This window comes from Vibrio sp. ECSMB14106 (assembly GCF_000972265.1).
Taxonomy (GTDB): domain Bacteria; phylum Pseudomonadota; class Gammaproteobacteria; order Enterobacterales; family Vibrionaceae; genus Vibrio; species Vibrio kanaloae.
The window spans coordinates 1-57,671 of the sequence record NZ_LAUM01000012.1; the positions used below are offsets into that span (position 1 = coordinate 1).

Consider the following 57,671-nt stretch of genomic DNA (forward strand, 5'->3'; position numbering starts at 1 on the left):
GTAACAGTTCGTTGTTATCACGATAATTCTAAGGTTCGCGAGGTTTTAGAAACCGACGGCAGCGGTAAAGTGCTGGTTGTTGACGGAAATGGCTCGTGCCAGAAAGCGCTGCTTGGTGACCAACTTGCTATTCTCGCGATAGAAAATGGCTGGGAAGGCGTGATTGTTAATGGTGCTGTGCGTGATGTTGGTATGATGTCGCAAATGGATTTGGGCGTTCAAGCTCTAGGTGCATCACCATTCAAAACTGAGAAGCGTGGTGTTGGCCAAGTGAACGTGACGCTGACAGTACATAACCAGTTGGTGCAGCCTGGTGATTACATTTATGCAGATTGGAATGGCGTGTTAATTTCGTCGGAGCTGTTGCTTGAATCATAACGGCGATTTGATTCGCAATTGTTAATGGGTAACAAGCTTATTGAATTAGAAGCGAAACCCTAATCCGACTTCAACACCTTGCTGCCACTCTTCATAATCAAGGGTGGCATGCAGATCTAAATTATCAGTCAGTTGTACTCGGCTTGAAATTTCTGCTGCTACCGAATTTTCGCTGTCCTCTTCTTCATCTTTATAGGTATGCAACGAACTGTTGAAAGAGACCTTTTCTGAGAATTGATAACTGACACCACTCAAGAATCCGCTTTCATATTTCAGTGAAGCACTGTTAATACGTGTACCGACATAAAGATCGACATCAGCAAACAAGCTATAAGAGTAGCCACTGTCGATCTTCCAAGTGTCAAAGCTTTCACTCGAGGCATTTTGAGTTGAAATAAAGAATTTATGAGAAGAGCGATCAACTTGAGCGGGTAGTAGAGGCAGATTGCTCAACAGAGGCAAGCTATTTGCTGAACAAACAACAGGCGCAGCAAAGATTAAAAGAATAAGCAATCTCTTCACTTCCCCACTCCTGATATCATTATTGTTGTTTTAAAAACGCTATCGGTTAATTAAAGCACAAAACCTGTATGTTCGCCGCCCAAGTGATATGTAAATTTGTCATGACTTTATATGAGCCTAGTTACCTTTCTTGTTCTGAAGGGGAAACCCAGTATCTGAATTGAAGGTGTAAACGGGATGTTTTATCCCTTAAATGGCGGTTTGCTCTGAAAAGCGGTGTGAATGTAAAAAAAACGCAACTTTTCATTGACGTCTAGTGGTAAAAATTGATACACGTAGAGTAAAGCACAAGCAGAGAATTTGATATGCAGCACGTACGCCACCTAGTAATGACCACAACCATTATTATTACCGACATTAACATTGTTGGGGCAGGCTGCTAAGTAACGGATTTTAAAAAAAAGGCCTGTATCCAACAAGATACAGGCCTTTTTTTGTACCATTTTTATGACTTATGGAGAAAGGGATGCGCGTTTTAAAGTTTGGAGGTTCATCATTAGCTGATGCCGATCGTTTTTTACGAGCGGCTGATATCATCGCTAATAATGCCCAGCAAGAAGAGCTAGCTGTTGTACTGTCGGCTCCAGGAAAAACAACCAATAAGTTGGTCGCTGTTATTGAAGCTGCACTGAAACATGGTGAAGCCGATACGCAAATTGCAGAGATCGAATCATCATTTGTTTCACTGTTTACAGAGATCAAAGCCGTCGTACCTTCGATTGATGGTACTGCGTTCCAAGAGCAGGTCGATACCTCTTTTGCTCAGCTAAAGCAGTTCGTGAACGGCATCAACCTACTTGGTATGTGCCCGAACCACGTCAATGCTCGCATCATCAGTAAAGGTGAGCGAATCTCTATCCAGTTGATGAAAGCGGTACTTGAAGCGAAAGGCCAACCAGCAAGCTTGATTGACCCAGTTCAATACCTATACGCTAAAGGTGATCACCTTGAAGCTATGGTGGATGTAGATGTGTCAACTCAGAACTTCCGTCAATCGCCACTTCCTAAAGGTCACGTGAACATTATGCCGGGCTTCACGGCTGGTAATGATAAAGGCGAGTTAGTCACGCTTGGCCGTAATGGCTCTGACTATTCTGCTGCGGTATTGGCGGCATGTCTTCGTGCCGATTACTGTGAGATCTGGACAGACGTAGACGGTGTTTACAATTGCGACCCGCGTTTAGTACACGATGCTCGTCTTCTTAAGTCGTTGAGCTACCAAGAAGCGATGGAGCTTTCTTACTTTGGCGCTTCGGTTCTTCACCCGAAGACTATCGCGCCTATCGCACAATTCCACATTCCTTGTCTGATCAAAAACAGCTTTAACCCACAGGGTGCAGGCACTTTGATTGGCCAAGACACTGGCGAAGATAACCTAGCAATTAAAGGTATTACGACGCTAAGCGACCTAACCATGGTTAACGTATCAGGCCCAGGTATGAAGGGCATGGTAGGCATGGCGAGTCGTGTATTCGGCGCGATGTCTTCTGCTGGCGTTTCTATTGTCCTTATTACTCAATCTTCTTCTGAATACAGCATCAGCTTCTGTATTGAATCAGCAGACAAAGTAAAAGCGAAGCAAGTACTGTCTGACGCATTTGAACTTGAACTTAAAGATGGCCTATTAGAGCCAGTTGAGTTCATGGACGACGTAGCGATTGTAACGCTGGTGGGTGACGGTATGCGCACTTCACGCGGTGTTGCTTCTCAGTTTTTCTCTTCTTTAGCCGAAGTGAACGTTAACATTGTTGCGATTGCTCAAGGTTCTTCAGAGCGCGCTATCTCTGCGGTTATCCCTGAAGATAAAATCTCAGAAGCGATCAAAGCGTGTCACGAAAACCTATTTAACTCTAAGCACTTTCTTGACGTATTCGTTGTGGGTGTTGGCGGTGTTGGTGGCGAGCTGGTTGACCAAATCCAACGTCAACAAGGCAAACTGGCTGAAAAAGGCATCGTGATCCGCGTATGTGGCTTGGCAAATAGCAAAGGTTTGTTGCTAGACAGCGATGGCCTACCGCTAGAACAGTGGCGTGACCGCATGTCGAGCGCGACAGAAGAATTCAGCCTAGCGCGCTTAGCGGCTCTGGTTCAACGTAACCACATCATCAACCCGGTATTGGTTGATTGTACGTCTAGCGAAGGTATTGCTGCGCAATATGCAGACTTCCTAGCGGCAGGTTTCCACGTGGTAACACCAAACAAGAAAGCGAATACAGCAAGTATGGCTTACTACCATCAACTTCGTGAAGTGGCACGTAACTCACGTCGTAAGCTGATGTACGAGACAACGGTAGGAGCAGGTCTGCCGGTAATCGAAAACCTACAAAACTTAATCTCTGCAGGTGATGAACTTGAGAAGTTCAACGGTATCCTTTCTGGTTCACTGTCTTACATTTTCGGTAAGCTTGATGAAGGCATGACGTTAAGCCAAGCAACCAACATTGCTAAAGATAACGGCTTTACTGAGCCGGATCCTCGTGATGATCTGTCTGGTATGGATGTCGCGCGTAAGCTGCTGATTCTTGCTCGTGAAGCTGGCATGGCACTTGAACTTGAAGACGTTGAAGTTGACCAAGCATTGCCACCAGGTTTCGATGATTCAGGTACGGTTGACGAGTTTATGGCTCGCTTGCCTGAAGCGGATGCTTATTTCAAAGAGCAGTCAGCTATCGCCGCAGAAGAAGGCAAAGTACTTCGTTATGTGGGTGAGATCGCTGAAGGTAAATGTAAGGTTCGTATCGCTGCTGTTGATGGCGACGACCCGATGTTCAAGATTAAAGATGGCGAGAACGCTCTGGCATTCTACAGCCGTTACTACCAGCCAATTCCACTCGTTCTACGTGGCTACGGTGCAGGTACTGAAGTTACAGCAGCAGGCGTATTCTCTGATGTGATGCGTACTCTTGGTTGGAAATTAGGAGTTTAGGAATGAGTTCAAGTGATATGGATGTTGTCGTTTATGCTCCGGCATCAATCGGTAATGTCAGTGTAGGGTTTGATGTGCTGGGGGCCGCTGTGTCTCCAGTGGATGGCACATTGCTTGGTGACCGAGTAATGGTTAAAGCTGGCGATCAACCATTCTCACTAAAAACAGCAGGCAGCTTTGTTTCTAAGCTGCCAACTGAAGCAAAAGAAAACATCGTCTACGACTGCTGGGTGGTGTTCTCTAGAGAGCTAGATAAAAAAGGTGTTACGCTTAAGCCTTTGGAAATGACACTCGAAAAGAACATGCCTATTGGTTCTGGTTTAGGTTCAAGTGCATGTTCAATCGTAGCGGCGCTTGATGCGCTAAACCGTTTTCACGGTCAGCCTCTGAATGAAACTGAACTGCTTGCTCTGATGGGTGAAATGGAAGGTAAGATTTCAGGCGGTATTCACTACGATAACGTTGCGCCATGTTACCTTGGTGGTGTGCAATTAATGCTTGAGGAGCTAGGCATCATTAGCCAAGAAGTCCCGTGTTTTGATGACTGGTATTGGGTGATGGCTTATCCGGGCATTAAAGTATCTACGGCGGAAGCGAGAGAGATCCTACCATCTCAATATCGTCGTCAGGATATCATTGCTCATGGTCGCCACTTAGCGGGCTTTATCCACGCGTGTCACTCAGGTCAACCTGAACTGGCGGCGAAGATGATCAAAGACGTGATCGCTGAACCATATCGTGAGAAACTGCTTCCAGGGTTTGCTGACGCTCGTAAATACGCGTTATCGGCAGGTGCATTAGCTACTGGTATTTCTGGTAGTGGCCCAACTCTATTTAGCATTTGCAAAGAACAAGATGTCGCCGAGCGTGTTGCGCGTTGGTTAGAACAAAATTACGTACAAAATGAAGAAGGATTCGTCCACGTTTGTCGCTTAGATAAGCAAGGTTCGATCGTTACAGGAAGTGAGTTATGAAACTGTACAACATCAAAGAAAACGATGAGCAAGTCTCTTTTGGCCAAGCCGTTCGTCAAGGTTTAGGTCGTAATCAAGGTCTATTTTTCCCATCAGAGCTGCCGAAGTTTGATGATATCGATGCGCTGCTAGCAGAGGACTTTGTCCCTCGTAGCTCAAAGATCCTATCGGCTTTAATCGGTGATGAATTACCAAAGGAACAGATTGATCAATTAGTGGATGCGGCATTCCAATTCCCAGCACCGATCAATCAAGTAAAAGACGGCGTCTACGCGCTTGAATTGTTCCACGGTCCAACACTGGCATTTAAAGATTTCGGTGGCCGTTTTATGGCTCAATCTTTGGCAGCGGTTTCTGATGGCGGTCAAATCACAATCTTAACGGCTACATCGGGTGATACTGGCGCTGCTGTTGCGCATGCTTTCTACGGCATGGAAAATATCAATGTTGTGATCCTTTACCCGAAAGGCAAGATCAGCCCACTGCAAGAAAAGCTGTTCTGTACACTAGGTAAGAACATCCACACTGTCGCGATTGATGGCGACTTTGATGCGTGTCAGGCACTAGTAAAAGACGCGTTTGACGACGCTGAACTGCGCAAAGAGATTGGCTTGAACTCAGCAAACTCAATCAACATCAGCCGTTTGATGGCTCAGATTTGTTACTACTTTGAAGCGGCTTCTCAGCTGACTAAAGAGCAACGTGAAAATCTCGTTATCTCTGTGCCAAGTGGTAACTTTGGTAACCTAACGGCTGGCCTATTAGCGAAAGCGCTTGGTCTACCTGTGAAGCGTTTCATTGCTGCAACCAACGAAAATGACACGGTTCCTCGTTACTTAGAAACAGGTCAATGGGATCCAAAACCAACGGTTGCGACAACATCGAACGCGATGGATGTGAGCCAACCAAACAACTGGCCTCGTATCGAAGAGTTATGTCAGCTGAAAGGTTGGGGCTTAGATACACTAGGTAAAGGTAAGGTATCTGACGAGCAGAGCGCTGAATCAGTACGTGACCTGAAAGCACAGGGTTACCTATGTGAACCACATGGTGCGATTGCTTACCGTCTATTGGAAGAGCAACTGCAAGAGAACGAAACTGGCTTGTTCCTATGTACAGCGCACCCAGCGAAGTTCAAAGAAGTGGTTGATGATATTTTAGGTACAGATATTGAACTGCCAGGCCCGCTAGCAAAACACGCGGCGATGGAGCTGTTGTCTGAAGATCTTGATAATGATTTTGAAGCGCTAAAAGCAGTACTTCGTCGAGTTCAACCTTAACGTATATCTGTATTGCTGAACAAATAAAAACGGCGCTCAATGAGCGCCGTTTTTATATTCTAATTCAGGCTCTAAAAAATTATAGAGACTCAGTGAACGTACGTGCGATAACGTCACGTTGCTGTTCAGTTGTTAGAGAGTTGAAACGTACAGCGTAACCCGAAACACGGATTGTTAGCTGTGGGTAGTTCTCTGGGTGAGCAACGGCATCTTCTAGTGTTTCACGTTTAAGAACGTTAACGTTTAGATGTTGGCCACCTTCAATGCGTGGCGCTGCTTCGATTGCAACTTCACGGCTTTCGTACTCGCCTAGGTCTGCCGCTGAGACAACTTGGTCAGCTTCGAAACCTGCAGTAGCAGCAACACAACGAGCTTCATTCTTCTCACTATCTAGTAGCCAGATTGAGTTTAATAGATCATCGTTTGCTGCTTTCGTAATTTGAATACCTTGGATCATAACTATCTCCTAGTCCACTGAATGTGGTTTGATTATGGTGTTAACTTTCGATTTTTGTTGAGTTGGCTAATATATACCTAATATTTGTGAGGTGTATATTGATTTAAGTCAAAAAACAACCAAAAACCACTCTTTTATGGTGGGTATTGTATTGAGGTAAATCAATAAAACCTTTGAAAACAAAGTGATTACAAAATATTTTAAAGTATAAAAAATATTTAACAGCTCTACTTGGTGTAAATTTACTACATATATTGTGTTTTTATTGAACTACAACCGATATGAGCCCTGATTTATGATGCATTCTGAAAGTGTAAAGTGATTTAATGACAAACAAAAATTCATCCTCCAAAATTGAAACCAATATTAAGTTTATTGGTGCTCATGTATCGGCTGCGGGCGGTGTTGATCTAGCCCCAATGCGTGCGCAAGAGATCGGTGCCAATGCGTTTGCACTGTTTACTAAAAACCAGAGACAGTGGGCCGCGAAGCCACTAGAAGCCAAAACTATTAGTGCCTTCAAGGCCAATTGCAAAATGTTGGGCTTTGCTGCTGAACATATTCTTCCTCATGACTCCTATCTGATTAACCTAGGGGCGCCTGAAGAAGAGAAACTCGAGAAGTCACGTGCTGCTTTTATTGATGAAATGGAGCGTTGTAATCAACTTGGATTAACGCTACTGAATTTTCACCCGGGTAGTCATTTAAAGAAGATCTCAGAAAGTGAGTGCTTGGCTAAGATCGCCGAATCGATTAACTTAGCTCATCAAGCGGTGCCAGATGTGATCGCAGTGATCGAGAATACGTCTGGACAGGGGAGTAATCTTGGTTGGAAATTTGAGCACCTATCGGAGATCATCGATCAAGTAGAAGATAAGTCGCGTGTTGGTGTGTGTTTAGACACCTGTCATACCTTTACTGCTGGTTATGACCTACGAACAAAAGCTGCGTGTGACCATACTTTTGCAGAGTTCGACCGCATTGTGGGCATGCACTATCTAAGAGCAATGCACATCAATGATTCAAAAGCTGAGTTCGCGAGCCGAGTCGATAGACACCATTCTTTAGGAAAAGGCAAAATTGGCTGGGATTGTTTTGAGTATATTGCTTCTGATTCTCGCTTTAATGGTATACCTCTTATCTTGGAAACCATTGATTCGACGATCTGGAAAGAGGAAATTCAACAACTTAGAATGTTTCATCGCTCAGCAACGCTAGCGATCGAAGAAGCGTAATAATAGAGAGGAAAATTTATTTCCGTCTATTTCTAAAAATTGGCACCTTTTTTTCATAGTCTTAAAGTGAATATGTAGTTCACGAAGTCTTAGAGGAGGTGCCTTTATGTATTCAATCACCCAAACTTCAATTTTTGCTGTCGCAAGTCGTTTACCAACACCAAACCGTCACGTGCATAACCACGGCCACCACCGTACGCAGCAGAAAAGTGGTTAATCGAGTAAACACAACTTGAACTGATTATTATGATTCATCAACAAGTGAACCCTACACATCATGTTTATTGATAGCTGTATGAGGTATAACTAGAGCCTTATTTAGGACAGTTAGCCGATACAGCTATTTTTTTGTCTGGCGAAAGCCCCTAGAAACCTTGATGATTGGGAAAGTAAACGATGAGCGCACCAAAGACTTGGGAATCCATTATTAATGATGAACGTGACAAAGAGTACTTTCAGAGTGTCCTCGCGTTTGTTGAGCAGCAACGTAATAGTGGGAAAACCATCTACCCGCCACAAGAGCAGGTGTTCAATGCTTTCGATATGACGCCTTTCGAGTCCGTGCGAGTGGTTATTTTAGGTCAAGACCCTTACCACGGTGCCAACCAAGCTCATGGCTTAGCATTCTCAGTGCTTCCTGGTGTGAAAATTCCTCCTTCTCTGCGCAATATGTACAAAGAGCTTGCACAAGATATAGAAGGATTTGAGATCCCTAATCATGGTTATCTCGATTCTTGGGCATCGCAAGGGGTGTTGATGCTGAACACAGTCCTTACCGTAGAAGAGGCAAAAGCACACTCACATGCTAAGTGCGGTTGGGAAACCTTTACCGATGCCATCATTACTGAGCTGAACCAGCGTTCTGAGCCAATCATCTTCTTACTGTGGGGCGCGCATGCCCAGAAGAAAGGCCAAGCTATTGATTCGGAAAGGCATCATGTATTGACAGCTCCGCATCCATCCCCATTATCAGCACGCCGCGGCTTCTTTGGCTGTAAGCATTTTTCAATGACTAATAAGATACTTTCCTCGATTGATCAAAATCCTATCGATTGGCGATTACCTACTGAAGTATAGATTGATTATTTTTCGAGCAGAGTCAAACCATAAATTGGCATCTTCGTATACACTGAGAAATAGTAGGTGTAATGGAGTCGATATTATGATGATTGAAAGGATAAGACGGGAGCATGGCTATATGGCTCGCTTGCTCGCGATTCTCAAAAATAAACTTGAGTTACTCAAGCAAGAGCGTGAAATCAACTATAGCCTTATCGCTGAAGTGGTTCATTATTTGATGAATCATTCTGATAAGGTGCATCACCCTAAAGAAGATATCATCTATCGTTATTACCTCAATAAGTATGGTAATGATCAAGCCATTGAAGATCTTGAACTAGAACATCAATTGCTTGCCGAGAAAACCGCTGACTTTTTAGGTGTGGTGGATATGATTCTTCAAGATGCCGTCGTACCTCAAGAAGTCTTTATTGAACAGCTTGAGGAGTTTGTTCATACCCAACGTAAGCATATGGAGTATGAAGAGAAATACGTTTTGCCCATGATCATCACACTATTTACGGTGAAAGACTGGCAAGAGGTGGAATCACAATGGTCTCAACCTGAAAATGACCCTGTATTCGGTGATACGATTGCAGATCAATATCGCCAGTTAGCTGACCGAGTTCGTCAAAATGAGCAAGAGTGCTTATAGCGCAAGCGAGCCCTAATATTTGATTGCTGAGTTTGCTATAAAAAAGCAGCGCTATTAAAAAAGGCGCTGCTCTAAACAATAAAAAGGCACCGTTAAGGTGCCTATTGTGCTATCCACTTGTACTGCTCAAAGCTTTTTGTACTGGCTAAAGCTTTATATCGTCAAGGCTAAAATCGAGTCCTAAATTCATATCCATTAGTTCTTTTTGGAGTCGACGTCTGTCATTTATTTCTTCAATTTCGCGCCATTTACGCTTGAGCGGTTTAGAGCGTGTTTTTTGAGTTGATCGACGCATTTCTAGTTCTGATACATCATCGAAGTGAAAGCTATCCATAAGTCATATCTCCTTCCGTGGGACTCGTTCCTACGAACCATTGAATATCATATTTAGGCTTACAATAACCTTGATTTATTTCTCATTTGTTTCAAGTATATGAAGATTTTGTTTTGATTTTTTATGTATGCTCACACATTGTGGTGACTTTTTTGTATAAAAAACAAGCAAACGAACTTAGGTAAACGATTAAATTAAGGGGGGCGGAATGTTAATTCATTGTGCGAAAGGAATAACACTCTAACCACAATGCATTTAGCTGCGTACTGTATTGTGTAGGATGGGCATCTCGTTGCCCGAGAAAAAAACGTGGATCTTCACTATACCTTGTAAAACCTAGGCTCGCGCATTTTTATAGGATACTGTTCTTGTTTTGATTGAGGTGTGGTTTTTGTTGATATTATGTCCCGATAATGTGACTTTTGTTTGGCGAAATTGTTGAGGTTTGTGTTAACGAAAGGTGTATTATTAGTGAAATGTCATTCTTGTATGGGTTTAATTTCATATTGATTTTTAGCCCGTCTCGCTGCATTATCCGCCCGTCAAAAAATACACTGATACGTAAAATGGATGCATGAAGCGACATTTACAATCTAGATCGCAGCAAATAAATCAAAAACTAATGCCGACACAACTATTGACACTGGCATAGGTGATCTAGAGGAAGGCTCGGAAGCAAGATCAGTGCTTAAACTCAATTACGAGGTTCACGTGACAGACTTAATCAATTTGATGAACGATCTCCTTTGGGGATCTATCTTAGTTTACTTACTGGTTGGTGTGGGGATCTACTTCACGATACGACTAGGCTTCATTCAATTCCGCCATTTCGGCCACATGTTCTCTGTACTAAGAAACAGCCGTAAAGCAGACAGTGCTGGTATCTCTTCTTTCCAAGCTCTTTGTACTAGTCTCGCTGCTCGTGTTGGTACGGGTAATATGGCGGGTGTTGCTGTAGCGCTCACCGCTGGTGGCCCTGGTGCTATCTTCTGGATGTGGCTAATCGCAATGCTAGGTATGGCAACATCGTTTGCGGAAAGTACACTTGCACAGTTATACAAAACGCGTGATAACGACGGTAACTACCGCGGCGGACCTGCATACTACATGGAGAAAGGCCTAGGCATGCGTTGGATGGGGGTTCTATTCTCTATCTTCCTAATCATTGCATTTGGTCTTGTATTCAACGCGGTTCAAGCAAACGCGATTGCAAGCGCAATGAACACGGCATTCGACCTTGAGCGTAGTTACGTTGGTGTTGGTATCGTAATTATCTCGGCATTCGTTATCTTCGGTGGTATCCGTAAGATTGCGCGTACTGCAGAAATCATTGTTCCAATCATGGCATTGGCTTACCTATTGATCGCAATGTACGTGATGTTCGCGAACATCGAGAAACTGCCTGAAGTACTGGCTCTTATCTTCAAGAGTGCATTCGGTCTGCAAGAAGCTGCGGCGGGTGGCCTAGGTTACGCAATCGCACAAGCAATGATTAACGGCATCAAACGTGGTTTGTTTTCGAACGAAGCCGGTATGGGTTCTGCGCCAAACGCAGCAGCTTCTGCTACGCCTTACCCACCGCACCCTGCATCACAAGGTTATGTGCAAATGCTAGGTGTGTTTATGGATACTATTGTTATTTGTTCCGCAACCGTATCAATTATCTTAATGTCTGGTGAGTATGTACCACACGGTGAAGTCACGGGTATCGAGCTAACGCAACGAGCACTAACGGCGCAAGTTGGCGAATGGGGCGGTGTCTTTGTGGCGGTAGCGATTTTCTTCTTCGCTTTCACTTCAATCATTGCAAACTACTCGTACGCTGAAACGAACCTTATCTTCCTCGAACACAACAACAAGAAAGGCCTAGTGCTGTTCCGTATTGTTGTACTAGGTATGGTTATGTTCGGTTCTCTCGCGACACTGCCAACGGTATGGGCACTGGCTGACGTATCGATGGGCCTAATGGCGATTGTTAACTTGGTGGCGATTATCCTGTTGTCAGGCATCGTGATTAAGCTAGCGAAAGACTACAACCGCCAACTCGACGCGGGTAAAGTACCGACATTCGATTCGAATGATTTCCCTGAGCTTAAATCTCAACTGGAAGACGGTATTTGGGATAACAACAAGAAATAATATTGTTGGGGCACTAAACCGCTCACCCTAAAATGATTAGAAAGGCTAAGGTTTCGACCTTAGCCTTTTTCTTTATCTGCCATTTGTCTCATTTTGTCTATCAAAGCTAATTCTCGCTATCGAAGTAATAGGAAGAGTCATAAAGACAAGTTGATGTTTTTTCTATACTCTAGCAGCATCCAGTTAGATAACCGATTAGGGTAAAGTTATGTTAGTTGTCGTTTCTCCAGCCAAAACACTTGATTACGAATCACCATTAGCGACGGAGCGCTTCAGCCAGCCAGAGTTTGTTGAACACTCTGCCGAGTTGATTGAAGAGTGCCGTAAGCTGACGCCAGCAGATATTTCAGCATTGATGAAAGTCAGCGATAAAATCGCAGGGTTGAACGTAGCGCGTTTTGAGCAGTGGAGTGAGACCTTTACCCAAGACAACGCACGCCAAGCCATCCTAGCCTTCAAAGGCGATGTGTACACTGGCTTAGACGCTGAGACGCTATCGGATGAAGATTTTGATTACGCACAAAATCATCTGCGCATGCTTTCTGGATTGTATGGTTTGCTTAAGCCGTTAGATTTGATGCAGCCTTACCGCCTAGAGATGGGCACACGCTTAGCCAATGCTCGTGGTACTAACTTGTACCAGTTCTGGGGCAACATCATCACAGACAAGCTGAATGAAGCGCTGAATGCTCAAGGCGACAATGTGTTGATCAACCTAGCGTCGAACGAATACTTTAAAGCCGTGAAGCAGAAGAACCTAGATGGCCAAGTGATTACACCGGTATTCAAAGACTGCAAGAACGGCCAATACAAGGTCATCAGTTTTTACGCAAAGAAAGCACGTGGCATGATGGCTCGCTACATTATCGAAAACAAAGTGGACTCAGTCGAAGCGCTGACCAAGTTCGATACCGCGGGTTACTATTTCGTTGAAGAAGAGTCGAACGCGAAAGAGCTTGTATTTAAGCGTGAAGAGCAAAACTAGACGTTATTGATTAAAGGCAGTCACGCTGTACGGCGAGATACCATCCAGATAGAGAAAAGCCCCATGCAGCGAACTGCATGGGGCTTTTTGTTGAATCATTTAGAAGTTAACAAATGCTCAGATTACTTGTTTTTTACCGCTTTCTTTTTCTTAGCGATTTTCTTCTTCTTCGCGATCTTCTGTTTCTCTACCGCTTTCTTATCTTCTTTCTTTGGTTTCTTTTTCTTCGTTACGGCTGCTTTCTTATGTGTTGGACGCATGCCTTCAACAAAGCGTTCCTTGATTGCTTCGTCAGTGTAACGAGCCACACGTTCAATCATCAGTTGATCGTGCGCTTCGATGATAGAAACCGCGTTGCCTTTCTTACCAGCACGAGCTGTACGGCCAATACGGTGAAGGTAGACGTCAGCCGTGCGAGGCATATCGTAATTGATTACGTGGCTTACGTCGGGAAGGTCGATACCACGAGCAGCAACGTCAGTCGCTAGCAATACGTTGACAGAACCGTCACGGAAACGAGCAATCGCATTGTTACGACGGTCTTGAGGCATTTCGCCTTGGATCCATGCACATGGGATTTGCGCACTTTCAAGTTGAGCTCGCAGATCACCTAGGCGATCACGCGTCTTCAAGAACACGATGCTGCGTTCAGCTTCCTTGGTAATGATGTGTTTTAGCAATTCAAGTTTGTGTTCTGCTGTGTCAGCACGGTGATACCACTGAGTGATCTTCTTACGCTCACGAAGTGATGATTTCGCATCGATCTCCGCTGGGTTCTTCAGTAGATCTTCAGTGAAGCCTTCAACACCTTTACCTTCTAGTGTTGCTGAGAAAAGTAAAGTTTGTTTACGCCAGCGACACTCTGCAGACAGACGGTCAACAACAGGACCAAAGCCCATATCTAACATGCGGTCGGCTTCATCTAAGATTAGCCATTCGATAGCACGACAGTCAAAGCGCTCTGCTTCGATGTATTCCATCAGGCGACCTGGAGTTGCAACTACGATGTCTTGCGTTGTGCCAAGGATATCAGCGTGCTCTTGGTACATTACACCACCGGTGATGGTGAAGATGTTTAGTGCCGTATACTTTGCTAGCTCACGAGCTTGCTCAGTGATTTGCATTGCCAGTTCACGAGTTGGTGTCAGGATAAGCATACGGGCAGGACCCGCTTTTTTACGAGGGAAATCCTGTAAGTACTGTAGCGCTGGCAGAACAAATGATGCTGTTTTACCAGTGCCTGTTGGCGCAGAAGCCAAAACGTCTTTTCCATCTAACGCTTGTGGGATCGCTTCAGCTTGTATCTGTGTTGGGCGTTCGTAGCCCATTTCGTCAATTGCTTTTAGCAGCTCTTGGTTTAGATCGAGTTCTGCAAAGGTTCTGATCACTGTTGTTTCTCCACAAGCAATAAATGTTTCTGCCTCAAAAAGCAGACGATAAAAAAGAGTAGTCGGACATTATAGAAGCATTAGTGATTAGGATCACATGGTATTTGCTACATCTTGAGATAAAAATCTTTAGTAAGTGCAATAAATGCGGCGCTATAACCACCTTGATGATGAATTGTCAGCGATTCACGCTGCAAATCTTGCTCGCAAACAGGATCTTTAGATAACTCAAACAAGATTCGGCTCGCAGTTTTTTTGTCTGTTGTTTTCACATCAAGACGTTTTGCTAAGTGCCAGCCACATTGTTGGGCAAGTTTGATGAAGCCTTCCCCTTCTGGTGTTGGCAGGATAAAGCTGGCGGTTGCTGACTCTGTCGTTATATCGAAACAACGATTGGCCAGTTGAAGATGATCCAAGCTGTCACTGTGTCTAGCCGTGGCCCTTTGGCTTTGTTGTGCCTGTGCTCCAGAGTTGAAGTAGGGTGGGTTACATATGATGGCATCGAACTGTTGCGGAAAATCTGTCGTTAAAATACTGCCGTGATGAAGGCAAATACGATCTTGCCAAGGCGACTGTTCAATATTGATGGCCGCGGCATGGATCGCGTGCTGATCAATATCAATGGCTGAGATTGAGGCCTCTGGGAAACGTTGTGCAACCATTAAAGCCAATAACCCTGTCCCTGTCCCTATATCGAGTACGGATGTTTTTTTCGCAAGGTTAACCCATGCTCCGAGTAATACGCCATCGGTGCTGACAGGCATACCGCTTTGTCCACCGTAAATAGAGAATTGTTTAAAATTGAAGCTTTTGGTTTCTACTATTTTATCTTTCATGAATGTTCTGGCTATCGATATATTTTAAGTGATTGGCTCTGATGTTAGTCAATTGTATAAGTAAATGTTCTGTATGATTGAATGTTGTTAAAATTTATGGTTAGTTTATAATTATGTCTATTTTTCTATATCCAGTGGAATCCACTGCTTTTTGTTTGAATATGCAAATTTATATGGTGTTTTTTTATGGTGACTTGCAGCTAGCCAAGTGTTTCGTCATTATGCGCGACTATTTTATAGATTGATTGACAGCCTCAGGCTGTAACATTCATGTAAGCACAACACAAATTCATAAATATAATTAAGGATTATCTGTGAAACAGAGTCTTAAACTAACAGATGTATTAGCATTGGGCTTTATGCTTTTTGCGTTTTTCTTGGGTGCGGGTAACATCATCTTCCCACCTCTAGCTGGCCAATTAGCCGGTGATCACTTCCTTCCAGCGATGTCTGGTTTTCTGCTGACTGCCGTTGGTCTGCCGTTAATCACTATCGTTGCTGTTGCAGTGGCGGGTGGTTCTTGGGGGCACTTAACAAAAGATCTTCCTAAGCAAGCTGCGACTATCATGGCTGTGCTGATCTTTATTATTATTGGCCCAGCATTTGCTGCACCTCGTACCGGCCTTGTTGCCTATGAGATGGCGGTGAAACCGTTCTTCATCGATGCATCTCAAGCTCACCTTACTCTCTTTTCTATTGCATTTTTTGTCGTTACGATCTTCTTCTCATGGTCGCAAGGGAAGCTAATTGACGTGATTGGCAAGGTACTAACACCAGCGTTATTCGTTGGTTTGGTTATACTAGCCGTTGCTGTGTTTGTTAACCCTCAGGGTGATATTCTTGCTGCTCATGGTGAGTACATTACGCAGCCACTAACCAAAGGGTTCCTTGAAGGCTACAACACCATGGATACTTTTGCTTCTTTGATGTTTGGTATGTTGATTGTTGAGGCTATTCGTAGCAAAGGTATTACTGATCGTACGGCAACAACTAAGTATTTAATTAGCGCAGGTTGCATCGCGGCTGCTGGCCTAGCCTTTGTTTATATCTCTTTGTTTTTCTTGGGTGCCACAAGTGCAACAGTCGCTGCGGGTGTAGACAATGGCGGCGCTATCTTAAGCCTTTATGTTCAATCGTTGTTTGGTCCTTCTGGTCAGCTAGTGCTTTCTGTGATCGTACTATTGGCGTGTCTAACAACAGCGATTGGTCTTGTATCAGCATGTTCTGATTACTTCAGCTCGCTAACGCCTCTGCCTTATAAGACTTGGGTGATCATTAATGGTGTGGCTTGTGCAACGGTAGCGAATGTGGGTCTTTCTCAACTGATTTCCCTATCGGTACCTGTGCTATTTGCACTTTACCCAGTAGCCATTGCCTTGGTAGCGCTGACGTTCCTGCGTAGTCGCTTCCCTAATCCAAAAGTGGCTTACCGCGTAGTGGTATTAGTGTCACTGCTGTTCGCTCTTATCGATGGTGCTAAGGTTGCGGGTATCGATGTATCAGCACTAGACATAATGCCATTGTTCGATATCGGTATGGGTTGGTTGCTACCAACGACAGCGGCAATCATCTGTATGTTCTTCGTTGGCAAGTCAACAGAACAAGAAATGGCAGAAGAAACGGTTTAATCTTTCCGTTGAGATTATCGACATGACATAGAAAAGGCCTCATTACTTCGCAGTAATGAGGCCTTTTTGTATTCTGCTTCATCTTACATGAGCAGGTGTTTGAGAGCGTATGTGTGCTTATAGCTTTTCGCTGTACTCAACCAGAACTTGTTCTACCCAAGTTGCGATACGTTCGTCGCTCAGTTCGTACTGTGAATCTTCATCGAGAGCTAAGCCTACGAATTGTGATTGGTCTTCCGTTAACGCTTTAGACGCTTCGAATTCGTAGCTGTTATCGTTTGGCCAGAAGCCAACAAACTCTGCACCGGCGGTTTTCAGTTCGTCATGCAAGAGCCCCATCGCATCTAAGAACCATTCGCCGTAACCTTCTTGGTCACCCAAACCAAACAGTGCCACAACTTTGCCTTTAACTGGCGTTGTTGCTATGTCGTCCCACAGTTCATTCCAATCTTCTTGAATTTCACCGAAGTCCCACGTTGAAATACCGAGCAGCAGAAGGTCGTAGTCAGCCATCAATGAAAGTGGGCTTTCTTTCACGTTATGGATATCAACTAGGTCTTCACCAATAATGCCGCGAATCTTTTCTGCTGCCATTTCTGTGTAGCAGGTGGTTGAGCCGTAAAATAATCCAATTTTCATAGCAAACGTTCGATTTTAATTTCAGATGGCGAATTCTAACCATAAATCGACTTCGATTGCAGCGATTATCCGCCCAAGTCGTAATTTTTATGGCATTCATATTTGCTCTGGCATACTCTCAAAACAGTTTCCAACATTGTGAGTAACACTATGCAGTCGCCTCAAGGGCAGAGCGCAGACCACGGTCTCGTTGAGCAGTTTTTAGATGCTATGTGGATGGAGCGAGGGTTATCTGAGAATACGCTTGTTTCATATCGTACTGATTTGTCCAAACTACTGACCTGGATGGAAAAGAACAACTACCGCCTCGATTTTATTAGCCTTTCAGGGTTGCAGGATTATCAAGGCTGGTTAGCCGACGCTGATTTTAAGCAGACTTCTCGTGCACGTATGTTGTCGGCAATTCGTCGCCTGTTTCAATACTTACACCGCGAGAAAATCAGAGCGGATGACCCAAGCGCCTTGTTGATCAGTCCTAAGCTGCCACAGCGCTTACCAAAAGATTTGAGCGAAGAACAAGTGGATGCCTTACTCGATGCGCCGGATCCGAACGATCCTATCGAGCTTCGCGATAAAGCCATGCTTGAGTTACTCTATGCCACTGGTTTACGTGTGACGGAACTTGTTAGCTTGACGATGGAAAACATCAGCCTAAGACAAGGCGTGGTACGTGTTATTGGTAAGGGCGGTAAAGAGCGCTTGGTGCCAATGGGCGAAAATGCAGTGGATTGGATCGAGACGTTTATTGAACAAGGTCGCTCTCAGCTGCTTGGTGAAAAGAGCTCCGACGTCGTTTTTCCGAGTAAGCGTGCTAAGCAAATGACCCGACAAACGTTCTGGTATCGTATTAAGCATTATTCGGTTATCGCGGGTATCGATACTGAATTGTTGTCACCGCACGTGTTAAGACACGCTTTTGCGACGCATTTACTGAACTATGGTGCCGATCTCAGGGTCGTACAGATGTTGCTTGGGCATAGTGACTTATCGACAACCCAAATTTATACTCACGTGGCGACCGAAAGGCTGAAGCAAATTCACGCTCAGCATCATCCACGTGCTTAAATCCATTTATTTTTAAGGTGAACTTAATGAGCGTATTACGCCGTCTTCCTCTATTAGCGCTTCCTCTTATGATTACTGCATGTAATGCATCAGAAGCGAAAGTAGAACCAACATCAACAGTCGTAGAAGCTGCTTCAGCTCAAGCTATTGATACTGCTGCGTTAACGAAGCGCTTTGAAAAAATCGGTATTAAGGTCGATAAGATTGTTCCTTCGGATATCGATGGCCTGTTAGAAGTTCAAACCAATAGCGGCGTTATCTTCTCTTCTCCAGAGGGCGATCACTTTCTAGCCGGCACACTTTACTCTTTGGATGACAACGGTAAGTTCAGCGATGTTTTGGCTGAGCGTCAAGCGCCGCTGAATGCTGAAAAAGTCGCGGCGATGTCGGATACGGTTATCGAATATAAAGCGGATAACGAAAAGCACGTTGTGACTGTGTTTACTGATATTACGTGTGGCTACTGTGTTCGTCTACACAGCCAAATGCAGGGCTACAACGATCTGGGTATCACTGTTCGTTACATGGCTTACCCACGCCAAGGTGCGACAGGACAAGTTGCCGATCAAATGGCAGCAATTTGGGCTTCAGATGATCCAAAAACAGCGATGCATGACGCTAAAGTAAACCGTCAAATGCCTGCATCTGGTAAAGATCTAGCAGAGCAAAAGCAGATCATCGTGAAACAATACCAACTAGGCCGTGAGCTTGGTATCAATGGTACGCCAGCTATCGTATTAGAAAGCGGTGAGTTGGTGAGTGGTTACTTACCGCCAGCACAACTTCTTCAGCGTTTAGAGCAATAATCTCGTTTTTTGTATCGCCAATTTATCTTCCATGTTTTTGATTTAAGGAGTGGCCTGATTGATATCGGGCCCATTTTTATATGATAGAGATCCAACGCCGCCCTGAGGTCGACATTTCAGTCTTACCTGCTCACTTACCTGACTTGTTAAAGCGCATTTATGTGAGTCGCGGAATCGACAGTGCCGACCAACTAGAGACAGCAGCGAAAGGCTTGCACTCTTATCAAAAACTGGGCGGCATTGATGCTGCGGTTGAGCTGTTGTTCAACGCTATTCAGCAGCAAAAACGCATCATCATTGTCGGTGACTTTGATGCCGATGGCGCGACGAGTTCTGCGTTATCAGTGCTTGCTCTTCGTATGTTGGGCAGCTCTAACGTCGATTATCTGGTACCAAACCGTTTTGAAGATGGTTATGGCTTGAGCCCTGAGGTTGTCGAACAGGCAATCGAGCTTGGCGCTGAAGTGATCATGACGGTCGATAACGGTGTCTCTTCGATTGAAGGTGTGCGTTTTGCCAAAGAGAAAGGACTAGAAGTTCTGGTTACCGATCACCACTTGCCGGGTAATGAACTGCCAATGGTCGATGCGATGGTTAACCCAAACCTTGAGAGTTGTGCTTTTCCTTCGAAAGCCCTAGCGGGTGTTGGCGTCGCTTTTTACCTGATGATGGCACTGTGTGTTCACATGCGTAAGCTGAATTGGTTTGCAGAGCGTGGCATGACCGAGCCTAAGCTGATGGAGTTGATTGACCTTGTGGCGCTAGGCACCGTAGCCGACGTGGTGCCACTCGATGAGAACAACCGAATCTTGGTCCATCAAGGTTTGCAACGTATTCGTGCGGGTAAAGCTCGTCCGGGCATTCAAGCCTTGATCGAAATTGCCAAGCGAGACGCTAAGCGATTAGTCGCCTCTGATTTTGGTTTTGCACTCGGCCCTCGTATTAACGCAGCTGGCCGGTTGGATGATATGTCTTTTGGTGTTGAGCTGCTAATGAGCAACAACATCCATGCGGCGCGCCGAATGGCGAGTGAGTTAGATGGCTTGAACCAAACCCGTAAAGAGATCGAAGAGGGTATGAAGCAAGAAGCGATGGCTTTTTGTGAGCGCCTTGAATTTGGTAAAGACGACCTGCCTTCTGGTTTAGCCCTGTTCCAACGTGATTGGCACCAAGGTGTGATTGGTATCTTGGCTTCGCGTATCAAAGACAAATACCACCGCCCTGTGATTGCGTTTGCAGATGGCGGCGAAGGGAGTATTAAAGGCTCTTGTCGTTCAATTCCGGGATTGCACATGCGTGATGCTTTGGACCGTATCGACACTCAAAACCCAGGCTTGATTCTTAAGTTTGGTGGCCACGCAATGGCGGCTGGCTTAACCATCATGGAAAAGGACTTTGAACGCTTCAGTCAGCTGTTTAACGATGTCGTGAAGAATGAGCTTGGAGAAACAGCCCTTAAAGGTATTATCTTGTCTGATGGTGAGTTGTTACCTGAAGAGTTTTCTATGCACACCGCTGAAACACTGCGTGCTGGTGGCCCGTGGGGACAAGCGTTCCCTGAGCCAATCTTTGATGGCGAGTTTAAAGTGCTGCACCAAAAGCTGGTGGGTGAGAAGCACCTTAAATTGATGCTAGAACCGTTGTACAAAGGCCACCCAACCAACGTAATGATCGATGGTATTGCTTTCAATGTTGATTTACGTCGCTGGCCCGATGCTTCGGTGAAAACCGTTCACCTTGCATTTAAGCTCGATATTAACGAATTTCGTGGCAACCAATCGTTGCAGCTGATGATTGATCATATCGAAGCCAAATAGTTCTTTTTAGGCTCAACAATTCTCATCATATAGCGCCAAATTCAACAAGCTCTATTCAAAAACAGGGCTTGTTCTCTTTCCTTCCCTTACAAATTTTACGTGTTTTTTCTGCCTGTCAATTTTATATCCCATTAAGTTATTGAATCTTGGTTCACCGCTCTAAAAAATTCTGTATCTCCATCACACTTTTGAGTACAATTCTTCGGTTAAATTCTACTCATAAATGATGAGCTAAAATGTTTGAAATCAATCCTATAAAAAACCGTCTGCAGGATGTGTCTGAGCGCACAAATATCCTGAGGGGGTATCTTTGACTATGACGCTAAGAAAGAGCGTCTAGAAGAAGTAAACGCAGAATTAGAACAACCGGATGTATGGAACGAACCTGAGCGTGCTCAAGCGCTAGGTAAAGAACGTTCTGCATTGGAAGCGGTAGTAGAAACGATCGACCAACTTGACCAAGGTGTTGAGGATGTTGATGGCCTATTAGAGCTTGCGGTTGAAGAAGAAGATCAAGAAACGTTCGATGAGATTGAACCAGAACTGGCCGAGCTAGAAGCTAAGCTAGAGAAGCTGGAATTCCGTCGTATGTTCTCTGGTGATCACGATGCATCAGATTGCTACATCGATCTGCAGTCAGGCTCGGGCGGTACAGAAGCTCAAGACTGGACTTCAATGATGTTGCGTATGTACTTACGTTGGGCAGATTCGAAAGGCTTCAAGACTGAAGTTATCGAAGTGTCGGATGGTGATGTTGCTGGCCTTAAAGGCGCAACGGTACGTATTTCTGGTGAGTATGCTTACGGTTGGTTACGCACAGAGACTGGTGTTCACCGTCTAGTTCGTAAGTCACCATTTGATTCAAGTGGTCGTCGTCATACTTCATTTGCCTCTGCGTTTATCTATCCTGAGATTGATGACAACATTACGATCGACATTAATCCTTCTGACCTACGTATTGACGTATACCGTGCCTCTGGCGCTGGTGGTCAGCACGTAAACACCACGGAATCGGCGGTACGTATTACTCACGTTCCGACCAACACAGTGGTTCAGTGTCAGAATGACCGTTCGCAGCATAAGAACAAAGATCAAGCGATGAAGCAGCTACGTGCTAAGCTTTTTGAGCTTGAGATTCAAAAACAAAATGCTGAAAAACAGGCGAGCGAAGAAACGAAATCAGACATCGGTTGGGGCAGTCAGATCCGCTCTTACGTACTGGATGATTCTCGTATCAAAGATTTACGCACCGGCATCGAAAACCGTAATACACAAGCGGTTCTTGACGGTGACTTAGACAAATTTATTGAAGCTAGCCTGAAATCAGGCCTGTAAGCTTACCAAGTATATTTGTAAAAATGCCTATATTTGCAAAGATATAGCGGTCCAAATTATAAAAGCAAGGTACATCTCTAATGACTGATGCTGTTCAAAACGAAAACGTACAAGAAGCTTCTTCACCTGAAGAAAATAAACTCATTGCTGAGCGCCGTAGCAAGCTGGATCATATCCGCCAAAACTGCAAAGCAAATGGTCACCCAAATGATTTCCGTCGTGAGCACCTAGCTGGCGATCTTCAAGCGGAATTCGGTGAGAAGACTAAGGAAGAGCTAGAAGAGCTTAACCACATCGTTGCGATCGCTGGTCGTGTTATGGCGAAGCGTGGTCCATTCCTTGCGATTCAAGAAACTTCTGGTCGTATCCAAGCATACGCAGCGAAAGACGTACAAAAAGTACTGAAAGAGAAGTACCAAGGTCTAGATATCGGTGACATCATCGGTGTTAAAGGGGCGCTTCACAAATCGGGTAAAGGCGACCTTTACGTGAACATGGAAGAGTTTGAGCTGCTGACTAAAGCACTTCGTCCTCTACCTGAGAAGTTCCACGGTCTAACTGACCAAGAGATGCGTTACCGTCAGCGTTACGTTGACCTAATCGTGAACGAAGATTCTCGCAATGCATTCATCGTGCGTTCTAAGCTTGTATCTTCAATCCGTAACTTCATGAGTGCTAAAGGCTACCTAGAAGTTGAAACGCCAATGATGCACGTGATCCCAGGTGGCGCAACTGCACGTCCATTCATCACTCACCACAATGCACTAGATATCGACATGTACCTGCGTGTTGCACCAGAGCTTTACCTTAAGCGTCTAGTGGTTGGTGGTTTTGATCGTGTATTCGAAATCAACCGTAACTTCCGTAACGAAGGTCTGTCTCCACGTCACAACCCAGAATTCACAATGATGGAATTCTACCAAGCTTACTCTGACTACAAAGATCTAATGGATCTAACTGAAGAGATGTTAAGCACGGCAGCAATGGATGTTCTTGGTTCTACTTCTATGCCTTACGGTGACGAAACGGTTGAGTTCGGTGGTACTTACGCTCGCATGAGCATGTTCGATGCAATCAAACACTACAACCCTGAGCACGCTGAGATTCAAGCGCTAACAGAAGCAGATCTACAAGACCGTGAGAAGATGGTCGCTATCGCTAAATCTGTACACGTAGACGTAGAAACGTTCTGGACATGTGGTCAGCTTCTTGAAGAAATCTTTGGTGAAACGGCTGAGCCTCAGCTCATTCAACCAACGTTCATCACTGGCTACCCAGCGGACATCTCTCCTCTAGCACGTCGTAGCGATGACAACCCATTCTTTACAGACCGCTTTGAGTTCTTCATCGGTGGCCGTGAAGTCGCGAACGGTTTCTCTGAACTTAACGATGCACAAGATCAAGACGAACGTTTCAAAGCGCAAGTTAACGCGAAAGACGCGGGTGATGATGAAGCTATGTACTACGATGCAGACTACATTACTGCACTAGAGCACGGCCTACCGCCAACAGCGGGTCAAGGTATCGGTATCGACCGTCTAGCTATGCTATTTACAAATACGCACACAATCCGTGACGTGATCTTGTTCCCAGCAATGCGTCCACAAGCGTAATTTTTGCTTACAGGCCGTCGCAGCCCATTCAATGAAAAAGCCATCTTCGGATGGCTTTTTCTGTTTTTAGGCTTCAAAACCTAGCCTGTACCGCACTCTTGATTCGAATAATCATTATTTCTGGCGTAGTCTTACTATTGAGACGGAAAATCTAAGATAGTTCTCACTACTATACATATCGGCGCTGAATATGATCTCGTGGCACTTCGTAGAATTAAGAATCATGGAACTCGTATTAGCCAGACTTAAATAAAATAGAATAAGGAAGAAGGATGGGAACTCAATTTAAGATGGATTCCTTACCAGGTTCTCTTATCGTTGTTGGTGGTGCATACGAACCTTGGTTATCTGTATTAGAACAAGTGGGTTGGCAATGCACTCAGTGTGCGGATTTACGAAAAGCCGATGCCTTGATTGCTGACATTGGCCCATGCATTGGTATTGTTGATCTTAGCCACGATGAGTTCAGTCTTAACGGTATTGCTAACCTTGTGAGTAATAACAAACAGGTGAGGTGGCTCGCTTTTATTCGTGAATCACAATTAAGCTCTGATACGATCTGCCAATTTATCGTTAACTTCTGTATCGACTTTTTCACGGCGCCAATCCCTGATGCTCAGCTATTGAGTACCATTGGCCACCAATTAGGAATGCTCAAACTTGAGCAGAAAGTATGGCCAAACTACGGTATTAACAACAATATGGGCTTGCTAGGCGACTCTGTGGCGGTGAAGCGATTGAGAGACCAAGTAAAGCGCATTGGGCCGACTGACGTCAGTATCTTAATTTATGGCGAGAGTGGAGCTGGTAAAGAGACGATTGCGCGTTCTATTCACCAAAACTCGTCGCGCGCGCATAAACCATTTTTAGCGGTTAACTGTCGTGCCTTGTCTGAAATGAGAATAGAAGCCGAGGTGTTTGGTATTTCAACACAGCCAGCGACAACGCCATGCATGCTAGAAGAAGCCGATGGCGGAACCATCTTACTTAATGATGTTATAGCGATGCCACGCAATCAACAATTGAACCTGCTGCGCTTTCTACAAGAAGGTAAGATAGAAACCGCGAACGGACCAAAATCTGTCGATGTACGCATTCTTGCTGCGAACTCTTCTGATATCGAAAAAGCGTTAATTGAAGGGGACTTTAATGAAGAACTCTATCATTACATTAATGTTCTGCGGATCCATGTTCCGAGCCTGAAAGAGCGTATGAGTGATATTGCTGTACTGGCGAATCATTTCTTACGTGAGTACTCGAAAGAATTTAATGCTCAGGCGAAGAGCTTTTCTGAGGATGCGGTGCGCTCCATGAGTCGCTACCACTGGCCTGGTAATGTTCGCGAACTGATGAATCAGATAAAGCGTGTTGTTCTGATGTCAGATGCGGTGATCATTGAAGAGCACCATCTGGATTTACCTAAACAAAATGATGAACGCCGCAGCTTGAAAAGCATTCGTGAGCGTTCAGAGCGTGATGCATTGCTGATTGTATTGGAGTCCTACGGTGGACAAGTTTCGTTGGCAGCTAAGGAGCTTGGGGTATCACGAGCAACGATGTACCGCTTGCTGAACAAACACTGCCTTATTTCTGAGGGTGTAGTGTAGAACTCTCTGCTAAGTGATTAAATCAGTTAGTAAAATTTGAGAGCCACGCGTCATGCGTGGCTCTTTGTTGTTAATCGCTGCGTATATTGAGTGATTAACTTTCGGTCTCTAAGAGAGATGTTCTGTGATTTTATATAATCATAGTAAATATCTTATATATAAACCAATATGCAACTGTTATTTCAGGCGAATGCATTGTTTTTAAAATGTTAATAAATTATCGGTTGAATAACATACTCAGTTGGTTAGACTTTAACCGTGAAAGCAGCGGTTTAACAAAGACTTGTCTGCTTTAACTTCCCCATTTCTTTTTGGATTTTTTAGTTAACTTGGAGGCGCAAATGAAACATTTCGATTTTATACAGCATATTTGCGCGTCGTTTGATCCGTGTACTGACATGGTGACTGATATGTCACAAACATCAGCCATGGCCGATCGAAACACCCAAGATAAACCTAACTAATAGATCCGTACCCTTATTTGGCTGCGGAAAAATAGCAGCTAAGTGAGAAGCCCTCATACGATCTAACACGCTATTTTTCCTCAGTTGATCCAACAACTGGAGAGTTATTATGCGTCACTCAGTATATTTAAAATTAGCAACAATCCTTATCCGTGCCGATCTTCGTCGTGAAGAACGCGAATGGCAACGAAAAGTTCGCCGTAGTTCATATGAGCTACCTTGGAACAATACTCATTTATTAAAAGATATTGGTCTTGAAGCCGATGGTCGACCGATTGGTTTTTCTGAACCAGAAGTTGTCACTATTGAACGTCGAGTACGTCACCTTCGTCGTGTCCTAAGTGCGCGAATACCGACGTAATCTTAGGGGTTGATAGCACCGTTCAACCCCTAAGATAACTTACAGTGATAGTTATGGCGTCGAAAGTGCAAACTTTTGAACTAGAACTGGACAAAAAAGAGAAGCACTTGCTTCTCTTTTTTGCTTTTTTAAGCCGTTATCTAGTAAAGGAAAAGAGTTCTACTACGCTTTATAGAGCAGGGGGAGAACGTTTATGCAAAAGCATCAATTAGACATGTGGTTACATGGAGAGCACAAAGACTCTTATCAAACACCCAAAGTGTACGTTATTGGCTGTTCTGATATCTCAGAATATCTATTAGCGGTGGAGTACAAACATAAGTTGGAACCGGTAAAACAAGACGGCGTGCCACTTCATTTTGGATCTTTAGATCAAGTGAAAGAGGAGTTACTCCGGCTCGGCTTTGAAAAGGCCTATCTTCGCTTACACAACGCGTATGAAGAGTTTGGCAATGAACCAAGTCATAGCTACTGTGATATTGAATTGGCCCTCAAACCTCATTAGAAAGCGTATATAACGTATTTATAAACAGAGCTTGTTATTACGATCTATGCGTAGTGTGTTGTCAGTAATTTATGGGTGAATTGAGTTCGTAGGTAGAAACCACGTGGTTTGGTCTTGATGGGTTTGCCACTTGCACCGTAAGCTTCAGTTAACACTCGGCTGTTAGCGGCTTTTGGTCGAAGATGCAATGCTTCACCGTGCCTTGCTGTTATCTGTCCAACATTACCTAACACGATCAATTCCATCAGTTCTTCCCAGTCCCTTTTTAGAAGCTCATCTTCAGCTTCGTTTGGTGTCCAGAGTAAGGGAGAGCCAACATGCCTTTCTGCCAATGGAATTTCCCTTTCACCTTCTACAGGGATCCACAATACTTTAGATAGTTTGTTTCGGACGTGGCTGGTTTCCCATGTTAATCCCTGCACCCCCATCAGTGGGGCGACACAAACAAAGGTAGTTTCGAGTGGCTTTCCAGAATAGCCAATTGGAATGCTTTTAAGCTCGATACCTAGTTTAGCAAAATCTTGTTCTGGCTTACTGCCTGCTGGGGCGCCTAAGTGCCATTCCAGTAATTGTCCAACCCAGCCTTTATCACGCTTAAGGTCGTTTGGCATCACCATCTCGGCTTCATCCGCGAGCTCTTTAAAAGTCATTCCGGCAATCGCATACGCTCTGTCTAATAACTCTTGTTGTGTTTGTGGTTCTGGTTTCATAATAAAAGGTATGATCAAAAAAACGATTTTATCAGAAGTTATCACCAAATGCCGAGTGGTTAATAAATGATCTCCTTGTTATAAAAGAGATCAAACTCATGGTTATCCACAGGACATAAACGTAATTAATTGAAATATTAATTTAGTGGATAAATAAACAGGGTTTAGTGGGGGATAAAATGCTTGCTAAATGATGTTTAAAATGAATCTTTCACTTACTAGTGTGGATAAACTGCTGGGTGATTGATCTTTAACCATATTGAATTTTTGAAAGATCTTCTGCTGTTTTTTAATTCTAAAATACACAGTATTACGTTTTATATTACTGATATTTAATGTTTTTATTTTTAATTTTGGATTTTGTTATTTATGGTTCTGATGAGTTTATGGATTAAAAAAAACGATTTCTGGTAATTCTTCACATAGTTATTCACAGAAAAGGTGAATAAATGTGGTCTATGTCTCACTCTTGTGTGGGTAACTAAGATTTGAGCAAAACTTATCCATATTCTTAGTTAATATTCATAAATATAGCGCTTGTCACGTCACTAAGTTTGCTCCAATTGGGGATATGTGGAAAAATCAGTGTAATTAAAAATTTAGATAGAGGTTGGCCAGTGATAGATGGCGATGGTTACCGATTAAATGTTGGTATTGTAATCTGTAACAACCATGGTCAGGTCTTCTGGGCTAAACGATATGGACAACATTCATGGCAATTTCCTCAAGGGGGAATAGATGAAGGTGAAACTCCGGAACAGGCAATGTACCGCGAGTTGTATGAAGAGGTTGGCCTTACAAAAAAGGATGTAAAAATCGTCGCGACAAGTCGTCATTGGTTACGCTATAAGCTACCCAAACGACTGGTTCGGTGGGATTCGAAACCTGTCTGTATTGGACAAAAACAGAAGTGGTTCCTTTTACGCTTAGATTGCGATGAATCGTGTATCAATATGCAGCGTGGAAGTACACCTGAGTTTGATGGTTGGCGTTGGGTGAGTTACTGGTACCCAGTTCGACAAGTTGTTTCTTTTAAGCGAGATGTTTATCGTCGAGCGATGAAAGAATTCGCATCTTTGGCAATGCCGTTTAAAGAGCGAAAAACAAAAGGAAAACGCAAATTGCGTAGAGGTTAAGCATGCTCAGTCAACTAAGGGAAATAGTTGAACACGTATCAAGAGTTGAAGATGTGTCGACGGCTCTGGATATTTTAGTTAAAGAGACATGCAGTGCGATGCAGACTGAATGCTGCACCGTTTATTTAGCAAACAATGATATGCAGCGCCTTGAGTTGATGGCAACTCAAGGCCTGATCTTCAAAGGCAATAGTATTCACATTGGTTTTGACGAAGGCCTGGTTGGCCTTGTCAAAAGAAGTGCAGAGCCAATCAACCTCGCACAAGCCTCTGCTCACCCCGATTATAAGTTTTTTCCAGAGCTGGGAGAGAAGGTTTATCACTCTTTTCTTGGCACTCCCATCATCTATCGCAAGCAAGTGCTTGGCGTTTTGGTTATTCAACAGAAGTCCCCCCGTTTATTCAGTGAAATGGAAGAGTCTTTTCTTGTCACGCTCTCAGCACAACTTGCAGTTATTGTTGCGCATGCTCAAACCCAAGGTCATTGGTTATTAGAGCAGCAAAAGCTGCCTGCGACTAAAGGTGTCGCTGCGTCATCGGGTGTGGCGATTGGTGATTTGTGGTGGGATAACACGCAGCCTGAATTAACCGATGTTTACCCTGCGTCGACGCTTAATGTCGAAAGGGAGCATGAGTTGTTGGCGGTTGCGGTTGAAAATGCCCTCAATGATTTTAAGCGTATGCGCAAGCGCTTGGATAGTGATATTAATAAAGATGCGCTGGCGATCTTTGACCTGTTTACGCACTTACTGAATGATCCTATGTTACGTAAGGATCTGAAAAACCAAATTCAGAAAGGCGATAAGGCCGATTGGGCATTAAGACAAGTTGTTGAGAGTTACTCTAACCGTTTTGCTCGTATGTCTGATGTTTACCTTCGAGAAAGGGCACAAGATATTCGTGAGCTTGGTCAAAGGTTACTCTATTTTCTCCATAATTCAGAACAAGAGTTACGTACGTTCGATAAGCCGATTATTTTGGTTGTGCGTGAGTTGACGGCATCAGTATTAGCTTCAATACCGAAAGAGAAGCTGTTGGCTGTTATTTCTTTAGAAGGGGCGGCAAACTCGCATGCGGCGATTTTATCTCGTGCGCTTGGCATTCCTTCGGTAATGGGCATTAATCTCAACCTAGCTCAAGTGAATGGCAAACAAGCCATTGTTGATGGGTACAGCGGTGAGATATTTATTGAGCCGACTCAGAGTCTACTGATTGAATACCAAGGGTTTATTTTAGAGGAGAGTGAGCTCTCTTCTATGGTTAGCCGAGAGCTCTATTTACCTGCGAAGACACAAGATAACAAGCAAATTGAAATCCTACTTAATGCGGGATTAAGTGCTGATACCAACATAGCTATCAACCAAGGTGTTGATGGGGTTGGTCTGTATCGAACCGAAATCTCTTTCTTGCTTCAGCAAAGGTTCCCGTCAGAAGACGAACAGTTCAAGCAGTATCGCTCTGTACTCGCGAGTTACCCTGAAAAGCAAGTTGTGATGCGAACTTTGGATATTGGTGGCGATAAGGCATTACCTTACTTCCCAATAGAAGAAGATAACCCATTTCTTGGCTGGCGTGGTATTCGCTTTACGCTCGATCACCCCGATATATTTATTATCCAGTTGCGTGCGATGTTACGTGCGAGTTGTGATAGCCAGAATTTGAGTATCTTGTTGCCAATGATCTCTAGCACTCAAGAACTGGATGATACTGTTCAACTCATCGAGCAAGCCTACGATGAAGTACATGAGCTCGACAGTCGAGTTCGGATGCCACGTATCGGTATCATGATTGAAGTGCCATCAATGCTTTACCTTCTTCCGCTTATTGCGGATAAAGTTGATTTCGTTTCGGTGGGCACCAATGACTTAACCCAATATTTATTGGCGGTTGATCGGAACAATTCCCGCGTCTCTGATGTCTATGAATCCATGCACCCTGCAGTGATCATGGCATTGAAACACATTCATGATACTTGTAAGCAATATCAATTGCCTGTGTGTATATGTGGAGAGTTGGCGGGTGATCCAATGGGCGCTTTGCTCTTGATTGGATTAGGATATGAGACGTTAAGTATGAATACCTCAAATGTCGCAAGGACTAAATATTTGATTCGTCAATCTAAGCTTAGTGAACTGCAAGATCTGGCAAATAAGGCACTTTCAAAACCGTATGGTTGTGACATCTATAGTATGATGCTCAACTATTTCGAAGAGCGTGAATTTACAGGCTTCATTCGAGCAGGTAAAAAATAGGATTTAACGTGTCATATGAACTAATAGGCTTGTTAGCAGGCCTTGGGGCTGTTGTTGGTGTTTTAGCGGGGTTGCTAGGCATTGGCGGTGGCTTGCTGGTGGTTCCTGCCTTACTGTTTTTGCTTCCTAAAGCGGGTATCCCTCAAGAGTTTGCAATGCAAATGGCATTGGCGACCTCATTATCGACCATTATTGTTACGTCAGGATCGTCTGCGATTAACCACTTAAAATTGGGTAATGTAGAGATGTTTGTCGTTAAATGGTTGATGCCAGGTGTGGTAGTGGGTGGTTTTCTAGGTTCTTTTGTAGCCGACGTAATTCCAGCTCAATACCTACCGAAAGTCTTTGGTGTGATTGTATTGGTATTAGCATTACAAATGCTGTTATCGATTCGTTCTACGAGTCAGAAAGCGATGCCAGGCTCTGCAAAAACTATATTATGCGGTGGTGGTATTGGTTTAGTCTCAAGCTTGGCTGGTATTGGTGGTGGATCTTTATCAGTGCCTTTTCTTAACCATCACGGTGTAGAAATGCGCAAGGCGGTGGGGTCATCTTCGGTGTGCGGCTTTGTTATCGCTATTTCAGGAATGCTCGGGTTTATTTGGCATGGATCGTCTGTAGATGATCTTCCAGCGTTTAGTCTGGGCTATGTTTACCTGCCTGCTTTGGTCGCAATATCTTGTACTTCAGTGCTAACTACGCGAGTTGGTGCGAAACTGGCCACTCAATTGCCAACCCCTGTGCTAAAGAAATTCTTTGCGGTATTTTTAATGTTTATAGCAGCCACAATGCTGCTGTAGTGTCTTTTCTGTTAGCTGCTGAGCTGACCGTTATTCAATTTAGATAGAGAGCCAAATATGTCTCAGGGTTTTATCGAATTCCCAAATATCGATCCTGTTCTTATTGAACTAGGACCAATTTCTGTTCGCTGGTATGGCTTAATGTACCTGGTCGGTTTTATGTTTGCTCTTTGGCTAGCAAATCGCCGAGCTGATCAACCTAATAGTGGGTGGACTCGAGAGCAAGTATCAGATTTGCTGTTTGCTGGCTTTCTAGGTGTTGTGCTTGGTGGTCGTATTGGCTACGTACTTTTCTATAACTTTGACCTTTTCCTTGCAGACCCTCTTTACCTCTTTAAAGTATGGACCGGTGGTATGTCTTTCCACGGTGGCTTGCTTGGTGTTATTACTGCGATGTTTTGGTATGCCAAAAAGAACGGTCGAACCTTCTTTGGTGTAGCTGACATGATTGCACCATTGGTTCCGTTTGGTTTAGGTATGGGTCGTTTAGGCAACTTCATGAACAGCGAGCTTTGGGGCCGTGTGACTGATGTGCCATGGGCGATTGTGTTCCCTAACGGTGGTCCACTTCCTCGTCACCCATCTCAACTTTACGAGATGGCGCTTGAAGGTATTTTGCTGTTCTTCATCTTGAACTGGTTTATCAAAAAACCGCGCCCTCTTGGGTCGGTATCAGGGTTATTCCTAGCTGGATATGGTACATTCCGCTTCTTAGTAGAATACGTACGTGAACCTGATGCTCACCTAGGTTTGTTCGGTGGATTTATCTCTATGGGACAAATTTTGTCACTGCCAATGGTTGTCATCGGTGTGCTGATGATGGTGTGGGCATACAAGCGTGGTTACTACAAAGATGAATTACCACAACAAACGAAGTAAGGAATTGGTGTGAAACAGTATTTAGATCTCTGTCAGCGTATCGTTGATGACGGTACTTGGATTGAAAATGAACGCACGGGCAAGCGCTGCCTAACTGTGATCAATGCTGACCTTGAATATGATGTTGGTAATAACCAATTCCCACTGGTAACAACGCGTAAAAGTTTCTGGAAAGCGGCAGTTGCTGAACTGCTTGGCTATATACGTGGTTACGATAATGCTGAAGACTTCCGCAAGCTAGGGACTAAAACCTGGGATGCAAACTCGAACCTGAACGAAGCATGGCTGAATAACCCTTACCGCAAGGGGGAAGATGACATGGGCCGTGTTTATGGCGTTCAAGGACGTGCATGGGCAAAACCTGACGGCGGTCATATCGACCAACTGAAGAAGATTGTTGATGATCTAACAAACGGTATTGATGACCGTGGCGAGATCTTAAACTTCTATAACCCAGGTGAGTTCCACATGGGTTGTTTGCGTCCGTGTATGTACAGCCATCACTTCTCTCTACTTGGTGATACTCTGTACCTAAACAGCACTCAGCGCTCTTGTGATGTACCGCTAGGCCTGAACTTCAACATGGTTCAAGTGTATGTCTTCCTAGCTATCATGGCGCAAATCACGGGTAAGAAAGCTGGCGTGGCTTACCATAAGCTTGTGAATGCTCATATTTACGAAGATCAACTCGCACCAATGCGTGATATCCAGTTAAAGCGTGAGCCGTTAGCTGGCCCAACATTCCATATCAACCCTGAGATTAAGTCTTTAGAAGATTTGGAAACGTGGGTAACGATGGATGACTTCTGGGTTGAAGGTTACGAATGCCACGAAGCGATTAAGTACCCATTCTCGGTTTAATATCATCCGCTTTGTTTGATTGAAAGGCTGTCTCTGTGCAGCCTTTTTTGTATCTATGGTTCGGTAACGATATACGATATACGGATAGTTTATTCATGTAGGTGTGGTGCTTTTCCTATCTAAAGAGATGTCTTTCGTTACTCCGGCTTCTAAAAAGAAAAAACCCGCAACCTAGTAGGTGGCGGGGTTTACTGTAAGCGATGGAATGGTGTTTAAGCAGTAAGAGCTAACACGGTACCAGGCAGTACAAGAAATACTGCAACAAGGTAACCCGCGACTACAGCTTTGTTCTTCACAGCCATGTCTGAAATTATGTCTGCTGCTTTAACGGGTATTTCACGTAGGAACGGAATGCCGAAGATGAATACCGTTGCCATGATGTTGAATACCAAGTGTACTAGAGCAATCTGTAGTGCAAATACAGCGAACTCACCAGATACTGCTGTTGCTGCAAGTAGAGCGGTAATACAGGTACCGATATTTGCGCCCAGAGTGAATGGGTAAACGTCACGCACTTTAAGAACACCTGAGCCTACGAGCGGAACCATCAAGCTTGTCGTCGTTGAAGAAGACTGAACAAGGATAGTAACGATAGAGCCAGAAGCGATACCGTGAAGTGGACCACGACCGATTGCGTTCTTTAGAATCTCACGAGCTCGGCCAACCATTAGGCTCTTCATTAGCTTACCCATTACTGTGATCGCTACGAAGATAGTCGCGATACCAAGAACGATAAGCATGATGCCGCCAACGGTGTCGCCAAATGTTGATAGTGGCTCTTTAATCGCGCTTACTACAGGTTTAGTGATTGGCTTGATGAAGTTAAGACCCTTCATGCTCATATCACCTGTTGCTAGCATTGGAGATACTAACCAGTGAGAAATTTTCTCTAGAATACCAAATGCCATCTCTAGTGGTAGGAAGATAGCAACGGCTAATAGGTTAAAGAAGTCGTGAATGGTCGCGCTTGCGAATGCTCTTTTGAACTCATCTTTACAACGAACATGACCAAGGCTCACTAGCGTATTGGTTACCGTAGTACCAATGTTTGCACCCATGATCATCGGGATGGCTAGCTCAACAGGCAAACCACCTGCTACAAGGCCAACAATAATTGAAGTAACGGTACTTGATGACTGAATAAGTGCTGTTGCCACTAAACCAATCATTAAGCCTCCAACTGGGTGTGAAGCAAATTCAAAAAGAACCTTTGCTTGCTCGCCTGTTGCCCATTTGAAGCCTGTACCAACCATTGAAACTGAAAGTAATAGTAGGTAAAGCATGAATGCCAAGTTAGCCCAGCGTAGCCAACGAGTGGTACTCGAAATAGGCGCTGCTGCAGTAGTAGCTTGGTTCATAATGTTTTCTCCATTGGACCGTTTAAGTCTGAGTGTGGTCTGTTTGTTTAATCTGAGCGAGATGTTAGAGATTAAATATGTCAGTAATATTACATTTTGATTTCGGTGAGGCTTTTTTGCGTCAATTTACTATTTAAATATTTTTCCTATAAAAAACGCTTATTTAAGTCTTTGTTTATTAGTTTGTTTTTGAGTTTGTGATGATGGGGGATATGGCTTTTGATTGGTAAGGAAAATGGAAAATAATCATTTTCATATTACATTGTTCAATCTTATTCTTCGGAAAAACAAATATTTACTGGTGTTTCTTTAGGTTTTTCCGAGTTTATTGAGTGGGGAGGGGATATTTGATATAACAAGGTATCTACTCTCTATTACGGCACATTTATGTCGCACCTCAACTATAACCATGTCTACTATTTCTGGATGGTCTGCAAGCAAGGCTCTGTTACTAAAGCGGCGGAAGCTCTATTTTTAACGCCACAAACAGTAACTGGTCAAATTAAAGCGTTAGAAGAACGTATGGATGGCAAGCTGACTAAGCGTAATGGGCGCAGCGTTGAGCCTACTGAGCTTGGTCAACTGGTCTTTAAATATGCCGATCGTATGTTTGGTCTGAGTTATGAAATGCTCGATATTGTGAATTACAGCCAGCACTCAAATATTTTGTTTGATGTAGGTGTCGCGGATGCGCTATCTAAAAGATTAGTCAGCAAGATATTGATGTCGACAATTCCGTCAGACAACAGTATTCACTTACGTTGCTTTGAATCTACCCACGAAATGCTGCTTGAACAGCTCTCTCAGCATAAGCTGGATATGATCTTGTCTGATTGTCCGGTTGACTCTAGCCAAAGCCCTGGCTTGTTCAGCAAGAAGTTGGGCGAAAGCAGTCTGAGTTTTTTCTGTTCAGGTAATGTTAAAGAGGTAAGTTTCCCCGCTGTATTAGAGCAAAGAAAATTGTTGATCCCAGGTAGCCGTACCTCAATGGGTCGTAAAGTGCTGCAATGGTTCGATAGGCAAGGACTTAAACCTGACATCTTGGGGGAGTTTGATGATGCAGCATTGATGAAAGCTTTTGCTCGTTATCACCATGATGCTATTTTCTTAGCTCCCACACTCTATATGTCTGAGGTTGAGCAAGACACATCGCTGCAGTTGCTGGGTGACATTGAAGAGTTAAAAGAGGAGTACTATGTCATATTCGCTGAGAGGATGATCCAACATCCAGCAGTAAAAAACGTATGTGACGCAGATTTTAGCAAATTGTTCGAGTGAGGTAGTTTGTTAATGAATTGATATCGATTATTATGATCACTCAATGTACCGGAAATACTGATAGCCCGTAGTTGGCGTAGAGGTGGTAGGGAGCCAAACTATGAACTTAAAAGAGATGGAGAAGAACTCAGCAAAAGCTGTGATTCTACTCAAAGCCATGGCCAACGAACGTCGTTTACAGATCTTGTGCCTATTGCATGGTACTGAGCTGTCGGTTGGAGAGTTGTGTGGTAAGTTGGAACTGAGCCAATCGGCTTTATCTCAACATCTTGCTTGGTTGAGAAGAGATGGTTTAGTCGAAACTCGCAAAGAAGCTCAAACCGTGTATTACACATTGAGCAGTGAAGAAATTAAAGCAATGATTAACCTACTGCATGGCCTATATTGCAAGTAGCTTATTGTTGGTGAGGAAGGTGATTTCTTATCAGGAATAAGGTCGACACAAGGAAGTGTCAGTATTTCACGTCGAACGTTTATGCCTATCTGTGATCTTTTATAAATCCACTCTCTTTTATTGATCTGTTAGCCGTTTATCTATTTGCTTATTTGTCTATCGGGAAACGAAATAATTTTTAGTAAACAAACTATTTTTCAATAAGCCCATAGCTGTCAATAAAAAAAATAACGTTCAGCAAGAAACTAAATCAAAGCGTTACTCAAAATTTAGATATAAAAAAACCGGCCTAGGCCGGTTTTTTTCGTTTTGCGTTGTAATCAAATTTCTATTAAAGAGCTTTGATTGCAGCCGCGAAACGAGACTTATGACGTGCAGCTTTATTCTTATGAATAAGGCCTTTAGTCGCCATACGGTCAAGAAGTGGTGTAACTTCTACAAGAGCAGCAGTTGCAGCTTCTTTATCACCAGCTGTGATAGCTGCGATAGTCTTTTTCATGTAAGTGCGCATCATAGAACGACGGCTAGCATTGTGCTGGCGACGTTTCTCAGCTTGGATAGCGCGCTTCTTAGCAGATTTACTGTTTGCCAAGGGTCTAACTCCCAAAAACTTAGTTCGGTGACAATTTAAGGGCGAGGACTATCCCTCATTAGCGCTTAATTGTCAAATGATTTGTGCAAAAACCAGTCGTAGCCAAACAAACTTTGGTATAGAAAGGTCATCGCGGTTAAGATGGCGGGGATTCTAACAGCATTTTTATACCAATGCTAATAATTATGCTTCTTAGGACTGGATAGTATTTATCCCCCCGCTTAAAAGTAATCAACTAGTGTCAGAGGTTTCTGTGAGTAAACGACTATTAAAGTCAGGCCTGATTGTCAGTGCAATGACTTTTGTTTCCCGTGTGTTGGGGCTAGTACGTGATGTAGTAGTAGCAAATTTGATGGGGGCAGGAGCAAGTGCCGATGTATTTTTCTTCGCTAATAAAATTCCTAATTTCTTACGTCGACTTTTTGCAGAAGGTGCATTTTCTCAAGCGTTTGTTCCTGTATTAACGGAATATCACGCTGCTGGTGATAAAGATAAAACTCGAGATTTAATCGCTAAAGTTTCGGGTACGCTCGGAGTATTAGTCTCGATCGTAACGATTGCCGGGGTTTTGGGGTCTGGAGTGATCACCGCGATGTTTGGCGCAGGTTGGTTTATCGACTGGCTTAACGACGGCCCTGCGGCACCAAAATTTGAGTTGGCGAGCTTTATACTAAAAATTACCTTTCCTTATTTATGGTTTATCACCTTTGTGGCTTTGTCTGGTGCGATCCTCAATACCTTAGGTAAGTTTGCTGTCTCTTCTTTTACGCCTGTGTTCTTGAACGTAATGATCATTGGTGCTGCATGGTTTATTTCCCCTAACCTAGAGCAACCTGAAATTGGCTTGGCAATTGGTGTGTTTCTTGGAGGTCTCGTTCAGTTCCTTTTCCAAATGCCATTCTTAATCAAAGCGGGTGTGTTAGTTAAGCCTAAATGGGGATGGAGAGATCCGGGAGTGGTTAAGATCCGAACATTAATGATCCCTGCGTTGTTTGGCGTGTCTGTTAGCCAAATTAACTTACTGTTTGATACCTTCATTGCAAGTTTCCTTGCGACGGGCTCTATCAGTTGGTTGTACTACTCAGACCGACTACTTGAATTTCCACTAGGTTTATTCGGTATCGCGATTGCGACTGTGATTCTGCCCGCTTTATCCCGTAAACATGTAGACGCTCAAGGTGAAGGATTCGCACATACGATGGACTGGGGCGTACGCATGGTTTTGCTTCTCGGCATTCCGGCGATGTTAGGCCTGATTGTTTTGGCTAAACCTATGCTGATGGTGCTCTTCATGCGTGGTGAGTTTTCTCCACACGATGTGCAGCAGGCGTCGATGTCATTGGTCGCTTACGCGTCAGGTTTGCTTAACTTCATGTTGATTAAAGTGTTAGCCCCTGGCTATTACTCTCGCCAAGATACCAAAACGCCGGTTAAGTACGGCATTATCGCTATGGTGACCAACATGGTGTTTAACGCGATCTTTGCTTATTTTTATGGTTATGTTGGTTTAGCGATTGCGACAGCCTTATCTGCTTTTGTGAATATGGCCTTGTTATATCGTGGATTACATCTTGCGGGTGTATATCAATTAACGAAGACAACCTTATTGTTCAGTGCCAAATTGATTATCTCTGGTGTGGTGATGGTAGCGGCTATTTTGTGGCAGCTGGATAGTATGCAAAAGTGGCTTGAATGGGGATTCAGTCAGAGAGCGATGGCATTAACAGGCTTGATTGGACTTGGTGGCTTTGTTTATATTGTTTCTGTATTGATTTTAGGTGTCCGAGTAAAACATTTAAAAGCAGCGACAGATTAATACTGATTAGTATATAATCCGTCGGTTTCACACAATAAATGATGCAAATAGCAGGTTTTAGTTGATCATAATGGAACTGATCCGAGGTATACACAATATAAAAGCGCAGCATCGTGGCTGTGTATTAACCATAGGTAACTTCGATGGTGTTCATTTAGGACATCAAGAGGTTCTAAGTCAGGTTTCTAAACAAGCGGCAGTATTAGGGCTCCCTTCTGTTGTCATGACGTTTGAACCACAGCCTATGGAGCTGTTTGCCCGAGATAGAGCGCCAGCACGTTTAACTCGCTTGCGAGATAAATACGTGCAACTGAGTAAGCTAGATATCAGTCGTTTACTGTGTGTTAATTTTAACCAGTATTTTGCAAGTTTATCTGCGGGAGCATTCATTAAAGATCTTCTGGTTGATAAGCTTGGTGTTAAGTTTTTGGTGGTTGGTGACGATTTTTGTTTTGGCAAAGGCCGTACGGGTAATTTCGCTATGCTTAAAGAAGCTGGCGAAAAATATGGTTTTGAGGTGGTAAGCACACAGAGCTATTGCTTAAACCAATTACGAGTAAGCAGCACCGAGATACGAAATACATTAGCGGCTGATGACTTGGCTGCAAGTGCAACCATGTTAGGGCGTGATTACAGTATTAGTGGTCGTGTTTCTCATGGTCGAAAATTAGGGAGAACCATAGGTTTCCCTACCGCTAACATTCCATTAAAGCGTTGCGTTTCTCCTGTTTCAGGAGTGTATGTTGTTGAAGCTTTGGATATCGACGGTGTTCCTGTCGGTGGCGTGGCTAACATTGGACAACGACCAACGGTTAATGGCGTAAGGCAGCAATTAGAAGTGCACTTTTTTGACTTTAAAGCCAATTTATATGGTAAACAGTTAGAAGTACGACTTTTACACAAACTGCGCGACGAGATAAAATTTGAATCGTTCGACGCATTAAAGAATCAAATAGAATTGGATGCTGAAGCCGCAAGGGTGTGGCTGCTTCAGCTAAAGAATTAATCGGATGATTCCACCGGTTAACATAATGTCTAACTTCGCCCAATATAACGGAATTAAGAATCGATGAGTGATTATAAAACTACCCTGAACTTACCAGAAACAGGGTTCCCAATGCGTGGCAATCTGGCAAATCGTGAGCCAGAAATGCTTAAGCGTTGGTATAAAGAAGATCTTTACGGCGAAATCCGTAAGGCAAAGAAAGGTAAAAAATCTTTCGTATTGCATGATGGCCCTCCATACGCGAACGGCGACATTCACATTGGTCACGCGCTGAATAAGATTCTTAAAGACATTATTATTAAATCTAAGACCCTTTCTGGTTTTGATGCACCGTACATCCCAGGTTGGGACTGTCACGGTCTTCCAATCGAGCTAATGGTTGAGAAGAAGAAAGGTAAGCCTGGTCAGAAGATTTCGGCTGCTGAATTCCGCGAAGAGTGTCGTAAGTACGCTGCGGGCCAAGTTGAAGGTCAGAAAGAGAGCTTCAAACGTCTTGGTATCATGGGCGAGTGGGACAAACCTTACCGCACTATGGATTTCGGCACAGAAGCGAACATCATTCGTTCTCTAGGAAAAATCGCAGACAAAGGTCACCTTCTTAAAGGTTTCAAACCTGTTCACTGGTGTACTGACTGTGGTTCTGCTCTGGCTGAAGCTGAAGTTGAATACAAAGATAAAGTTTCTCCATCTATCGATGTGAAATTTACAGCAGCTGACGAAGCGGCGCTTTTAGAGAAATTTACTCTAGCGGAAGGTCATGCGGGTCAAGGCGAAATTTCTATCGTTATCTGGACAACAACACCATGGACTCTGCCGGCTAACCGCGCAGTATGTCTACGTGATGATCTTGAATACGTGCTTATCCAAGTTGAAGCGAATGGTGAACAGCCAGCTCAACGTATCGTTGTTGCTTCTGAACTAGCAAAAGACGTAATGGATCGTGCTGGTATCGAGCACTTCCATAACCTTGGTTTTGCGACTGGCGCTGATCTTGAGCTTTCTCTGTTCAACCACCCGTTCTATGACTTTACGGTTCCTGCTGTTCTTGGCGACCACGTGACAACGGATTCAGGTACTGGTGTGGTTCACACTGCGCCTGGTCACGGTCAAGAGGATTTCGTGGTTGGTAAGAAATACGACCTAGAAATCGCTAACCCAGTCGGTTCAAACGGCGTTTACCTGCCAGATACTGAGCTATTCGCTGGTCAGCACGTATTCAAAGCGAACGACTCTGTTTTAGACGTTCTAAAAGAGAAAGGTGCACTTCTGCATCACCACGCTTACGAGCACAGCTACCCACACTGTTGGAGACACAAAACTCCAATCATCTTCCGTGCAACACCACAATGGTTCATCTCTATGGATCAAGCTGGCCTACGTGCTAAAGCACTAGAGTCAATCAAGAGTGTTGAGTGGTTGCCTGAATGGGGTCAAAGCCGTATCGAAGGCATGGTTGAAGGTCGCCCTGAGTGGTGTATCTCTCGTCAACGTACTTGGGGTGTGCCAATTGCTCTGTTCGTTCATAAAGAAACAGCGGAACTTCACCCAGAAAGCCCTGCGCTGATTGAAAAAGTCGCGAAGCTCGTTGAAGAGAAAGGCATTCAAGCTTGGTGGGATGTAGACGCTGCTGAACTTATGGGTGCAGAAGACGCTGATAAGTACGAAAAAGTAATGGATACGCTAGACGTATGGTTCGACTCAGGTGTGACGCACTTCTCTGTGGTTGACTCTCGTGAAGAGTACAACTTCCCGAATGAAGAAAGAACGCACAGTGCCGATCTTTACCTTGAAGGTTCTGACCAACACCGTGGCTGGTTCCAGTCTTCTTTGATTTCATCTATCGCGATGAAAGACGAAGCACCATACAAGCAAGTGCTAACGCACGGTTTCGTGGTTGATGGTAAAGGCCGTAAGATGTCTAAATCTATCGGCAACGTTGTTGCTCCTAAAGATGTAACCAACAAGCTAGGTGCTGATATCCTGCGTCTATGGGTTGCTTCCACAGACTATACCGGTGAAGTGGCGGTTTCTGATGAAATCCTGAAGCGTTCAGCTGATGCTTACCGTCGTATTCGTAACACGGCTCGTTTCTTCTTAGCGAACTTGAACGGTTTCAACCCTGAAACGGACCTAGTACCTGCTGAAGAGATGGTTGCACTTGATCGCTGGGCTGTTGGCCGTGCTCAAGCTGCACAAGAAGAGATTGTTAAAGCATACGGCGAGTACAACACTCATGGTGTGACTCAACGTTTAATGCAGTTCTGTTCTATCGAAATGGGTTCTTTCTACCTAGATGTAATTAAAGATCGTCAGTACACAGCGAAGCAGGGCAGCCATGCTCAACGTAGCTGCCAAACGGCGCTTTACTACATCGTAGAAGCTCTAGTTCGTTGGATGGCACCTATCATGTCGTTCACTGCAGATGAAATCTGGAACGAAATGCCTGCTTCTCTTCCAACAGGTGAAAAACGTGACAAGTTCGTATTCACAGGCGAGTGGTTCGAAGGTCTATTTGGTCTTGCTGAAGGCGAAGAGCTAAGCAACGAATTCTGGACTGAAATCCAGTCTGTTCGTGGTGCAGTGAACAAGCTACTTGAAGATGCTCGTAAAGAGAAAACGATCGGTGGCGCACTGCAAGCTGAAGTTACTCTATACGCTGACGACGCACTCGCGGCTAAGATCAACAAGCTAGAAGATGAGCTACGTTTCGTACTTATCACTTCTGCAGCTGTTGTTAAGCCACTGAGCGAGAAGTCTGATGCAGCTCAAGCGACAGACGTTGAAGGTCTATTCGTTGAAGTAGCGGCGACTGAAGCTGAGAAGTGTGACCGTTGTTGGCACCACACTCCAGATGTAGGCACTATCGAAGGTCACGAGAAAGTTTGTGGTCGTTGTGTGTCGAACATTGACGGTGAAGGCGAAGTGCGTAAGTTCGCATAACAGCTCAGAGAAAGACTGAACTTTTTGTAAAAATCATAGCCCCAGTATCAACTGGGGTTATTTTTAGTTATAGGAAATGTGTTTAACCAAGTCGAGTGCTTGTTACCTTTAAACGGGGTGACGAAATGGGTGCTGGTTTAGTAAATACTAGGAATAGAAATGAGTGAAGTTTCGTTAAAACAATCTGGTGTGCGTTGGTTATGGTTGGCTCTGCTGGTTTTCGCTGCAGATATCGGCATCAAACTTTTCGTCATGGACAACATGGGTTATGGCTGGGCAAATCGTATTGAGGTGCTGCCGTTCTTTAACTTTTTGTATGTTCATAACTACGGTGCAGCATTTAGCTTCTTGAGCGACCAAAGTGGTTGGCAACGTTGGTTATTTACTGGTATCGCATTTGCAGTAACAGGCATGCTGACGTACTGGATGAGCAAACTACCAGCGACAGAAAAGTGGAACAACATTGCTTACGCCATCATCATTGGTGGTGCAGTTGGTAACGTATTTGACCGAGTAGTACACGGCTTTGTTGTCGATTACTTAGACTTTTACTGGGGCACTTACCATTGGCCTGCCTTCAACTTAGCGGATATGGGAATCTGTATCGGTGCAGCGATGATCATCCTCGATGGCTTCCGCAAGAAAGATGAGAGCAAATAGGCGAATGAGCCTTAGGTAAAAGAGCCTTGAAATAGATTGTCCTAAAGTCAGTCTATGACTCACAGAATAGAATAGCCCTAAGCGCTGTCGGTTGATTCCGGTGGCGCTTTTTTTTATGCTTCAGTCAACAAGGAAGCAAAGCACCATGCGTCCTCCAAATAATAAAGAAGTCTAAGGAAAGTAACGTGGCAGCAATTAAAAACGATTCAGCAGTATCCCTACATTTTACGATTAAAATGAAGGATGGTTCAGTTGCCGATAGTACGGAAAACATGGGTAAACCAGCAAAGTTTGTCATGGGTGATGGTAGCCTAAGTGAGAACTTTGAAGCGTGCTTACTTGGACTTGAAGCTGGAACTGAAAAGTCTATCGAACTGAAAGCACAAGATGCGTTTGGTATGCCGAACCCAGACCATATCCACCATATGGATAAAACAAAATTTGCTGGTGATACTGATGTTGAAGTCGGCACTATCATGGCATTCTCTGGTCCTGACGGTATGGAAATCCCAGGGATTATCACTGATATCGCGGGAGATTCAGTAACGGTTGATTTTAATCACCCGTTAGCTGGTCAAGACGTTACGTTTGACGTCAACATCTTAGCGGTTGAATAATTATCTTCACGGTGGAGCAGCATCGCCTTACAGCTGTTATGTAACCCAGAGCTTCACTGTCTAGGCGCTTCACTGTAGAATGCGAACCTCGCTGACGGCGAACTCTAGAGAAACAACCTTAGTACCGCGGTAAATGATGAGCAATGAAATGAAAATAATGTTAGCTAACCCTCGTGGCTTCTGTGCCGGTGTTGATCGTGCGATCAGCATCGTAGAGCGCGCACTTGAAATGTATCAGCCACCGATCTATGTTCGCCATGAAGTGGTGCATAACCGCTTTGTTGTTGAAGGGCTTAAGCAACGTGGTGCTATTTTTGTCGAAGAGCTGAGTGAAGTGCCAGACGATAACATTGTGATCTTTTCTGCTCACGGTGTATCTCAAGCTGTTCGTAAAGAAGCGAAAGAGCGCGATCTCACCGTATTTGATGCGACGTGTCCATTGGTCACTAAAGTACATATGGAAGTTGCTCGTGCGAGTCGCAAACATATGGAAGTGGTACTGATTGGTCACGCAGGTCACCCTGAAGTGGAAGGGACTATGGGTCAGTACGCTAGCAAAACCGGTGGAATGTATTTGGTTGAAAGACCAGAGGACGTACAAAACCTAGTAGTGAACGACCCAACTAACTTACATTACGTTAGCCAAACAACCTTGTCAGTTGATGAGACGGCGGATGTAATTGAAGAGCTACGTCGCGTGTTCCCACAGATCCAAGGCCCTCGTAAAGACGACATCTGTTACGCGACTCAAAACCGTCAAGACGCAGTACGTGATATGGCAAATGATGTAGACGTAGTGATTGTGGTTGGTTCTAAGAACTCATCGAACTCAACACGTTTGAAAGAGCTGGCTGAGAAACTAGGCACACCCGGTTACCTTACGGATTGCCCTGAAGACATTCAAACAGAATGGGTTGAAGGCAAGAAGAAAATTGGTGTAACGGCGGGGGCTTCGGCTCCAGAAGAGCTAGTAAACCAAATCTTGGACCGCATTCGTGAGTTGGGTGCGACTGACGTTGAAGAGATTCAAGGTCGTGAAGAGAACATGTTCTTCGAAGTGCCAAAAGAGCTGCAGATCAAGCAAGTCGACTAATCTCTATTGATTCGTGACACTAGCGACTAGTAAACAGCCAACGTTGATGCGTTGGCTTTTTTGATCATGCTATGTCTTGACCTGAAGTATGTTTACTGAAGGCCGAGTTGCTCTTTTAACGTCTTGAGGTAGCGACGGCTGACTGGCACTTCAAAGCCCGTCAGTGTGACTATCTCGGCTAATCCATTTTCTAATAGCTTGATCTCTTGGATCGATTTTATGTTGATCAAATATTGGCGATGACAGCGGATCAAATCGGTCTTTTCTTCTAAGGTCTTCAAGGTTAATTGTGAAGTTGCTGTTTGCGATGAACTACGAACATGTACCCCACTGATGTCTGAATAGGCGCACTCGACCGTTTGGCTTGCCATGATCACTATACGGTTATGGCCAATACACGGAATCTGCTCTAAATGAGAGGGGGCGATGACTGATATGTCTTGTTCTGGCGCTTTGTGGTTCTGTTTGATGATCTTATTCAGGCGACAAACGCTCTTGTTTAATCGACAAGGTTCAACCGGCTTGAGTAGGTAATCAAAGGCGTTATCTTCGAATGCTTGAATAGCATATTGATCATAGGCTGTTACGAATACTACGTAAGGCATAGTGTCTGGATCAAGCATGCTCAGCAGTTCAATCCCGGTAACTTGTGGCATTTGAATATCTAAATACACTACATCAGGCTTGAGCTGGTTGATCTGCTTCAGGCCTTCGATCGCGTTGCTTGCTTGACCGATGACTTCCACTTCTCCAGTTTCAGTCAGTAGTTCAATCAGTTCTTCACGAGCAAAAAGCTCATCATCGACAACTAATGCTTTTAACATCCTACAATCTTCATCTTGATTCTATCCCTGTTTGATTCACGTTTGGCTTCTAAATAATACGGTTACCAAGAGGCTATCATCTACGAAAGCACCGTTATTTTAGTATAGGTATGATAAAGCTCATTCGAGTAAATTGCTGTGGTTGAGATTCTATTTTTAGTGCTGAGTCTTGTCCAAAGAAATTCGCGAGTCGTTTATCAACAATTTCCATTCCTAAACCCACATGGTCTTGAGGCGGCTTCTGATAGTTGCCTGCATTGTCTTCCACGGTCAGCTTGAATCCACCCTTGAAAGCCTCACTATAAATCTTCACTTTGCCGCCTTCTAGCATGTTTGAAATACCATGCTTTATGGCATTTTCAACCAGTGGCTGCAGGGTAAAGCTCGGCAGTTGAGAGTTATACAGTAGAGGGTCGATATCCAATTCCACTTCTAAGCGGTCGGTAAAGCGTGCCTTCTCTATGGTCAGGTAAGCATTGACGTGTGCCAGTTCGTCTTTGAGTTTCACAGTGTTGATGTTCTGCTTAAGGTTGCTTCTAAAGAAGTGAGATAGGTGCTGAATAAGCTCTCGTGCTTTATCTGGGTCACGACGTGTAACGGCACTGATGGTATTCAGCGCATTAAACAAGAAGTGCGGGTTAACCTGAGCGTGCAACAGTTTGATTTCAGCTTGGGTGAGCAGGGTCTGCTGCTGCTGATAGTTGCTGAATAGGATCTGGCTTGAAAGCAGTTGAGCGATACCTTCTGCCATCGACATGTTAATGGTCGAGAATAGCTTCAGCTTAGGCTCATACAGTTTGATGGTACCGACGACTTCGTTACCGGCACGCAGTGGGATAATAAGCGCAGAACCTAACTTGCAATCTTGAGATAGAGAACATTGGTATGGGTTCTCTTTACCATCAAGGTAGATGATGTCGTTTTGTTCCATCGAGGTGAGGGTGCTCTGCGATGAAATAGGGGTGTTCGGAATATGGTGTTCATCGCCAATGCCGACGAACGCGAGGATTTTTTCTCGGTCGGTAATCGCCACCGCACCGACGTTGGTTTCTTCGTAAACGATACGCACGATTTTTTGTGCGTTATCGGAATTGAAGCCACCATGCAGAATACCCACAGAACGCTCGGCGATGGTTAATGCGCGGCGCGAGAAAGTAGCCGAGTACTTTTCGAAGATGGTTTTCCTGTCTTGGATGATGCTCATGAACAGCGCCGCACCCACTGAGTTTGCAATGATCATTGGCGCAGCAATATCAGAAACCAGAGCGTAGGATTGCTCAAACGGTTTGGCGACCGCCAGTAGAATTAGCATTTGAATGATCTCTGCAAACAGGGTGACAGAGAACACTACCAGCGGATTAAACAGCTGGCTGGCTTTGTTCTTTCTGACTAAGTAAACGTGCAATAGGCCACCAATCAAACCTTCTGCTGTGGTGGAAATGGCACAAGCTAAGTCCGTAAAACCACCTAATGAGTAACGATGAATACCGCCAGTAAAGCCGACCGCAAAGCCAACGACAGGGCCACCAAACAGACCGCCCATTACTGCGCCCATCGCACGAGTGTTGGCTATCGCGTCATTAATCTGCAGTCCAAAATAGGTGCCCATAATACAGAACAGAGAAAACAGAACATAACAGCTGACTTTATGACTTAAGCGTGAAGAGATGCTCAACAAAGGGAGAATCAATGGCGTTTTACTTAACATGTAAGCAATCACTAAGTAGACACAGGTTTGTTGCAGCAGAGAGAGAATGAGTTCCATATTTTCACCTATTGAGACGCTTGTTAAGTGTAAAGCTCATTGCGTGGTAACGGTAGCTTTGCTTGTGTTTTCGTTGGTTATATCCAGTGACGATTGCTTCTCAATGCTGAGATACAGTAAAGCCCATCACAGAGGACGGGCTTTAGTCTTAATTTCCACGAATCACTGGGTGATTACCGGAGCAAGTGAAGTGTGTTTGGCTGTTCTTTTGTCTCTCTATGAAGACGTGTCTCTTTTATCAAGAGTCTGAAATAACTAGGCAGTTTTGGTTACGCCTTTTGCTTCTTTCTCTTGTTCTTCATCAGCTAGGTCGATATCGCCTTTGCCTTTTGAAATCTTGATAACGTAAGCCGTAATCAGTAGAGATGACACCACGCCTACGATTGTTGATATTTGCATAGGTAGCCCAAACCCCAGTTGGCTATTGTTTAAGATGAATGTGATACACACAGACGTCATGAAGATAGCTGGAACTGTTGTTACCCAGTGCAGTTTGTTGTGACGAAGTAGGTAAGCAGAAGCCGTCCACAGCATCATTACCGCCGTTGATTGGTTAGCAAAACCGAAGTAGCGCCAGATAATACCGAAATCTACTTGAGTCAGGATGCCACCAAGAACGAATAGCGGTAGTGCCATCAGTAGGCGGTTGCGCAGTGTTTTCTGTTCCATGTTGAAGTATTCAGCAAGGATAAGACGGCTTGAGCGGAACGCTGTGTCACCAGAAGTGATTGGTAGGATAACCACGCCAAGGAAAGCAAGGATACCGCCAAATACACCCAGTAGACCAAATGAAGCGCTGTATACCACGTTACCAGGGCCGCCGTTTGCAATCGCGTCAGACAAAGACTCAACTGAACCAAAGAAAGACAGAGCAAGGGCACACCAGATTAGAGCGATAATGCCTTCACCAATCATTGCGCCGTAGAATACAAAGCGACCGTTCTTCTCATTTTCCATACAACGCGCCATCAAAGGAGACTGAGTTGCGTGGAAGCCAGAGATAGCGCCACATGCGATGGTGATGAATAGAGCAGGCCAAAGTGGTAGGTCATTCGGGTTCATGTTGGTGAACATGTCGCTCATCTCAAAGCCACCCATGATTTGGTGTTCGTCAGATAGACCAATCGCCGTGATTAAGCCAACAGACATAAAGATAAGCAGCGCACCGAACAGTGGATAGAAGCGACCAATGATTTTATCGACAGGGACAATCGTTGCGATGATGTAGTAAGCAAAGATGATAACAACCATCGTTGTTGCAGACATCGCGAAATCAGTTTGGTCGTTCACTAGGTTAGTGATCATGCCTGCAGGAGCAGATACGAATACCACACCAACAAGAAGCAGTAGAACAATGGCAAAGATGTTCATAAAGTGTTTTGCGCCATTGCCTAGGTAACGTCCAGTGATGGTTGGAACTGAAGCGCCGCCATTACGGATAGATAACATACCTGAGAAGTAGTCGTGTACTGCACCTGCGAAGATACAACCTAGCACGATCCAAAGCATTGCTGCTGGGCCGTAAAGGGCACCCATGATAGGGCCGAAGATTGGACCTACACCTGCAATGTTAAGCAGCTGAACTAGGTAAACCTTTGGTGTTGACATTGGAACGTAGTCCACGCCATCTTGCTTGGTATGAGCGGGTGTTTGGCGCTTTTCATTGATACCGAAAATCTTCTCGATAAAGGTACCGTAAATAAAGTAGCCACCAATGAGTGCTGCAACACAGGTAAGAAACCACATCATAATTTGTTATCCCTGAATGTATTAATTAAGTCAGGGTGTATATTAAAGGAGTCGATGAAAAGAAACTTCCGCTACGGGAGTGAGTGGTCGAATAGTCAATTTAACGGTGCTATGAATGATTGAGTGGTTTGCTACGTTTGTAGAGCGGTTGGTTATTCGTGTTGAGAAGTGTCTTGCTTCTGGCAAGTGGCGGCTTATCAGCTTTAAGCGGTAGCCAATAGATATCAGTGGCAGATAACAGACATAAGTGGACATCAGCCAGTGTTCAGCGGAGAATCACCACAAAGGCAACGCTTGGTCAGGAAGTGGCTAGGTAAATATAAAGGACTGAAATGAAAAAAATAATCGCATTATTCGCCGTGGCATTTAGCCTTGCAGGATGCAGCGCCAATATTCAAGATTTAGCGGCAGAAGGTAACTGGCAAGAGATTGGTTACCGTGACGGTATTAAAGGCCACACTCAGCGTTCGTATTCGGAGATGAGTGAGCTTGGCGCAGTCGATCAAGCGAGTTACACCGAAGGTTATCACCTAGGTGTGACTGAATATTGTAATCCGAACCATGCTTATCAGATTGGTTTATCTGGTCAGGTGTATGAAGGCGTGTGTTCTGGTACGGAAGACGCTCAACGTTTCCGCATGGAATGGCAACGTGGCTGGGATGAGTTCTCAAATGACTATTAAGCCCAAGCTAGCGATAAAAAATTAAAACTAAAAAAGACCAGTACCGCGTGTGTACTGGTCTTTTTGTATGTCGCGAGCGTGACGCTCACAACAGTATAATACCAATCGTAGTAAATAACTGTTCATCCTAGCTGGTTAAAACACTCGATAACATCGTTAGAAATTTTGATTGTAGAATAACTACTTATCGAAAATTTCTGCCTTGTTCTCAAGCATTTTTCCTGCGCTATTTATGATCACTTACTTACTGTGATTGGTATCAGCAGATTACTGATTATTCTCGACGGCTTTTCTCAAGAAGCCATTTTGCTTATCAAGTTGTGCTTTGGCTAACTCTAAATCTAGCCCTGTTAGAATCATCAAAATAGATAACTTCACATCGTAATCAGTCGTTTTAAGTGTCGACACTGCCAGTGCTTTGTCACACTCCGTCGCTTGGATAACGATACGAGCTGCGCGGGCAACCAACTTTTCATTGGTCGCTTTTACGTCGACCATCAGATTTTGGTAGATCTTACCGATACGAATCATGCTCGCAGTCGTCAGCATATTAAGTACCAGCTTTTGTGCTGTACCTGATTTGAGTCGTGTTGAACCAGTCAATGCTTCTGGGCCAACGACTGGGCTAATTGCGATCTGTGCGATCTCGGCAATTGGAGAGCTAGGGTTACAAGACAATGCAACCGTCACCGCACCGATTTGATTGGCATAATTAAGGGCACCAATCACGTAAGGTGTACGGCCACTGGCTGCGATACCGACCACAACATCGTTTTCTGAAAATTGAATCGCTTTCAGATCTTCAATACCAAGAGTCAGCGAGTCTTCCGCGCCTTCTTTGGCTTTTAAAATGGCTTCTGGGCCGCCAGCGATTAGGCCGATAACCATTTTGTCTGAAACACCGAAAGTCGGTGGGCATTCTGAGGCGTCTAACACACCTAATCGACCACTGGTGCCTGCGCCCATATAAATCAGTCGACCACCGTTTTGAAAGGCATGAGCAATTTTATCGACCGCTTTCGCGATCTGTGGCAGTTCTGCTTCAATCGCCAGTGGGACTTGTTTGTCTTGTTGGTTAATCTTTTCAACCACTTCGAGAGAGGTGAGCAGATCAATATCCATAGTATCAGGGTTTCTCCCCTCCGAAACGAGGTGCGAGAGCGCTGATATGAGAGCGTTGTTACTCATAATGATCCTTAAATGGTGATTCCAAAATGATGGTTCTAAAGTTGTTTAGCCAGCACGATAAAGAACGCCTAGAGAGGCCGCCCTGCTTGCGCCAGTCACTTCTGGTAAGTTGCTTGGCAGTTGATGAACATGACGCTGAGCAAGCCACGCAAAGGCCATGGCTTCCATATAATCGGCATCAACACCTTTACTGGTGGTCGACGCTACTTCCCAGCTAGGAAGCAGTTCAGCCAACCTTTTCATTAACAATGGATTTCGTGTACCACCGCCACACACATAGAGTGCAGGCTGCTCACCCAAGCGATAAGTCTCCACTTCATTGGCTATCGTCAATGCGGTGTACTCACAAAGCGTGTGCTGAACATCTTCTGCTGCAAGGTCTTTAAATTCTATTAATTGTTGCTCTAGCCAAGGCAGGTTGAACAGCTCTCTGCCAGTGCTTTTCGGTGGTATCTGAGATAGATAAGACTCATTTAACAGCTGTTCGAGCAAGGCTTGATTGAGTTGGCCTTTAAGCGCAAACTGCGCATCGCGGTCAAACTTCTCTCCTGTGTGCTTATCTACCCAAGCGTCCATCAACATATTGCCAGGGCCTGTATCATAACCGAGTGTTGGCTGATTTGGTCGCAGCACCGAAATATTCGAGATACCACCAATATTCAACACCACAACTGAGCTTTCTTGCGGGTGAAAAATAGTATGGTGGAAGGCGGGGACTAATGGCGCACCTTGCCCACCGAGTGCCATGTCTTTGCGTCTGAAATCGGCGACCGTTTGTATCTCTGTTTTAGCAGCAATGATATTGGCATCACCCAACTGCATGGTAAATGGCGATTCGCCGCTTGGCTGGTGGAATACCGTTTGACCATGATTACCAATGGCCGTCACTGAAGATGCTGGAGTTCCTGATTTTTCGAGAAGTTGCAGAACCGCGTTAGCAAATAGATGGCCAAGCTGGTGGTCAAGTTCACCAATGGCAATCAAATCCGTTCTCTGGCCAAGACAGACTTCAAGCAGACGGGCTTTGATATCTTCAGGCATAGGGAATTCATCATGATCAAGCAATGTGATACGAGTGCCTTCTATTGACACTAAAGCCGTATCAACGCCGTCCATACTCGTGCCTGACATCACGCCAATATATAACTCTGACTTCATTGTTCATTTCCTAAGTTGAGCATGTGGATCTTCTGGTGAGCGATAACTTCGGCACCATCCTGAGCGTTACCTTGAATGTCTAAAGCGCGAGCTTGAAGCCCTTGAGAGAGCTTAGAACGATAGAATTGTCCTAAGCTTCCTAAAAACATAATTGGTAAGCTGTTGTTTTCTGAGCATGTTCGTGTGAGCTTCTCTATTTCTTCAATACCTTGTTTTAATATGGTACTTGCCGTTGAGCAGCGCTGTTCTATATCAACGAGCTCTCGTGCAAATTGCGCATAATCGGTCGCATTGGCCGTGTTGAGCCACTTTAGAATGTCACTACGTTCGCTGCCTATTTTATTCATGACAAGCAGGCTTGTTAAAGAGGAACGTTTGTCATCAAATTCGGCTAGAGTTTGCTGCACCGCTCGAAATCCAAGCCAAGCGCCACCCCCTTGATCGCCAATCGGGAAACCCCACCCGCCAAACTGATGAGTCACATGTTGGTTGTCTAACTGAATGGCAACTGAACCGGTCCCAATCGCAATGCAGTTAACGCCTTGCCCTGCGTTAGCACCAAACACTGACGCTTCAGCATCGGTTGTCACATATAGGTGTGGGCAGTGGGCTAACGCCGATTTTAGCTTGGCTTTTAAATGACTATTTCCAGCACCAGCAACGCCAACCACAATATAGCACTGTTTGGCTTTAATCTGATTCACACTCAACATTTCCTCAATATAATGAGTCAGTTGAATGATTGCCGCCTCACCATACAAGGTCAATGACGTTGCCGCTAAAGTACGTTCTTGAATGACACTTGGTGTAGTTGATATTTGCTTCAGTCTCATGGCGGTTTTGGTTCCACCGCCATCGACTGCCAAAGTATGGGTAATCATTGGCTAAACCGTTTGTAGTTTATTAACTTCTTGAGTCTGCTTCTTACCTAGAAGGCACACGATTAATGATACAAACGTGCCCACGCAGAGTTGATACGGAAAGGCTAATCGAACACCCACCCAATCCGCGTTAACCGCGCCCATCACACTGTCCCACACATAAGCTTGCATCAGTAATGTCGTTAAGAAGCCTGCCATTAGAGCTAAAGCGACTGAAGTTTCGTTGCCGCGTTCAGTGAAAATCGCCGTGAAGTAGACGCCCAGTAATCCGGTGTAAGCAAACACCATCACACTTAAAGCGAACGATAACAGTGGCATGTCTGTGTACTGTTGCCAGTAGTAACAAAGGATACCCATGCTACCTAAGGCTACGGCCGCTGCAGCCATTCCAAATCGGCCAGCTTTCACGTAATGGAAGTCATCTTGTTCTCCTTTACGAGCTTCTAACCAAGGTTTGTAAATATCTTGTACCGCAACCGAAGACATCGAGTTTAAGCCAGAGTTTAGTGTTGATAGTGCCGCGGCAACCACACCAACCGTTACTAAGCCACGAAGACCTGCAGGCATTTCATTTAATACGTAGTACATGAAGATCGTGACGTTTTCGCCATTAAAATTTTGCACGACGTCTTTGCCTTCAACACCCATCAGTTCAGGTCTTTGGTAGAAGACATACAAGAGTAAGCCAATCGACATAAATACCAACACGACAGGAATCGAGAAGATGATTGAGTTGATCATCGCCTTTGAACCTTGCTTGGCATCCTTACAAGTCAAAACGCGTTGAGTCATGTCTTGATCAAGACCAAATGCACCGATGTTTAACAAGACAAAACCAGTGATACATGCCCAAAAACTGAAGGTGCCAGCAGGGCTAAAGTCGAGCGTGAAATCGAGTAGAGTCAGCTTCGAAGATTGTCCTTCACCCGGGTTAGTAAGTACCTGAGCAATTTGGCTAAAGTCGGCAGGGATCTGACCCAGTAGGTAGATAATTACCGCAATAGCTGCACCGACATAAACAACGAGTTGGATTAAGTCACTCCAGATCACGGAACGAATGCCGCCCATATAGGTATAAGCGAGGCCAACGGCAACAAGAATCACAACAGAAGTGACTACGCTGCTTGGGTCTATGTTGGTAAATAGAATCATGGATACTGCGATAGCTGCCATGTATAGGCGCGCACCAGAAGCAAACACACGCCCGACTAAATACATGACACCTGCACGCTGTTTGGTCTTCTCACCAAAGCGAACTTTCAGCAGTTCGTAAACGGTAGATACTTTGTTTTTGTAGAAGCGAGGTATTAGGACTAATGCGACAAAGACAGCCCCAATAATTCCACCAATGTTGGTCGCTAGGTAGGTAAGATCACCACGGTAGCTAGACTCTGGCCCTCCTAAGAACGTCGCTGCAGATTGCGAGGTTGCCAGTACCGAGATAGCAACAACCCACATCGGCATTGAGTTACCACCTAAGAAATAGTCTTTGGTACTTGTGATTTTTGTTCGGCTAAAGTGCCAACCTGTAAAAGCGATAATGGCGAAATATATCGCGAATACCGCCCAGTCCAGTGAGGTAAATAGTGAATTCATAGCAGCTCCGTAGCATGAATAGGGTAGAGGGTGTTTATTGTTATTTTTTTCAGAATGTCAGTTTGAATAATGAGTTTCAAAATCTATTCCTTGGTGGAATAGTGACCAATGGTTTTCTTTGACAGTGATCCCAGAAGGTTGTGTTAGCTATTCCAAACGGCAGAATGTGAAGGAATAATTATTCCAATCAAAATACAAAACTCGTTATGATAACGAGATGCGGTCAGAGGGAAGGGGAAGAGCGTTTAATGAAAGGCATTGCGAAAGTTAAAGCGTTATTACCAAAACTCTCGCCATCAGATTCGCTGGTGGCTCGTTACGTATTGGATCATCCACAACAAGTTAAGCAGCTCTCGTCTCCTGAGTTGGCTAAAGCGGTAGGCGTGAGCCAGTCGACGATCGTAAAGTTTAGTCAGAAACTCGGTTACAAAGGTTTTTCTGAGATGAAGATGAAGCTCTATCAGAGTGATATGACTTATCAACCTGTATCCCAGCGCGGGATACATGGCACCATCACCAGAAAAGATCCGCCTGATACCGTGATGGACAAACTTCTTGCAAGTAAAACACAATCGCTTGAGCGTACCGTGTTATTAAATGAAGGCGAACAGCTGAGCAATGCCGCTGATTTACTGCACCTTGCTAATAAGGTACAAATCTCAGGAGTGGGCGCATCGTCTCTAGTCGCCAAAGACTTCGCTTACAAACTGATGAAAATAGGCCATGCTGCAAATGCAGAGCAAGATGCCCATATTCAGATTGCTAATGCTGCTTCTCTCTCTGAAAATGATGTCTTGGTTGCGATTTCCTACTCGGGAGAAACCAGAGAAGTGGTGAAGGTTGCGCAGCTGGCGAGGTCGAAAAGGCCAAGGTGATTGTGATTAGTCAATTATCTCCTTCTGCTTTAGACAAATATGCGGACATCAAACTTATCTCGGCAGCTGACGAAAATCATATTCGCAGTTCATCGATTACTGCTCGTGATAGCCAGCTTTTTATTACTGACTTGTTGTTCATAGCGTTAACTCAGCAAGAAGAGCAAGCCGACCAATTAATTGAACAAAGTAAATCTGCAGTAGCGGAATTTAAGCAATAGAAGGAAATTTTATGGGACCGTTGTGGGTTGATGTTGCAGGCTACGAACTGACCGCTGAAGACAGAGAAATTTTAGAGCATCCAACCGTTGGTGGTCTCATCTTATTTACTCGAAATTATCACGATAGCAAACAGTTATCGGCGTTAAACAAAGAGATCCGTAAAGTTGCCAAGCGTCCTATTTTGATTGGTGTTGACCAAGAGGGAGGACGAGTACAACGCTTCCGCGACGGCTTTTCAATTATCCCTGCCGCGCAAGAATTTGCGGCCAAGAATAATGGTGAGCAGTTGGCAGAACAAGCCGGTTGGTTGATGGCTGCGGAATTGATTGCCCATGATATCGATCTGAGCTTTGCGCCAGTCTTAGATAAAGGTCACGACTGTAAGGCGATTGGTAGCCGAGCATTTGGTGAAGATATCGATACTATTGTTCGTCATAGCAGCGCTTTCATCAAGGGCATGAAGTCGGTTGGCATGGCGACAACAGGCAAGCACTTCCCTGGACACGGTGGTGTGATTGCTGATTCGCACCTTGAAACGCCTTACGATCCTAGAGACGATATCTTTGAAACCGACATGGCCATCTTCAAGGCTCAAATTGAAGCTGGAATATTAGATGCGATGATGCCTGCGCACGTGGTTTTTTCGCACTATGATGATCAGCCAGCGAGTGGCTCTGAGTATTGGTTGCAGAAAGTATTGAAGCAGCAGCTTGGGTTCAAAGGCTTGGTGTTCTCTGACGATTTAACGATGGAAGGCGCTGCCATAATGGGCGGACCAGCCGATAGAGCGAAAGCTGCCTTGAATGCAGGTTGTGACATGGTGTTGATGTGTAATAAACGAGAGGCACAAATTGCAGCTCTGGATCACTTAGCGATTCAAGAGGTGCCTTTAGCCAATTCATTGCTTAAAAAACACAGCTTTGATTTGTCGATGCTTCACTCGGATGCTAGGTGGAAAGAGACCTCAGAGACGATCAAGCGAATGCTCGGCAGTGAGTGATAAATAAACACATAATAAATTTAGATAGGGCGATATGAGAAATATCGCCTTTTTTGTATGTGCGGGGCGTGGTTTAGGCCTTTTTATTTCTCTGAACAAGTTAAAGTAAATGTGTAAATTAATATTTACATCAAATGTTTTTTTTAATGTACACTTGAAATCGTTTTTTTAGCTGTTATTGTGTTTTTAAAGATTGTTAGCCCAAATGGAAATGTTGGGTGTAAAAATAAATATACAGGTTGAGTTATGCAGAAAAGTGAATTAAGCAATGTCAATATCATCGACGAACAGGTACTGATTACTCCTGAAGAGTTAAAAGCAAAACTGCCT

51 protein-coding genes, 1 pseudogene and 1 other annotated feature (1 of these 53 running past the window's edge) are annotated in these 57,671 nt (G+C 44.4%); of the genes and pseudogenes, 36 read left to right on the plus strand and 16 right to left on the minus strand.

The genetic code is table 11. The features are described from left to right. A partial coding sequence (locus WR49_RS10020; protein ID WP_046223894.1) for a putative 4-hydroxy-4-methyl-2-oxoglutarate aldolase occupies window positions 1-378 on the plus strand: 378 nt, incomplete at its 5' end. Between the two features lie 45 nt (window positions 379-423). Here the strand turns inward: WR49_RS10020 and WR49_RS10025 are convergent. After that, a complete protein-coding gene (locus WR49_RS10025; protein WP_017056078.1) occupies window positions 424-900 on the minus strand; it encodes a ribonuclease activity regulator protein RraA in 477 nt (158 codons plus the stop codon). A 318-nt stretch (window positions 901-1,218) separates the two neighbouring features. Then, window positions 1,219-1,337 (plus strand) — a sequence feature (Thr leader region). A 29-nt stretch (window positions 1,338-1,366) separates the two neighbouring features. Here WR49_RS10025 and thrA point away from each other — a divergent pair. From thrA to thrC, 3 genes are read left to right on the plus strand one after another with little or no spacing between them, the layout of a single operon-like run. Next, window positions 1,367-3,826: a bifunctional aspartate kinase/homoserine dehydrogenase I gene (gene thrA, locus WR49_RS10030; protein WP_046223895.1), complete on the plus strand. Its 2,460-nt coding sequence runs from the start codon at window positions 1,367-1,369 to the stop codon at window positions 3,824-3,826. Between the two features lie 17 nt (window positions 3,827-3,843). Further along, window positions 3,844-4,800: a homoserine kinase gene (thrB, locus tag WR49_RS10035; protein ID WP_032547891.1), complete on the plus strand. Its 957-nt coding sequence runs from the start codon at window positions 3,844-3,846 to the stop codon at window positions 4,798-4,800. Beyond that, window positions 4,797-6,080: a threonine synthase gene (gene thrC, locus WR49_RS10040; protein WP_046223896.1), complete on the plus strand. Its 1,284-nt coding sequence runs from the start codon at window positions 4,797-4,799 to the stop codon at window positions 6,078-6,080. Before thrB ends, thrC begins: the two co-directional genes overlap by 4 nt. A gap of 79 nt (window positions 6,081-6,159) precedes the next feature. On the opposite strand, the gene grcA is transcribed toward thrC, so the two are convergent. Further along, on the minus strand, window positions 6,160-6,537 hold the full coding sequence (gene grcA / locus WR49_RS10045; protein ID WP_046223897.1) for an autonomous glycyl radical cofactor GrcA: 378 nt from the start codon (window positions 6,535-6,537) through the stop codon (window positions 6,160-6,162). A gap of 326 nt (window positions 6,538-6,863) precedes the next feature. On the opposite strand from grcA, the gene nfo reads away from it, so the two are divergent. The 3 genes from nfo to WR49_RS10060 all read left to right on the plus strand — a co-directional run bounded on the left by nfo (window position 6,864) and on the right by WR49_RS10060 (window position 9,486). Next, window positions 6,864-7,772 (plus strand): deoxyribonuclease IV, encoded by a 909-nt coding sequence (gene nfo, locus WR49_RS10050; RefSeq protein ID WP_046223898.1) that lies wholly within the window; start codon window positions 6,864-6,866, stop codon window positions 7,770-7,772. Window positions 7,773-8,168: 396 nt separating this feature from the next. Then, window positions 8,169-8,849: a uracil-DNA glycosylase gene (ung, locus tag WR49_RS10055; RefSeq protein WP_046223899.1), complete on the plus strand. Its 681-nt coding sequence runs from the start codon at window positions 8,169-8,171 to the stop codon at window positions 8,847-8,849. Between the two features lie 85 nt (window positions 8,850-8,934). Further along, window positions 8,935-9,486, plus strand: coding sequence for a hemerythrin domain-containing protein (locus WR49_RS10060; protein ID WP_029626949.1), 552 nt, complete (start codon window positions 8,935-8,937; stop codon window positions 9,484-9,486). A 145-nt stretch (window positions 9,487-9,631) separates the two neighbouring features. Here the strand turns inward: WR49_RS10060 and WR49_RS10065 are convergent, their stop codons facing one another. Beyond that, window positions 9,632-9,820 (minus strand): DUF3545 family protein, encoded by a 189-nt coding sequence (locus WR49_RS10065; RefSeq protein ID WP_046223900.1) that lies wholly within the window; start codon window positions 9,818-9,820, stop codon window positions 9,632-9,634. Window positions 9,821-10,531: 711 nt separating this feature from the next. Here WR49_RS10065 and WR49_RS10070 point away from each other — a divergent pair. Then, on the plus strand, window positions 10,532-11,959 hold the full coding sequence (locus WR49_RS10070; RefSeq protein WP_032547896.1) for an alanine/glycine:cation symporter family protein: 1,428 nt from the start codon (window positions 10,532-10,534) through the stop codon (window positions 11,957-11,959). A 208-nt stretch (window positions 11,960-12,167) separates the two neighbouring features. Continuing rightward, window positions 12,168-12,944, plus strand: a complete 777-nt coding sequence (gene yaaA, locus WR49_RS10075; protein ID WP_046223901.1) for a peroxide stress protein YaaA — start codon at window positions 12,168-12,170, stop codon at window positions 12,942-12,944. Window positions 12,945-13,066: 122 nt separating this feature from the next. Here yaaA and srmB read toward each other — a convergent pair whose 3' ends face one another. Continuing rightward, window positions 13,067-14,332: an ATP-dependent RNA helicase SrmB gene (gene srmB, locus WR49_RS10080; protein ID WP_017056106.1), complete on the minus strand. Its 1,266-nt coding sequence runs from the start codon at window positions 14,330-14,332 to the stop codon at window positions 13,067-13,069. 107 nt (window positions 14,333-14,439) lie between these two features. Beyond that, a complete protein-coding gene (locus tag WR49_RS10085; protein WP_046223902.1) occupies window positions 14,440-15,168 on the minus strand; it encodes a tRNA1(Val) (adenine(37)-N6)-methyltransferase in 729 nt (242 codons plus the stop codon). A gap of 314 nt (window positions 15,169-15,482) precedes the next feature. On the opposite strand from WR49_RS10085, the gene brnQ reads away from it, so the two are divergent. Beyond that, window positions 15,483-16,796, plus strand: coding sequence for a branched-chain amino acid transport system II carrier protein (gene brnQ / locus WR49_RS10090; protein WP_017056108.1), 1,314 nt, complete (start codon window positions 15,483-15,485; stop codon window positions 16,794-16,796). A gap of 117 nt (window positions 16,797-16,913) precedes the next feature. Here brnQ and fldB read toward each other — a convergent pair whose 3' ends face one another. Continuing rightward, window positions 16,914-17,435 carry a flavodoxin FldB gene (gene fldB / locus WR49_RS10095; protein WP_046223903.1) on the minus strand — a complete coding sequence of 174 codons (522 nt, stop codon included), beginning with the start codon at window positions 17,433-17,435 and terminating at the stop codon, window positions 16,914-16,916. Window positions 17,436-17,585: 150 nt separating this feature from the next. On the opposite strand from fldB, the gene xerD reads away from it, so the two are divergent. The 9 genes from xerD (at window position 17,586) to WR49_RS10135 (ending at window position 27,008) form a co-directional block, all read left to right on the plus strand. After that, on the plus strand, window positions 17,586-18,500 hold the full coding sequence (xerD, locus tag WR49_RS10100) for a site-specific tyrosine recombinase XerD (protein ID WP_046223904.1): 915 nt from the start codon (window positions 17,586-17,588) through the stop codon (window positions 18,498-18,500). Window positions 18,501-18,526: 26 nt separating this feature from the next. After that, window positions 18,527-19,306: a thioredoxin fold domain-containing protein gene (locus tag WR49_RS10105; protein ID WP_046223905.1), complete on the plus strand. Its 780-nt coding sequence runs from the start codon at window positions 18,527-18,529 to the stop codon at window positions 19,304-19,306. Between the two features lie 80 nt (window positions 19,307-19,386). Beyond that, entirely contained in the window at window positions 19,387-21,123 is a 1,737-nt protein-coding gene (recJ, locus tag WR49_RS10110; protein ID WP_046223906.1) for a single-stranded-DNA-specific exonuclease RecJ, read from the plus strand. Between the two features lie 236 nt (window positions 21,124-21,359). Next, window positions 21,360-22,458 (plus strand): peptide chain release factor 2 gene (gene prfB / locus WR49_RS10115; protein ID WP_100208942.1). Its coding sequence is split into 2 segments (ribosomal slippage): window positions 21,360-21,434 and window positions 21,436-22,458, totalling 1,098 coding nucleotides; the frame shifts between segments, so codons are not numbered across the junction. 80 nt (window positions 22,459-22,538) lie between these two features. Further along, complete coding sequence (lysS, locus tag WR49_RS10120) at window positions 22,539-24,071, plus strand: lysine--tRNA ligase (protein ID WP_046223907.1); 1,533 nt, start codon at window positions 22,539-22,541, stop codon at window positions 24,069-24,071. A gap of 272 nt (window positions 24,072-24,343) precedes the next feature. Further along, window positions 24,344-25,678: a cyclic-di-GMP-binding transcriptional regulator VpsR gene (vpsR, locus tag WR49_RS10125; RefSeq protein WP_046223908.1), complete on the plus strand. Its 1,335-nt coding sequence runs from the start codon at window positions 24,344-24,346 to the stop codon at window positions 25,676-25,678. Window positions 25,679-26,019: 341 nt separating this feature from the next. Beyond that, entirely contained in the window at window positions 26,020-26,142 is a 123-nt protein-coding gene (locus WR49_RS21705) for a hypothetical protein (RefSeq protein WP_260167372.1), read from the plus strand. A gap of 109 nt (window positions 26,143-26,251) precedes the next feature. Continuing rightward, entirely contained in the window at window positions 26,252-26,503 is a 252-nt protein-coding gene (locus WR49_RS10130; RefSeq protein WP_046223909.1) for a hypothetical protein, read from the plus strand. A gap of 193 nt (window positions 26,504-26,696) precedes the next feature. Further along, window positions 26,697-27,008, plus strand: a complete 312-nt coding sequence (locus tag WR49_RS10135) for a DUF6482 family protein (RefSeq protein WP_046223910.1) — start codon at window positions 26,697-26,699, stop codon at window positions 27,006-27,008. Between the two features lie 44 nt (window positions 27,009-27,052). On the opposite strand, the gene mutH is transcribed toward WR49_RS10135, so the two are convergent. After that, window positions 27,053-27,718 (minus strand): DNA mismatch repair endonuclease MutH, encoded by a 666-nt coding sequence (gene mutH, locus WR49_RS10140; protein ID WP_046223927.1) that lies wholly within the window; start codon window positions 27,716-27,718, stop codon window positions 27,053-27,055. 617 nt (window positions 27,719-28,335) lie between these two features. On the opposite strand from mutH, the gene rppH reads away from it, so the two are divergent. Genes rppH through WR49_RS10165 form a run of 5 tightly spaced genes read left to right on the plus strand, consistent with a single transcriptional unit; the run spans window position 28,336 to window position 33,646 of the window. Next, window positions 28,336-28,854 carry an RNA pyrophosphohydrolase gene (gene rppH, locus WR49_RS10145; protein ID WP_017056118.1) on the plus strand — a complete coding sequence of 173 codons (519 nt, stop codon included), beginning with the start codon at window positions 28,336-28,338 and terminating at the stop codon, window positions 28,852-28,854. 2 nt (window positions 28,855-28,856) lie between these two features. Continuing rightward, window positions 28,857-31,106 (plus strand): phosphoenolpyruvate--protein phosphotransferase, encoded by a 2,250-nt coding sequence (gene ptsP / locus WR49_RS10150; protein ID WP_046223911.1) that lies wholly within the window; start codon window positions 28,857-28,859, stop codon window positions 31,104-31,106. Window positions 31,107-31,114: 8 nt separating this feature from the next. Further along, entirely contained in the window at window positions 31,115-31,906 is a 792-nt protein-coding gene (locus tag WR49_RS10155; protein WP_017056120.1) for a sulfite exporter TauE/SafE family protein, read from the plus strand. A gap of 57 nt (window positions 31,907-31,963) precedes the next feature. After that, window positions 31,964-32,785, plus strand: coding sequence for a prolipoprotein diacylglyceryl transferase (gene lgt, locus WR49_RS10160; RefSeq protein WP_046223912.1), 822 nt, complete (start codon window positions 31,964-31,966; stop codon window positions 32,783-32,785). A gap of 9 nt (window positions 32,786-32,794) precedes the next feature. After that, on the plus strand, window positions 32,795-33,646 hold the full coding sequence (locus WR49_RS10165) for a thymidylate synthase (protein ID WP_017056122.1): 852 nt from the start codon (window positions 32,795-32,797) through the stop codon (window positions 33,644-33,646). 212 nt (window positions 33,647-33,858) lie between these two features. Here WR49_RS10165 and WR49_RS10170 read toward each other — a convergent pair whose 3' ends face one another. After that, window positions 33,859-35,004: a Na/Pi symporter gene (locus WR49_RS10170; protein ID WP_046223913.1), complete on the minus strand. Its 1,146-nt coding sequence runs from the start codon at window positions 35,002-35,004 to the stop codon at window positions 33,859-33,861. 387 nt (window positions 35,005-35,391) lie between these two features. On the opposite strand from WR49_RS10170, the gene nhaR reads away from it, so the two are divergent. After that, the gene (nhaR, locus tag WR49_RS10175; protein ID WP_017056124.1) at window positions 35,392-36,282 is read left to right on the plus strand and encodes a transcriptional activator NhaR; all 891 of its coding nucleotides are present in this window, start codon (window positions 35,392-35,394) and stop codon (window positions 36,280-36,282) included. 100 nt (window positions 36,283-36,382) lie between these two features. Continuing rightward, on the plus strand, window positions 36,383-36,676 hold the full coding sequence (locus WR49_RS10180) for an ArsR/SmtB family transcription factor (RefSeq protein WP_017056125.1): 294 nt from the start codon (window positions 36,383-36,385) through the stop codon (window positions 36,674-36,676). A gap of 331 nt (window positions 36,677-37,007) precedes the next feature. Here WR49_RS10180 and rpsT read toward each other — a convergent pair whose 3' ends face one another. Continuing rightward, the gene (rpsT, locus tag WR49_RS10185; protein ID WP_017056126.1) at window positions 37,008-37,268 is read right to left on the minus strand and encodes a 30S ribosomal protein S20; all 261 of its coding nucleotides are present in this window, start codon (window positions 37,266-37,268) and stop codon (window positions 37,008-37,010) included. Between the two features lie 253 nt (window positions 37,269-37,521). Between rpsT and murJ the strand changes: the two genes are divergently transcribed. The 6 genes from murJ (at window position 37,522) to ispH (ending at window position 45,400) form a co-directional block, all read left to right on the plus strand. After that, window positions 37,522-39,084 carry a murein biosynthesis integral membrane protein MurJ gene (gene murJ, locus WR49_RS10190; RefSeq protein ID WP_032547897.1) on the plus strand — a complete coding sequence of 521 codons (1,563 nt, stop codon included), beginning with the start codon at window positions 37,522-37,524 and terminating at the stop codon, window positions 39,082-39,084. A gap of 70 nt (window positions 39,085-39,154) precedes the next feature. Further along, complete coding sequence (gene ribF / locus WR49_RS10195; protein ID WP_046223914.1) at window positions 39,155-40,090, plus strand: bifunctional riboflavin kinase/FAD synthetase; 936 nt, start codon at window positions 39,155-39,157, stop codon at window positions 40,088-40,090. 63 nt (window positions 40,091-40,153) lie between these two features. Further along, window positions 40,154-43,030 carry an isoleucine--tRNA ligase gene (ileS, locus tag WR49_RS10200; protein ID WP_046223915.1) on the plus strand — a complete coding sequence of 959 codons (2,877 nt, stop codon included), beginning with the start codon at window positions 40,154-40,156 and terminating at the stop codon, window positions 43,028-43,030. A 159-nt stretch (window positions 43,031-43,189) separates the two neighbouring features. Next, window positions 43,190-43,690: a signal peptidase II gene (gene lspA / locus WR49_RS10205; protein ID WP_017056130.1), complete on the plus strand. Its 501-nt coding sequence runs from the start codon at window positions 43,190-43,192 to the stop codon at window positions 43,688-43,690. Between the two features lie 185 nt (window positions 43,691-43,875). Further along, entirely contained in the window at window positions 43,876-44,307 is a 432-nt protein-coding gene (gene fkpB, locus WR49_RS10210) for an FKBP-type peptidyl-prolyl cis-trans isomerase (protein WP_082082759.1), read from the plus strand. 136 nt (window positions 44,308-44,443) lie between these two features. Continuing rightward, a complete protein-coding gene (gene ispH / locus WR49_RS10215; RefSeq protein WP_029626952.1) occupies window positions 44,444-45,400 on the plus strand; it encodes a 4-hydroxy-3-methylbut-2-enyl diphosphate reductase in 957 nt (318 codons plus the stop codon). 92 nt (window positions 45,401-45,492) lie between these two features. On the opposite strand, the gene btsR is transcribed toward ispH, so the two are convergent. The 3 genes from btsR to WR49_RS10230 form a co-directional block, all read right to left on the minus strand. Further along, the gene (btsR, locus tag WR49_RS10220) at window positions 45,493-46,224 is read right to left on the minus strand and encodes a two-component system response regulator BtsR (RefSeq protein ID WP_017056133.1); all 732 of its coding nucleotides are present in this window, start codon (window positions 46,222-46,224) and stop codon (window positions 45,493-45,495) included. A gap of 94 nt (window positions 46,225-46,318) precedes the next feature. Beyond that, complete coding sequence (locus tag WR49_RS10225; RefSeq protein WP_046223916.1) at window positions 46,319-47,989, minus strand: sensor histidine kinase; 1,671 nt, start codon at window positions 47,987-47,989, stop codon at window positions 46,319-46,321. A 255-nt stretch (window positions 47,990-48,244) separates the two neighbouring features. Next, window positions 48,245-49,738: a carbon starvation CstA family protein gene (locus WR49_RS10230; protein WP_046223917.1), complete on the minus strand. Its 1,494-nt coding sequence runs from the start codon at window positions 49,736-49,738 to the stop codon at window positions 48,245-48,247. 332 nt (window positions 49,739-50,070) lie between these two features. Here WR49_RS10230 and WR49_RS10235 point away from each other — a divergent pair, with 332 nt between their 5' ends. Next, window positions 50,071-50,421 carry a DUF2799 domain-containing protein gene (locus WR49_RS10235; RefSeq protein ID WP_046223918.1) on the plus strand — a complete coding sequence of 117 codons (351 nt, stop codon included), beginning with the start codon at window positions 50,071-50,073 and terminating at the stop codon, window positions 50,419-50,421. A 267-nt stretch (window positions 50,422-50,688) separates the two neighbouring features. Here the strand turns inward: WR49_RS10235 and murQ are convergent, their stop codons facing one another. The 4 genes from murQ to WR49_RS10255 are packed head-to-tail and all read right to left on the minus strand — an operon-like array spanning window position 50,689 to window position 55,244. Next, window positions 50,689-51,609 (minus strand): N-acetylmuramic acid 6-phosphate etherase, encoded by a 921-nt coding sequence (murQ, locus tag WR49_RS10240; RefSeq protein ID WP_032547889.1) that lies wholly within the window; start codon window positions 51,607-51,609, stop codon window positions 50,689-50,691. A 45-nt stretch (window positions 51,610-51,654) separates the two neighbouring features. Continuing rightward, window positions 51,655-52,767: an anhydro-N-acetylmuramic acid kinase gene (locus tag WR49_RS10245; protein WP_017056138.1), complete on the minus strand. Its 1,113-nt coding sequence runs from the start codon at window positions 52,765-52,767 to the stop codon at window positions 51,655-51,657. After that, window positions 52,764-53,648: a BadF/BadG/BcrA/BcrD ATPase family protein gene (locus WR49_RS10250; RefSeq protein ID WP_046223919.1), complete on the minus strand. Its 885-nt coding sequence runs from the start codon at window positions 53,646-53,648 to the stop codon at window positions 52,764-52,766. The genes WR49_RS10245 and WR49_RS10250 overlap by 4 nt, the downstream gene beginning before the upstream one ends. A gap of 3 nt (window positions 53,649-53,651) precedes the next feature. Then, window positions 53,652-55,244, minus strand: a complete 1,593-nt coding sequence (locus WR49_RS10255) for a sodium:solute symporter (RefSeq protein WP_046223920.1) — start codon at window positions 55,242-55,244, stop codon at window positions 53,652-53,654. 248 nt (window positions 55,245-55,492) lie between these two features. On the opposite strand from WR49_RS10255, the pseudogene WR49_RS10260 reads away from it, so the two are divergent. The 3 genes and pseudogenes from WR49_RS10260 to WR49_RS10270 form a co-directional block, all read left to right on the plus strand. Continuing rightward, window positions 55,493-56,340: pseudogene (locus WR49_RS10260) on the plus strand (MurR/RpiR family transcriptional regulator). Window positions 56,341-56,351: 11 nt separating this feature from the next. Continuing rightward, window positions 56,352-57,341 (plus strand): beta-N-acetylhexosaminidase, encoded by a 990-nt coding sequence (nagZ, locus tag WR49_RS10265; protein ID WP_046223921.1) that lies wholly within the window; start codon window positions 56,352-56,354, stop codon window positions 57,339-57,341. Between the two features lie 246 nt (window positions 57,342-57,587). Then, window positions 57,588-57,671, plus strand: partial view of a 3-deoxy-7-phosphoheptulonate synthase gene (locus tag WR49_RS10270; protein WP_017056143.1) — the start only. The gene runs 990 nt beyond the window's last position; the window shows 84 of its 1,074 coding nt (coding positions 1-84); the start codon lies at window positions 57,588-57,590; the stop codon falls past the right edge of the window.

What these genes read in the sequence shown, in the direction of transcription:
- fldB (WP_046223903.1), bottom strand. Translation starts at nt 17,435, where the DNA reads ATGAAAATTGGATTATTTTACGGCTCAACCACCTGCTACACAGAAATG.
- WR49_RS10235 (WP_046223918.1), top strand. Translation starts at nt 50,071, where the DNA reads ATGAAAAAAATAATCGCATTATTCGCCGTGGCATTTAGCCTTGCAGGA.
- WR49_RS10180 (WP_017056125.1), top strand. Translation starts at nt 36,383, where the DNA reads ATGAACTTAAAAGAGATGGAGAAGAACTCAGCAAAAGCTGTGATTCTA.
- WR49_RS10060 (WP_029626949.1), top strand. Translation starts at nt 8,935, where the DNA reads ATGATGATTGAAAGGATAAGACGGGAGCATGGCTATATGGCTCGCTTG.
- nfo (WP_046223898.1), top strand. Translation starts at nt 6,864, where the DNA reads ATGACAAACAAAAATTCATCCTCCAAAATTGAAACCAATATTAAGTTT.
- WR49_RS10065 (WP_046223900.1), bottom strand. Translation starts at nt 9,820, where the DNA reads ATGGATAGCTTTCACTTCGATGATGTATCAGAACTAGAAATGCGTCGA.
- WR49_RS10230 (WP_046223917.1), bottom strand. Translation starts at nt 49,738, where the DNA reads ATGATGTGGTTTCTTACCTGTGTTGCAGCACTCATTGGTGGCTACTTT.
- ptsP (WP_046223911.1), top strand. Translation starts at nt 28,857, where the DNA reads ATGCTCAGTCAACTAAGGGAAATAGTTGAACACGTATCAAGAGTTGAA.
- murQ (WP_032547889.1), bottom strand. Translation starts at nt 51,609, where the DNA reads ATGAGTAACAACGCTCTCATATCAGCGCTCTCGCACCTCGTTTCGGAG.
- ung (WP_046223899.1), top strand. Translation starts at nt 8,169, where the DNA reads ATGAGCGCACCAAAGACTTGGGAATCCATTATTAATGATGAACGTGAC.
- WR49_RS21705 (WP_260167372.1), top strand. Translation starts at nt 26,020, where the DNA reads ATGAAACATTTCGATTTTATACAGCATATTTGCGCGTCGTTTGATCCG.
- btsR (WP_017056133.1), bottom strand. Translation starts at nt 46,224, where the DNA reads ATGTTAAAAGCATTAGTTGTCGATGATGAGCTTTTTGCTCGTGAAGAA.
- lgt (WP_046223912.1), top strand. Translation starts at nt 31,964, where the DNA reads ATGTCTCAGGGTTTTATCGAATTCCCAAATATCGATCCTGTTCTTATT.
- WR49_RS10170 (WP_046223913.1), bottom strand. Translation starts at nt 35,004, where the DNA reads ATGAACCAAGCTACTACTGCAGCAGCGCCTATTTCGAGTACCACTCGT.
- ribF (WP_046223914.1), top strand. Translation starts at nt 39,155, where the DNA reads ATGGAACTGATCCGAGGTATACACAATATAAAAGCGCAGCATCGTGGC.
- vpsR (WP_046223908.1), top strand. Translation starts at nt 24,344, where the DNA reads ATGGGAACTCAATTTAAGATGGATTCCTTACCAGGTTCTCTTATCGTT.
- WR49_RS10245 (WP_017056138.1), bottom strand. Translation starts at nt 52,767, where the DNA reads ATGAAGTCAGAGTTATATATTGGCGTGATGTCAGGCACGAGTATGGAC.
- nhaR (WP_017056124.1), top strand. Translation starts at nt 35,392, where the DNA reads ATGTCGCACCTCAACTATAACCATGTCTACTATTTCTGGATGGTCTGC.
- WR49_RS10135 (WP_046223910.1), top strand. Translation starts at nt 26,697, where the DNA reads ATGCAAAAGCATCAATTAGACATGTGGTTACATGGAGAGCACAAAGAC.
- recJ (WP_046223906.1), top strand. Translation starts at nt 19,387, where the DNA reads ATGATAGAGATCCAACGCCGCCCTGAGGTCGACATTTCAGTCTTACCT.
- thrC (WP_046223896.1), top strand. Translation starts at nt 4,797, where the DNA reads ATGAAACTGTACAACATCAAAGAAAACGATGAGCAAGTCTCTTTTGGC.
- nagZ (WP_046223921.1), top strand. Translation starts at nt 56,352, where the DNA reads ATGGGACCGTTGTGGGTTGATGTTGCAGGCTACGAACTGACCGCTGAA.
- ileS (WP_046223915.1), top strand. Translation starts at nt 40,154, where the DNA reads ATGAGTGATTATAAAACTACCCTGAACTTACCAGAAACAGGGTTCCCA.
- WR49_RS10250 (WP_046223919.1), bottom strand. Translation starts at nt 53,648, where the DNA reads ATGATTACCCATACTTTGGCAGTCGATGGCGGTGGAACCAAAACCGCC.
- mutH (WP_046223927.1), bottom strand. Translation starts at nt 27,718, where the DNA reads ATGAAACCAGAACCACAAACACAACAAGAGTTATTAGACAGAGCGTAT.
- lysS (WP_046223907.1), top strand. Translation starts at nt 22,539, where the DNA reads ATGACTGATGCTGTTCAAAACGAAAACGTACAAGAAGCTTCTTCACCT.
- grcA (WP_046223897.1), bottom strand. Translation starts at nt 6,537, where the DNA reads ATGATCCAAGGTATTCAAATTACGAAAGCAGCAAACGATGATCTATTA.
- WR49_RS10105 (WP_046223905.1), top strand. Translation starts at nt 18,527, where the DNA reads ATGAGCGTATTACGCCGTCTTCCTCTATTAGCGCTTCCTCTTATGATT.
- yaaA (WP_046223901.1), top strand. Translation starts at nt 12,168, where the DNA reads ATGTTAGTTGTCGTTTCTCCAGCCAAAACACTTGATTACGAATCACCA.
- WR49_RS10225 (WP_046223916.1), bottom strand. Translation starts at nt 47,989, where the DNA reads ATGGAACTCATTCTCTCTCTGCTGCAACAAACCTGTGTCTACTTAGTG.
- lspA (WP_017056130.1), top strand. Translation starts at nt 43,190, where the DNA reads ATGAGTGAAGTTTCGTTAAAACAATCTGGTGTGCGTTGGTTATGGTTG.
- thrA (WP_046223895.1), top strand. Translation starts at nt 1,367, where the DNA reads ATGCGCGTTTTAAAGTTTGGAGGTTCATCATTAGCTGATGCCGATCGT.
- WR49_RS10085 (WP_046223902.1), bottom strand. Translation starts at nt 15,168, where the DNA reads ATGAAAGATAAAATAGTAGAAACCAAAAGCTTCAATTTTAAACAATTC.
- WR49_RS10130 (WP_046223909.1), top strand. Translation starts at nt 26,252, where the DNA reads ATGCGTCACTCAGTATATTTAAAATTAGCAACAATCCTTATCCGTGCC.
- xerD (WP_046223904.1), top strand. Translation starts at nt 17,586, where the DNA reads ATGCAGTCGCCTCAAGGGCAGAGCGCAGACCACGGTCTCGTTGAGCAG.
- thrB (WP_032547891.1), top strand. Translation starts at nt 3,844, where the DNA reads ATGGATGTTGTCGTTTATGCTCCGGCATCAATCGGTAATGTCAGTGTA.
- ispH (WP_029626952.1), top strand. Translation starts at nt 44,444, where the DNA reads ATGAGCAATGAAATGAAAATAATGTTAGCTAACCCTCGTGGCTTCTGT.
- WR49_RS10255 (WP_046223920.1), bottom strand. Translation starts at nt 55,244, where the DNA reads ATGAATTCACTATTTACCTCACTGGACTGGGCGGTATTCGCGATATAT.